At 66.8% G+C, this 55,959-nt stretch carries 51 protein-coding genes and 6 tRNA genes (2 of these 57 running past the window's edge); 40 read left to right on the forward strand and 17 right to left on the reverse strand.

Annotated features, from left to right (window positions below):
* Both HWW87_RS05525 and HWW87_RS05530 read right to left on the reverse strand, forming a co-directional pair.
* A protein-coding gene (locus HWW87_RS05525) for an NAD(P)/FAD-dependent oxidoreductase (RefSeq protein WP_175819550.1) crosses the window boundary here: on the reverse strand, positions 1-511 show its 5' portion. 1,112 nt of this gene lie to the left of the window's left edge; only the first 511 of its 1,623 coding nucleotides appear in the window; its start codon is at positions 509-511; the stop codon falls past the left edge of the window.
* Positions 512-815: 304 nt separating this feature from the next.
* Positions 816-1,619 carry an inositol monophosphatase family protein gene (locus HWW87_RS05530; RefSeq protein WP_059608913.1) on the reverse strand — a complete coding sequence of 268 codons (804 nt, stop codon included), beginning with the start codon at positions 1,617-1,619 and terminating at the stop codon, positions 816-818.
* Between the two features lie 282 nt (positions 1,620-1,901).
* Between HWW87_RS05530 and HWW87_RS05535 the strand changes: the two genes are divergently transcribed.
* Both HWW87_RS05535 and cysE read left to right on the forward strand, forming a co-directional pair.
* Positions 1,902-2,726: an RNA methyltransferase gene (locus tag HWW87_RS05535; RefSeq protein ID WP_175819551.1), complete on the forward strand. Its 825-nt coding sequence runs from the start codon at positions 1,902-1,904 to the stop codon at positions 2,724-2,726.
* A gap of 303 nt (positions 2,727-3,029) precedes the next feature.
* Positions 3,030-3,803, forward strand: coding sequence for a serine O-acetyltransferase (gene cysE, locus HWW87_RS05540; RefSeq protein WP_244107142.1), 774 nt, complete (start codon positions 3,030-3,032; stop codon positions 3,801-3,803).
* Between the two features lie 49 nt (positions 3,804-3,852).
* Here the strand turns inward: cysE and HWW87_RS05545 are convergent, their stop codons facing one another.
* The 4 genes from HWW87_RS05545 to HWW87_RS05560 all read right to left on the reverse strand — a co-directional run bounded on the left by HWW87_RS05545 (position 3,853) and on the right by HWW87_RS05560 (position 6,598).
* Positions 3,853-4,653, reverse strand: a complete 801-nt coding sequence (locus tag HWW87_RS05545; RefSeq protein WP_174388085.1) for a UDP-2,3-diacylglucosamine diphosphatase — start codon at positions 4,651-4,653, stop codon at positions 3,853-3,855.
* Between the two features lie 27 nt (positions 4,654-4,680).
* Positions 4,681-5,172: a peptidylprolyl isomerase gene (locus HWW87_RS05550; RefSeq protein ID WP_011352518.1), complete on the reverse strand. Its 492-nt coding sequence runs from the start codon at positions 5,170-5,172 to the stop codon at positions 4,681-4,683.
* Between the two features lie 88 nt (positions 5,173-5,260).
* Positions 5,261-5,836 carry a peptidylprolyl isomerase gene (locus HWW87_RS05555; RefSeq protein ID WP_174431815.1) on the reverse strand — a complete coding sequence of 192 codons (576 nt, stop codon included), beginning with the start codon at positions 5,834-5,836 and terminating at the stop codon, positions 5,261-5,263.
* 39 nt (positions 5,837-5,875) lie between these two features.
* Entirely contained in the window at positions 5,876-6,598 is a 723-nt protein-coding gene (locus HWW87_RS05560; RefSeq protein ID WP_174431816.1) for a tetratricopeptide repeat protein, read from the reverse strand.
* Between the two features lie 234 nt (positions 6,599-6,832).
* Between HWW87_RS05560 and cysS the strand changes: the two genes are divergently transcribed.
* The 12 genes from cysS to cyoD all read left to right on the forward strand — a co-directional run bounded on the left by cysS (position 6,833) and on the right by cyoD (position 21,154).
* Positions 6,833-8,230, forward strand: a complete 1,398-nt coding sequence (gene cysS, locus HWW87_RS05565) for a cysteine--tRNA ligase (protein ID WP_175819553.1) — start codon at positions 6,833-6,835, stop codon at positions 8,228-8,230.
* Between the two features lie 43 nt (positions 8,231-8,273).
* The gene (locus HWW87_RS05570; protein ID WP_175819554.1) at positions 8,274-9,101 is read left to right on the forward strand and encodes a DNA-3-methyladenine glycosylase; all 828 of its coding nucleotides are present in this window, start codon (positions 8,274-8,276) and stop codon (positions 9,099-9,101) included.
* Positions 9,102-9,204: 103 nt separating this feature from the next.
* Entirely contained in the window at positions 9,205-10,176 is a 972-nt protein-coding gene (locus HWW87_RS05575) for an acetyl-CoA carboxylase carboxyltransferase subunit alpha (RefSeq protein ID WP_006478433.1), read from the forward strand.
* A gap of 43 nt (positions 10,177-10,219) precedes the next feature.
* Complete coding sequence (tilS, locus tag HWW87_RS05580) at positions 10,220-11,641, forward strand: tRNA lysidine(34) synthetase TilS (protein WP_175819555.1); 1,422 nt, start codon at positions 10,220-10,222, stop codon at positions 11,639-11,641.
* A 342-nt stretch (positions 11,642-11,983) separates the two neighbouring features.
* Positions 11,984-13,237, forward strand: a complete 1,254-nt coding sequence (locus HWW87_RS05585; protein ID WP_174388090.1) for an aspartate kinase — start codon at positions 11,984-11,986, stop codon at positions 13,235-13,237.
* A 110-nt stretch (positions 13,238-13,347) separates the two neighbouring features.
* Positions 13,348-13,441: transfer RNA gene (locus tag HWW87_RS05590), tRNA-Ser, on the forward strand.
* Positions 13,442-13,648: 207 nt separating this feature from the next.
* A complete protein-coding gene (locus tag HWW87_RS05595; protein ID WP_175820679.1) occupies positions 13,649-15,037 on the forward strand; it encodes a hypothetical protein in 1,389 nt (462 codons plus the stop codon).
* 478 nt (positions 15,038-15,515) lie between these two features.
* The gene (locus HWW87_RS05600; RefSeq protein ID WP_175819556.1) at positions 15,516-17,045 is read left to right on the forward strand and encodes an NADH-quinone oxidoreductase subunit M; all 1,530 of its coding nucleotides are present in this window, start codon (positions 15,516-15,518) and stop codon (positions 17,043-17,045) included.
* Between the two features lie 273 nt (positions 17,046-17,318).
* Positions 17,319-18,206: a ubiquinol oxidase subunit II gene (gene cyoA, locus HWW87_RS05605; protein ID WP_175819557.1), complete on the forward strand. Its 888-nt coding sequence runs from the start codon at positions 17,319-17,321 to the stop codon at positions 18,204-18,206.
* 3 nt (positions 18,207-18,209) lie between these two features.
* Complete coding sequence (gene cyoB, locus HWW87_RS05610; protein WP_175819558.1) at positions 18,210-20,213, forward strand: cytochrome o ubiquinol oxidase subunit I; 2,004 nt, start codon at positions 18,210-18,212, stop codon at positions 20,211-20,213.
* Complete coding sequence (gene cyoC, locus HWW87_RS05615) at positions 20,213-20,821, forward strand: cytochrome o ubiquinol oxidase subunit III (protein WP_175819559.1); 609 nt, start codon at positions 20,213-20,215, stop codon at positions 20,819-20,821. Before cyoB ends, cyoC begins: the two co-directional genes overlap by 1 nt.
* Positions 20,822-21,154: a cytochrome o ubiquinol oxidase subunit IV gene (gene cyoD / locus HWW87_RS05620; RefSeq protein ID WP_174388095.1), complete on the forward strand. Its 333-nt coding sequence runs from the start codon at positions 20,822-20,824 to the stop codon at positions 21,152-21,154. It begins immediately after the preceding gene.
* A 112-nt stretch (positions 21,155-21,266) separates the two neighbouring features.
* Here cyoD and HWW87_RS05625 read toward each other — a convergent pair whose 3' ends face one another.
* A complete protein-coding gene (locus tag HWW87_RS05625; protein ID WP_175819560.1) occupies positions 21,267-21,566 on the reverse strand; it encodes a DUF4148 domain-containing protein in 300 nt (99 codons plus the stop codon).
* A 218-nt stretch (positions 21,567-21,784) separates the two neighbouring features.
* Between HWW87_RS05625 and HWW87_RS05630 the strand changes: the two genes are divergently transcribed.
* The 9 genes from HWW87_RS05630 to HWW87_RS05670 all read left to right on the forward strand — a co-directional run bounded on the left by HWW87_RS05630 (position 21,785) and on the right by HWW87_RS05670 (position 31,815).
* Positions 21,785-22,459 carry a response regulator transcription factor gene (locus HWW87_RS05630; RefSeq protein WP_174431825.1) on the forward strand — a complete coding sequence of 225 codons (675 nt, stop codon included), beginning with the start codon at positions 21,785-21,787 and terminating at the stop codon, positions 22,457-22,459.
* An 11-nt stretch (positions 22,460-22,470) separates the two neighbouring features.
* A complete protein-coding gene (locus HWW87_RS05635; RefSeq protein WP_175819561.1) occupies positions 22,471-23,862 on the forward strand; it encodes a HAMP domain-containing sensor histidine kinase in 1,392 nt (463 codons plus the stop codon).
* A 19-nt stretch (positions 23,863-23,881) separates the two neighbouring features.
* On the forward strand, positions 23,882-24,547 hold the full coding sequence (locus tag HWW87_RS05640) for a winged helix-turn-helix domain-containing protein (RefSeq protein WP_175819562.1): 666 nt from the start codon (positions 23,882-23,884) through the stop codon (positions 24,545-24,547).
* 235 nt (positions 24,548-24,782) lie between these two features.
* Positions 24,783-25,139: a hypothetical protein gene (locus HWW87_RS05645; protein ID WP_174431828.1), complete on the forward strand. Its 357-nt coding sequence runs from the start codon at positions 24,783-24,785 to the stop codon at positions 25,137-25,139.
* 140 nt (positions 25,140-25,279) lie between these two features.
* Positions 25,280-27,154 (forward strand): extracellular solute-binding protein, encoded by a 1,875-nt coding sequence (locus tag HWW87_RS05650; RefSeq protein WP_175819563.1) that lies wholly within the window; start codon positions 25,280-25,282, stop codon positions 27,152-27,154.
* Positions 27,155-27,206: 52 nt separating this feature from the next.
* Positions 27,207-28,250 (forward strand): ABC transporter permease subunit, encoded by a 1,044-nt coding sequence (locus HWW87_RS05655; RefSeq protein WP_006481944.1) that lies wholly within the window; start codon positions 27,207-27,209, stop codon positions 28,248-28,250.
* Positions 28,251-28,298: 48 nt separating this feature from the next.
* The gene (locus HWW87_RS05660; RefSeq protein WP_175819564.1) at positions 28,299-29,396 is read left to right on the forward strand and encodes an ABC transporter permease; all 1,098 of its coding nucleotides are present in this window, start codon (positions 28,299-28,301) and stop codon (positions 29,394-29,396) included.
* On the forward strand, positions 29,393-31,015 hold the full coding sequence (locus HWW87_RS05665; RefSeq protein WP_175819565.1) for a dipeptide ABC transporter ATP-binding protein: 1,623 nt from the start codon (positions 29,393-29,395) through the stop codon (positions 31,013-31,015). The genes HWW87_RS05660 and HWW87_RS05665 overlap by 4 nt, the downstream gene beginning before the upstream one ends.
* A 128-nt stretch (positions 31,016-31,143) precedes the next feature.
* Positions 31,144-31,815 (forward strand): C40 family peptidase, encoded by a 672-nt coding sequence (locus HWW87_RS05670; RefSeq protein WP_174390220.1) that lies wholly within the window; start codon positions 31,144-31,146, stop codon positions 31,813-31,815.
* Between the two features lie 153 nt (positions 31,816-31,968).
* Here the strand turns inward: HWW87_RS05670 and HWW87_RS05675 are convergent, their stop codons facing one another.
* Positions 31,969-32,886 carry a patatin-like phospholipase family protein gene (locus tag HWW87_RS05675; RefSeq protein WP_175819566.1) on the reverse strand — a complete coding sequence of 306 codons (918 nt, stop codon included), beginning with the start codon at positions 32,884-32,886 and terminating at the stop codon, positions 31,969-31,971.
* Between the two features lie 279 nt (positions 32,887-33,165).
* Between HWW87_RS05675 and gltX the strand changes: the two genes are divergently transcribed.
* The 7 genes from gltX to HWW87_RS05710 all read left to right on the forward strand — a co-directional run bounded on the left by gltX (position 33,166) and on the right by HWW87_RS05710 (position 36,249).
* Positions 33,166-34,575: a glutamate--tRNA ligase gene (gene gltX, locus HWW87_RS05680; RefSeq protein WP_175819567.1), complete on the forward strand. Its 1,410-nt coding sequence runs from the start codon at positions 33,166-33,168 to the stop codon at positions 34,573-34,575.
* Positions 34,576-34,701: 126 nt separating this feature from the next.
* Positions 34,702-34,777, forward strand: a tRNA-Ala gene (locus tag HWW87_RS05685).
* Positions 34,778-34,914: 137 nt separating this feature from the next.
* Positions 34,915-34,990, forward strand: a tRNA-Glu gene (locus HWW87_RS05690).
* A gap of 78 nt (positions 34,991-35,068) precedes the next feature.
* Positions 35,069-35,145: transfer RNA gene (locus HWW87_RS05695), tRNA-Asp, on the forward strand.
* A gap of 63 nt (positions 35,146-35,208) precedes the next feature.
* A tRNA-Glu gene (locus HWW87_RS05700) sits at positions 35,209-35,284 on the forward strand.
* A gap of 73 nt (positions 35,285-35,357) precedes the next feature.
* Positions 35,358-35,434: transfer RNA gene (locus HWW87_RS05705), tRNA-Asp, on the forward strand.
* Between the two features lie 350 nt (positions 35,435-35,784).
* Positions 35,785-36,249, forward strand: a complete 465-nt coding sequence (locus tag HWW87_RS05710; RefSeq protein WP_174390223.1) for a GNAT family N-acetyltransferase — start codon at positions 35,785-35,787, stop codon at positions 36,247-36,249.
* A 17-nt stretch (positions 36,250-36,266) separates the two neighbouring features.
* On the opposite strand, the gene HWW87_RS05715 is transcribed toward HWW87_RS05710, so the two are convergent.
* Positions 36,267-37,148 (reverse strand): helix-turn-helix transcriptional regulator, encoded by an 882-nt coding sequence (locus HWW87_RS05715; RefSeq protein ID WP_175819568.1) that lies wholly within the window; start codon positions 37,146-37,148, stop codon positions 36,267-36,269.
* A gap of 258 nt (positions 37,149-37,406) precedes the next feature.
* On the opposite strand from HWW87_RS05715, the gene HWW87_RS05720 reads away from it, so the two are divergent.
* A complete protein-coding gene (locus HWW87_RS05720) occupies positions 37,407-37,820 on the forward strand; it encodes a gamma-glutamylcyclotransferase family protein (protein ID WP_174390225.1) in 414 nt (137 codons plus the stop codon).
* A 129-nt stretch (positions 37,821-37,949) separates the two neighbouring features.
* On the opposite strand, the gene aceB is transcribed toward HWW87_RS05720, so the two are convergent.
* Together aceB and HWW87_RS05730 are read right to left on the reverse strand one after the other, a co-directional pair.
* Complete coding sequence (aceB, locus tag HWW87_RS05725) at positions 37,950-39,542, reverse strand: malate synthase A (RefSeq protein WP_175819569.1); 1,593 nt, start codon at positions 39,540-39,542, stop codon at positions 37,950-37,952.
* Positions 39,543-39,609: 67 nt separating this feature from the next.
* Positions 39,610-40,371, reverse strand: coding sequence for a haloacid dehalogenase type II (locus tag HWW87_RS05730; protein ID WP_174434589.1), 762 nt, complete (start codon positions 40,369-40,371; stop codon positions 39,610-39,612).
* Positions 40,372-40,526: 155 nt separating this feature from the next.
* Here HWW87_RS05730 and HWW87_RS05735 point away from each other — a divergent pair, with 155 nt between their 5' ends.
* Positions 40,527-41,432, forward strand: coding sequence for a LysR family transcriptional regulator (locus HWW87_RS05735; RefSeq protein ID WP_175819570.1), 906 nt, complete (start codon positions 40,527-40,529; stop codon positions 41,430-41,432).
* A gap of 204 nt (positions 41,433-41,636) precedes the next feature.
* The gene (locus HWW87_RS05740; protein ID WP_050012929.1) at positions 41,637-42,071 is read left to right on the forward strand and encodes a universal stress protein; all 435 of its coding nucleotides are present in this window, start codon (positions 41,637-41,639) and stop codon (positions 42,069-42,071) included.
* 211 nt (positions 42,072-42,282) lie between these two features.
* On the opposite strand, the gene aceA is transcribed toward HWW87_RS05740, so the two are convergent.
* The 3 genes from aceA to HWW87_RS05755 all read right to left on the reverse strand — a co-directional run bounded on the left by aceA (position 42,283) and on the right by HWW87_RS05755 (position 46,138).
* The gene (gene aceA / locus HWW87_RS05745; protein WP_089467751.1) at positions 42,283-43,590 is read right to left on the reverse strand and encodes an isocitrate lyase; all 1,308 of its coding nucleotides are present in this window, start codon (positions 43,588-43,590) and stop codon (positions 42,283-42,285) included.
* Positions 43,591-43,970: 380 nt separating this feature from the next.
* The gene (locus HWW87_RS05750; protein WP_175819571.1) at positions 43,971-45,512 is read right to left on the reverse strand and encodes a DEAD/DEAH box helicase; all 1,542 of its coding nucleotides are present in this window, start codon (positions 45,510-45,512) and stop codon (positions 43,971-43,973) included.
* A 356-nt stretch (positions 45,513-45,868) separates the two neighbouring features.
* Entirely contained in the window at positions 45,869-46,138 is a 270-nt protein-coding gene (locus HWW87_RS05755) for an acyl-CoA-binding protein (protein ID WP_011352486.1), read from the reverse strand.
* A 147-nt stretch (positions 46,139-46,285) separates the two neighbouring features.
* Here HWW87_RS05755 and tsaB point away from each other — a divergent pair, with 147 nt between their 5' ends.
* From tsaB to HWW87_RS05775, 4 genes are read left to right on the forward strand one after another with little or no spacing between them, the layout of a single operon-like run.
* Complete coding sequence (gene tsaB, locus HWW87_RS05760; RefSeq protein WP_175819572.1) at positions 46,286-47,053, forward strand: tRNA (adenosine(37)-N6)-threonylcarbamoyltransferase complex dimerization subunit type 1 TsaB; 768 nt, start codon at positions 46,286-46,288, stop codon at positions 47,051-47,053.
* A complete protein-coding gene (rimI, locus tag HWW87_RS05765) occupies positions 47,050-47,550 on the forward strand; it encodes a ribosomal protein S18-alanine N-acetyltransferase (protein ID WP_175819573.1) in 501 nt (166 codons plus the stop codon). The genes tsaB and rimI overlap by 4 nt, the downstream gene beginning before the upstream one ends.
* Positions 47,537-48,568, forward strand: a complete 1,032-nt coding sequence (locus HWW87_RS05770; RefSeq protein WP_175819574.1) for a uracil-DNA glycosylase — start codon at positions 47,537-47,539, stop codon at positions 48,566-48,568. Before rimI ends, HWW87_RS05770 begins: the two co-directional genes overlap by 14 nt.
* Entirely contained in the window at positions 48,565-49,530 is a 966-nt protein-coding gene (locus HWW87_RS05775) for a DUF1853 family protein (RefSeq protein WP_175819575.1), read from the forward strand. The genes HWW87_RS05770 and HWW87_RS05775 overlap by 4 nt, the downstream gene beginning before the upstream one ends.
* Positions 49,531-49,548: 18 nt before the next feature.
* Here HWW87_RS05775 and thiD read toward each other — a convergent pair whose 3' ends face one another.
* Both thiD and lplT read right to left on the reverse strand, forming a co-directional pair.
* Positions 49,549-50,358: a bifunctional hydroxymethylpyrimidine kinase/phosphomethylpyrimidine kinase gene (gene thiD, locus HWW87_RS05780; protein WP_175819576.1), complete on the reverse strand. Its 810-nt coding sequence runs from the start codon at positions 50,356-50,358 to the stop codon at positions 49,549-49,551.
* A 58-nt stretch (positions 50,359-50,416) separates the two neighbouring features.
* Positions 50,417-51,724, reverse strand: a complete 1,308-nt coding sequence (lplT, locus tag HWW87_RS05785; protein ID WP_175819577.1) for a lysophospholipid transporter LplT — start codon at positions 51,722-51,724, stop codon at positions 50,417-50,419.
* A 218-nt stretch (positions 51,725-51,942) separates the two neighbouring features.
* Between lplT and alr the strand changes: the two genes are divergently transcribed.
* The 3 genes from alr to HWW87_RS05800 all read left to right on the forward strand — a co-directional run bounded on the left by alr (position 51,943) and on the right by HWW87_RS05800 (position 54,816).
* Complete coding sequence (alr, locus tag HWW87_RS05790; protein ID WP_174434596.1) at positions 51,943-53,013, forward strand: alanine racemase; 1,071 nt, start codon at positions 51,943-51,945, stop codon at positions 53,011-53,013.
* A gap of 11 nt (positions 53,014-53,024) precedes the next feature.
* On the forward strand, positions 53,025-54,401 hold the full coding sequence (gene radA, locus HWW87_RS05795) for a DNA repair protein RadA (protein ID WP_175819578.1): 1,377 nt from the start codon (positions 53,025-53,027) through the stop codon (positions 54,399-54,401).
* A 148-nt stretch (positions 54,402-54,549) separates the two neighbouring features.
* On the forward strand, positions 54,550-54,816 hold the full coding sequence (locus HWW87_RS05800; protein WP_174390238.1) for a DUF2866 domain-containing protein: 267 nt from the start codon (positions 54,550-54,552) through the stop codon (positions 54,814-54,816).
* 203 nt (positions 54,817-55,019) lie between these two features.
* Here HWW87_RS05800 and HWW87_RS05805 read toward each other — a convergent pair whose 3' ends face one another.
* Positions 55,020-55,959 carry the 3' end of an ATP-binding cassette domain-containing protein gene (locus HWW87_RS05805; protein ID WP_175819579.1) on the reverse strand. The gene runs 992 nt beyond the window's last position, so the window shows 940 of its 1,932 coding nt (coding positions 993-1,932); its start codon lies beyond the right edge, outside the window; its stop codon occupies positions 55,020-55,022.

Consider the following 55,959-nt stretch of genomic DNA (forward strand, 5'->3'; position numbering starts at 1 on the left):
TGCCGTCGGAAAACGTCCCCGCGCCGCCTTCGCCGAACTGCACGTTGGATTCGGGATTGAGCACGCTCTTGCGCCACAGGCCGAAGGTGTCCTTGGTGCGCTCGCGCACGGCCTTGCCGCGTTCGAGGATGATGGGACGGAACCCCATCTGCGCGAGGATCAGCCCGGCGAACAGCCCGCACGGCCCCATGCCAATGACGACCGGGCGCAGGAAATCGGCGTGTTCGGGCGCCTTCGTGACGAAGTGGTACGCCATGTCGGGCGTCACGCCGCAATGCGGTTTGCCGGCGATGCGCTCGAGCGCGGCCGCTTCGTCGTCGACTTCGATATCAACGATATACGTGAGCTTGATGTCGGCGCGCTTGCGTGCGTCGTGCGCGCGGCGGAACACGGTGTAACGGAGCAGCCCGTCTGCCGCCACGCCGAGCTCCGCGAGGCGCGCGCGAATCGCGGCCTCGAGCGCGCTGTCGGGGTGGTCGAGGGGGAGTTTAATTTCGCTTAGCCGTAACATGGGGACTCGGATGCGATTGCCACGGCGCCGTGGCGGTGTTGATACAGGCGGGGCCGGCACGCCGGCGGCGTTGTTCGCCGCGCGGGCATGCCGGACGCAAACCATGCGCTGTCGTTGCGGGACAAGCGGTGCGAGCGGCAGTATGCCGACCCGTACGGGCAACTCGAGCAACTTCAGGATAGGCGCACGAAGCAACCCGTGTGCACGGAAGATTGTCCCGCGTGTCGGGCGATCGGCGCGCCATCATGACGATGCCGCGCGAGCGGTTTGCGCGAAAGCCGCGCCACGCGGGCGCGGCCCGGGCTTACTCCGCTGCCGGATGCACGCGGCTGTAGCGGTTCAGGATCGGGATCATCTGCGCGTAGATCTTCGGGTTCGCGGCGACGATCTCGTGGCGATGCAGGAAATCGGCGTCGCCCGTGTAGTTGCCGACGAGGCCGCCGGCCTCGGTGATCAGCAGGCTGCCCGCCGCCATGTCCCACACGTTGATGCCTTGCTCGAAGAACGCGTCGAGGCGGCCGGCCGCGACGTTCGCGAGGTCGAGCGCCGCCGCGCCCGGGCGGCGCAGGCCCGTGCAGGCCTGCGTCATTTCGGTGAAGAGGCGCGCGTACGCGTCGAGGCCGTCCTTCTCGCGGAACGGGAAGCCCGTGCCGACCAGCGCGTCCGACAGGCGGTCGCGGCGGCCGACGCGAATGCGGCGGTCGTTCAGGTACGCGCCGCGGCCGCGGGTGGCCGTGAACAGGTCGTTCTTGTTCGGATCGTAGACGACGGCCTGCGTGACGACGCCCTTGTGCTCGAGCGCGATCGATACGCAGTAGTACGGGAAGCCGTGGATGAAGTTGGTCGTGCCGTCGAGCGGATCGATGATCCACTTGAATTCGGATTCGTTCTCCGATTCGCCCGATTCCTCCGCGAGGATCGCGTGGTCGGGGTAGGCGGTCTTCAGCGTCTCGATGATCGCGTCTTCGGCGGCCTTGTCCACTTCGGTGACGAAGTCGTTCTGCTGCTTCTTGCGGATCTCGATCAGGTCGAGATCGAGGGACGCGCGATTGATGATCTGTCCGGCGCGGCGCGCAGCCTTGACAGCAATGTTGAGCATGGGATGCATGAGCCTGGATCCTGTAGCCGGCGGCACGGGCCGCCACGAAGTGGGACAACCGCCCGGAACGGCGCAAGCGTGCCGGGGCGAGGTGAGACGCGAATTGACAAAGAGCGGGGTACGACCCGCGCTGCGCGCGATGCGCAACGCGTAAAGGCATGATTTTACCCGATTTTCGGCGGTTTCAGGCGACCGGCATGCGGGGAAACCCCACTGGCCGTCCGGACGAGTGGGTTTGCGGGAGCGATGGCGATACCATACGGCCATTCTGATGAACCGAGTCGTATCGTAGTGGAAACTCCGCAGAACACCGCCGTGCCGTCCGAATCGGGCGCGGCCTCGTCCCCGCCGCCGTCCGGCGGCTTCACGTCCACCCGCTTCGTGCTCGTCGAGCCGAGCCATCCCGGCAACGTCGGGGCGGCCGCCCGCGCGCTGAAGACGATGGGCTTCTCGCGCCTCGTGCTGGTCGCGCCGCGCGTGCCGCACGTGCAGAGCGATCCCGAGGCGATCGCGATGGCCAGCGGCGCGGACGACGTCCTCGCGTCCGCGCACGTCGTGCCGACGCTTGGCGAAGCGTTGTCCGGCGTTCACTGGTCGATCGCGCTGACCGCGCGCACGCGCGAATACGGGCCGCCGCGTCTCGCGCCGCGCGCGGCCGCCACGCAGGCGAGCGCGCAGGTCGGCGCGGGCGACATCGCGCTCGTGTTCGGCAACGAGCGCACCGGTCTCGCGAACGAGCATGTCGAGCAGTGCAGCGCGCTCGCGCACATTCCGGCCAATCCGGCCTACAGTTCGCTGAATCTCGCGCAGGCCGTGCAGGTGCTCGCGTACGAGTTGCGCGTCGCGTTTCTCGAGCAGGCGAGCGAGCCGTTGGCGCCGCCGCAGGCCGAAGCCGGCACGCTCGCGCAGAGCGACGAGATCGAGCGGATGTACGTGCACCTCGAGAACGCACTGATATCGCTCGACTTCCTCGATCCGCGCAATCCGAAGAAGCTGATGCCGCGGCTGCGGCGGCTGTTCGCGCGCACGGGCCTCGAGCGCGAGGAGGTGAACATCCTGCGCGGCGTCGCGAAGCACATCCTGCTGAAGTCGGGCAAGCCGGGCGGCGACGCGTAAGCAGCCGGCGCTCCGATTGCCGGGCGCGGGGGAGTCCGGCGGATGCGGCGTGTGGCCGGGCAGGCCATGCGGCGACCGACCGGGAGCGTCGCAGCGGCGCTTTCTTCGGACCGACCGTCCCCGGAAACCCCGCCGCAGCAAGCGTCCCGGCCGAATACCCGCGCCGACGGCGGGGTGAACGCGCGACCGCGTGCGGCCCGGCGCGACTGGCCCTACAATCGCCGGACGTCATAAGCAAATGACCCGGCGCGATAACGGCCGGCATTGCCGGCGATGCGCGCCGGCCTTTTCCCAGATTACATCATGTTCACGAGACTGCGCGAAGACGTTGCAACGATTCGCGAGCGGGATCCCGCCGCTCGCAGTGCGTGGGAAGTGCTGACCTGTTATCCGGGGCTGCATGCGCTTGTGCTGCACCGTTTCGCGCACGCATGCTGGCGCTCGAAACGCTACTGGCTCGCGCGGTTCGCGTCGCAGGCCGGCCGGTTCCTGACGGGGATCGAGATCCACCCCGGCGCGACGATCGGCCGGCGCGTGTTCATCGATCACGGCATGGGTGTCGTGGTCGGCGAGACGGCGATCATTGGCGACGACTGCACGATCTACCAGGGCGTGACGCTGGGCGGCACGTCGCTCACGCGCGGCGCGAAGCGCCACCCGACGCTCGAGGCCGGCGTGATCGTCGGCGCCGGCGCGAAGGTGCTCGGCGGTTTCACGGTCGGCGCGGGCGCGAAGATCGGCTCGAACGCGGTGGTCGTCAAGCCGGTGCCGGCGGGCGGCACGGCGGTCGGCAATCCGGCGCGCATCGTGATGCCGGCGCAGCCGAAGCCGCAGCCCGAGCGCGCGGCATTCTGCGCGTACGGGATCACGCCGAACGCCGACGATCCGATGTCGCTCGCGATTCACGGGCTGATCGATCACGCGGCGAAGGAAAGCCGCCGCGTCGACGAGATCGTCGCGGCGCTCGAGCGGCTCGGCACGCATCTGGAAACGCTGCAGGGCGCCGACGCGGCGCGCCTCGACCTGCGCAGGCTGTCGGCGGTGCTGGAAGGCAAGACGGTCGAACGCCAGATGTAACGAACGAGAAGGGCGCCGACGGCTGCCGGTCAGCGCGGCAGCGGCGGCGTCAGTCGAGCGGCATCGCGTGGATGCCTTCCGCATCGACGCGCAGGTAGCCGCCGCGCCGCGTGCCGTGATCGAGATCCCAGTCGGGCAGCACCCAGCGGACCCCGCCCGGTTCCGCGTGGCGCGCGGGGCGGTGCGTGTGGCCGTGAATGATCACGCTCGCGCGGCTTTTCCGGAACAGCGCGGCCACGCCTTCCCGCGTGACGTCGTAGATGGCCGACGCAGGGCGCGTCCGGCCCGCTTCGCTGGTCGAGCGCATGCGCTGCGCGAGCGCGCGGCGCCAGCGCAACGGCCACGCGAGAAACAGCCATTGCGCAGCGCGGTTGCGCGCGAAGCGGCGGAACACCTGGTAGCCGCGGTCGGCCGTGCATTGCGCGTCGCCGTGCGCGAGCACGATGCGCTGGCCGAACGCGATGATCAACGAAGGATCGGGCAGCAGCATCGCGCCGGCGGCCTTCATGAAGCGCCGGCCGAGCAGGAAATCGCGGTTGCCGTGCATCACGTAGAGCGCGATGCCGCGTTCCGAGAACGTGTGCATCAGCGCGGCCATGCGCGCGGCGAACGGATCGTCGTCGAGGATGTCGTCGCCGATCCAGTATTCGAACAGGTCGCCGAGGATGAACACCGAATCGGCGCTGTCGGCGGTGTATTTCACGAAATGCTCGAACGCGGCGACCGTCTTCGGAATCGCTTCGCTCAGGTGCAGATCGGAGAGAAACAGGAACGGGCGTGCGGCTTGCGCGTACTCGCGCTCGCCCGGCACGCCCGCGGAGACGCTTCGCGGCGGACTCTCCTGCAACATCGAAGTGCCTCCGTAACGGCTGGTGCGTCAGACCACCACGGCCTTTTCGATCACGACGTCGTCGGCCGGCACGTCCTGGTGGAAGCCGGCGTTGCCCGTCTTGACACCCTTGATCTTGTCGACCACGTCCTGGCCTTCGACGACCTTGCCGAACACCGCGTAGCCCCAGCCCTGCGGCGTCGGCGACGAGTGGTTCAGGAAGTCGTTGTCGTTCACGTTGATGAAGAACTGGGCGGTCGCCGAGTGCGGATCGTTCGTGCGCGCCATCGCGACCGTGTAGTTGTCGTTCTTCAGGCCGTTGTTCGCTTCGTTGTCGATCGGCGCGTCGGTCGGCTTCTGCTTCAGGCCCGGCTCGAAGCCGCCGCCCTGGATCATGAAGCCGTTGATCACGCGGTGGAACACGGTGCCGTCGTAGTGGCCTTTCTTCACGTAGTTCAGGAAGTTCTCGACCGTCTTCGGTGCCTTCGCGGCGTCGAGTTCGAGCTTGATCACGCCGTGGTTCGTATGCAGTTCAACCATGATGAATTCCTTCGGTGAGGCAGTTTAAATGGCACGCGGCCGGTCGTGCGACGCGGCCGCGTGAGGCGCCGGACGTGCCGGCAGGTTCTTACTTCGAGACGATGCTCGCCGATTCGATCAGGACCGGCTGGGCCGGCACGTCCTGCATCGGCCCGCGCGAGGTCGTCGCCACGCCTTCGATCTTCTTCACGACGTCGAGACCCGACACGACCTTGCCGAACACCGCATAGCCGTTGCCGTCCGGGTTCGGGTAGTCGAGGCCGCTGTTGTCGACCGTATTGATGAAGAACTGCGCGGTGGCCGAATTCGGGTCGCTGGTGCGCGCCATCGCGATCGTGCCCGTCAGGTTCTTCAGACCATTGCGGCTCTCCAGCGGGATCGGCGCGCGGGTCGGCTTCTCCTCGAAGTTGGTCTTGTAGCCGCCGCCCTGGATCATGAAGCCCTTGATCACGCGATGGAAGATCGTGCCGTTGTACTGGCCGGCCTTCACGTAATCGAGGAAGTTGGCGACCGACTTCGGCGCCTTCTCCGGGTAGAGCTCGACGCGGATGTCGCCCTGCGAGGTCTTCAGCTGCACGACGGGGTGCGCGGTGGCCGTTTGCGCGAACGCGGGCGCGGTCGCGAGAAGGGCGGCGCCGCCAAGCGCCAGCAACAGACGTTTCATTGCGATCCTCAGGTTGGGAGGGAAAGGAGGCCGCGCCGCTTATTTAGACGGCGCGACGTACGGCGCCGCCAGTGCGCCCGACGGACCGCTGAACTGGAACGTCGGCGACATCGGCAGCGTGGTGGTGCTCACGTTCGCGGCGGCGCGGTCGGTGTAGTCGCGCGTGGCCGGCGTCGTCGCGCGGGCGTTCGGCGCGGCCTTCGACGGCGACACGATCTTCTGCAGATCGGCGAGGCGCTGCGCGGTCGCGCCGCTCGTGCGGCCGAGCGATTGCGCGCGCTTGTACGATTCGGCCGCGAGCCGCAGGTAGAGATCGCCGAGGTTCTCGTACGCGAGCGAGTAGCCCGGGTTCGATTGCGTCGCGGTGACGAGCGCGGTGCGCGCTTCGTCATAGCGGCCGTGCTTCGCGTAGAGCGCCGCGAGGTTGTTGTACGGCTCGGGCAGTTCGGGGTACGCCTGCGTGATCGCGACGAACTGCTGGATTGCGTCGTCGTCGCGGTTCAGGCGGGCCAGCACGGTGCCGCGCTTGAACTGCGCCTGCACGTCGTGCGGGTTCGACGCGATGCGCGCGTCGAGCTGCGCGAGCGCCTGCTTCCACTGCTTGCCGGCGATCGACGCGTCGACTTCGGGCGTGCCGTCGGCGACCGCCGGGGCCTTTTGCGCATGCGCCGCGGGAGCCGCGAAAAGCGTCAGCGCGACGCCCATGACGGTGGTCGCAACGAGGGTCGCAGCGCTCGGCGCGCGGCCGCGATGAGGTTTCATAGGCGTAAATCGGAATGTTATACTCCGACCCATTCTAACAAAACGTCTGCGCGTTCCGGCGAGCGTCAGACAGTCTTTCTTAGCCTCTCGTGGCCGTCACCGCTGTGCTTGCAGCCTGACCGCCCCATGTGATATCGAGGACGCGCGGCCTGGCGCCGCGGCAGATGGTCCGTCCGTTTCACATGCTGGGCGAGCTTCGCCAGGGCGGTTTCCTTCGGCTCACGGTTCATCTCTATGGAATCACTGCGCATCTACAACACGCTCGCGCGTGACAAGCAAGTTTTCGTGCCGCGCCAGTCCGGCGAAGTGCGGATGTACGTATGCGGGATCACCGTCTACGACTATTGTCACGTGGGCCACGCGCGCATGCTGGTCGTGTTCGACCTCGTCCAGCGCTGGCTGCGTGCGATCGGCTATCGGGTCACGTACGTGCGCAACATCACCGACATCGAGGACAAGATCATCCGCCGCGCGGTCGAGAACGGCGAGACGATCAAGTCGCTGACCGACCGCTTCATCGGCGCGATGCACGAGGATGAAGCCGCGCTCGGCATCCAGCGGCCCGATATCGAGCCGCGCGCGACGCAGTTCATTCCGCAGATGCTCGGCATGATCGAGACGCTCGAAGCGAACGGCTACGCGTACCAGGCGAGCGACGGCGACGTCAATTACTCGGTGCGCAAGTTCGCGAACTACGGGAAGCTGTCGGGCAAGTCGCTCGACGACCTCCGCGCGGGCGAGCGCGTCGCCGCGAACGATGCGAAGCAGGATCCGCTCGACTTCGTGCTGTGGAAGCGCGCGAAGGAGGACGAGCCGGACGGCGCGTCGTGGGCGTCGAAGTACGGGATGGGGCGCCCGGGCTGGCACATCGAGTGCTCGGCGATGGGCTGCTCGCTGCTCGGCAATCACTTCGACATCCACGGCGGCGGGCAGGATCTGCAATTCCCGCACCACGAGAACGAGATCGCGCAGAGCGAAGGCGCGACCGGCCAGACGTTCGTCAACTACTGGATGCACAACGGCTTCGTGCAGGTCGACAACGAGAAGATGTCGAAATCGCTCGGCAACTTCTTCACGATCCGCGAAGTGCTCGAGCGTTACGACGCGGAAGTCATGCGCTTCTTCATCGTGCGCACGCACTACCGTTCGCCGCTCAATTACAGCGACGTGCATCTCGACGATGCGCGCGCGTCGCTCACGCGTCTGTACACCGCGCTGAAGGACGTCGATGCCGATACGCTCGCGCTCGACTGGAACGAGCCGCACGCGCAGCGTTTCGCGGCCGCGATGAACGACGATTTCAACACGCCGGTCGCGGTGGCGACGCTGTTCGAGCTGGCGGGCGAAGTCAACCGCACGCGCGACGCGTCGCTCGCACGGCAACTGAAACAGCTGGCGGGCCTGCTCGGCCTGCTGGGCCGCGAACCGCGCGCGTTCCTGCAGCAGGCGTCCGGCGCCGCGCAGGCGGGCGGGCTCGCTGCCGACGAGATCGACGCGAAGATCGCCGCGCGTGTCGCGGCGAAGCAAGCGAAGGACTATGCCGAAGCGGACCGGATCCGGGCGGAATTGCTCGAAGCCGGTATCGCACTTGAAGACAAACCGGGCGGATCGACCGAATGGCGTCGCGTATGAGCGCGGCGCGTTCCACTGACCGATCCGTCAGGTAGGAGGCAAGATGGCAACGGCCAGAAAAGCGCCGGTCAGGCGCGCGACCCCGGTCGCCGCGCGTCCGGCAGCCAAGCGTGCGTCGGCGGCGAAGACGGACGCGGCGCGCGCCGTGCCGAACGGCGCGCTGAACGGTCATGCGCAGCCCGTGGCCGCGCTGCCGGCCGCCGACGCGGCCCGCAAGACACGTGTGTCCGAAGCGGACGGCGCGGAGGTCGTCGTGCGTCCTGCCTATTGGGACAAGGCGTGCGCGGACCTCGTCAAGCGCGACCGGATCCTGAAGAAACTGATTCCGAAGTTCGGCCCCGCGCATCTCGTGAAGCGCGGCAACCCGTTCGTCACGCTCGCGCGCTCGGTCGTCGGCCAGCAGATTTCGGTGCCGTCTGCCCAGTCGCTGTGGGCGCGCATCGAGGACGCCTGTCCGAAACTCGCACCGCAACCGGTGATCCGGCTCGGCGCGGACAAGCTGATCGCGTGCGGGTTGTCGAAGCGCAAGACGGAATACATCCTCGATCTCGCGCAGCATTTCGTGTCGGGGGCGCTGCACGTCGACAAATGGACGTCGATGGATGACGAGGACGTGATCGCGGAACTCACGCAGATCCGCGGCATCAGCCGCTGGACGGCCGAGATGTTCCTGATCTTCAACCTGTCGCGGCCGGACGTGCTGCCGCTCGACGACCCGGGCCTGATCCGTGCGATCAGCGTCAATTACTTCAGCGGGGAACCCGTCACGCGCAGCGAGGCGCGCGAGGTGGCCGCCAACTGGGAGCCGTGGCGCACCGTCGCGACCTGGTACATGTGGCGCAGCCTCGATGCGCCTGACGCCGACGCCTGAGCGTTGGCTATCGGGTTTTAAACATCAATAGTTGAGAGCCGGTTTTGAGCGTCGCCCGCGCGGGTAGAATACGCGCTGCCGCAAGACCCAAGGATTCGAACACATGAAGACCACGTTTCTGGATTTCGAACAGCCGATCGCCGAACTCGAGGCCAAGATCGAAGAGCTGCGATTCGTGCAGGACGACTCGGCTGTCGATATTTCGGAAGAAATCGAGCGGCTGTCGAAGAAAAGCCAGCAACTGACGAAAGACCTCTACGCGAACCTGTCGCCGTGGCAGGTGTCGCAGATCGCGCGGCACCCGCAGCGTCCGTACACGCTCGATTACGTTGCGGAACTGTTTACCGATTTCCACGAGCTGCATGGCGACCGCGCGTTCGCGGACGACCTGTCGATCGTCGGCGGTCTCGCACGCTTCGGCGGCCATCCGTGCATGGTGATCGGTCACCAGAAGGGCCGCGACACGAAGGAACGCGCGGCGCGCAACTTCGGGATGCCGCGTCCGGAAGGCTATCGCAAGGCCGAACGGCTGATGCGTCTGGCCGAGAAGTTCGGGCTGCCGATCTTCACGTTCGTCGACACGCCGGGTGCGTACCCGGGCATCGGCGCGGAAGAGCGCGGCCAGTCGGAGGCGATCGGCCGCAACCTGTACGTGATGGCCGAGCTGAAGACGCCGATCATTACCACGGTGATCGGCGAGGGCGGCTCGGGCGGCGCGCTCGCGATCGCCGTGGCCGACACCGTGATGATGCTGCAGTTCTCGACCTATTCGGTGATCTCGCCGGAAGGCTGCGCATCGATCCTGTGGAAGAGCGCCGCGAAGGCGCCGGAAGCCGCGGAAGCGCTGGGCCTGACCGCACATCGCCTGAAGGCGCTCGGCCTGATCGACAAGATCATCAACGAGCCGCTCGGCGGCGCGCATCGCGATCCGAAGGGCATGGCCGCGCTGCTGCGCCGTGCGCTCGCCGATTCGCTGCGCCAGTTCCAGGGCATGAGCATCGACGCGCTGCGCGAGCGCCGCTTCGAGCGCCTGATGGCCTACGGCAAGTTCAAGGAAACCACGCCCGGCGCATGACCGGCGTGCTCGCATCGCGCGCCGTTCGGCGCGCGTTTCTCTCGTGATCCCCCCGACCGAATTCTCCGCCGACCGCGTCGTACTCGACGCGGTCGGCGTTGCGCTTTCCGGCCTGCCGCCGGATGCGCGTATCGCGATCGCCTACAGCGGCGGCCTCGATTCGACGGTGCTGCTCGATGCGGCCGTGCGCGTCGCGGGCGCATCGCGCTGCGTCGCGCTGCACGTGCATCACGGCCTGAGCGCGAACGCCGACGCGTGGGTCGCGCATGCCGAAGCGGAAGCGGCGCGGCTCGGTGTCGCATTCGAATCGATGCGCGTCGACGTGCCGCGCGACAGCGGGCTCGGTATCGAGGCGACGGCGCGCGAGCGTCGCTACGCGGCGCTCGACGAGATGGGCGAACGCCACGGCGTGGCAGCGCTCTGGCTCGCGCAGCATGCGGACGACCAGGCCGAGACGGTGTTGCTGCAACTGTTGCGCGGGGCGGGAATCGCGGGGCTGGCCGCGATGGCGCCGCGTTATCGCCCCGACGGCGTGAGCATCGAGCGTGTGCGTCCATTGCTGCGACTGTTGCGCGCACAACTTGAGCGCTATGCGGAGCAGCATGCGCTCGCGTGGATCGACGACGAATCGAACGGCGATACGCGTTATGCGCGCAATGCGCTGCGCCTCGACGTGCTGCCGGCGCTGGCCGTGCATTTCCCGGGCTTTCGCGACGCGCTCGGTCGCGCGGCCCAGCATGCGGCGGCCGCTCAGCGGCTGCTCGACGATCTGGCCGAGCTGGATTTCGCCGTCGCCGCGCGCGATGACGGTCAGGCGCTGTCGCGCGACGCGCTGATCGGCTTCGACGATACGCGCGGCGCAAACCTGCTGCGCTTCTGGATGCGCCGGCTCGGTTTGCCGGGCGCATCGGCTGCCCGGCTCGCCAACATGATGCGGCAACTGCGCGCGGCGCACGACGCGCATGCGCTGCGCGTCGATCACGCGGGGCAGTGCCTGCGGCTCTATCGCGATGTCGTCTACTGGGAGGCGGGCGACAGCAGCGAACCGGCCGACGACGGCACGGGGACGCCGCAACCGGAGGCGGCGCTCGCATGGGACGGACAGGAAGTGTGGCGCCTGCCGGGATGGCGCGGCACGTTCGTGTTCGCGCCGGCCGACGCGGGCAGCGCCGATGCGGTGCCGGAGGGGCTGCTGCGCGGTGCGCGGCTGGCGGCGCGCGCCCGGGCCGGCGGCGAACGGATGCGTACGTCGCCGGGCGGGCCGGGCCGCACGCTGAAGAACCTGTTCCAGGAGCGCGGCGTGCCGGCCTGGCAGCGCGACGTGCCGCTGCTGTTCGCGGGCGACCGGCTGATCTACGTGCCGCGGCTGGGCGTCAATCGCGACATCGACGTGCCTGACGGCGCGGCGCCCGGCGCCGCCGCATGGCGCCGGATCGAGTGGCGTCCCGACCTGCTGATCGCCTAGCGGCGGCGGGCTGCCGGCGGCGCGATGGCGTGCCCATTTTCACCATTTGGTAAACAGCGCCGGAACGCCCGCCGACGCGGCGCGCGGCTTGTCAAGCGGGCTTCTATCGGGTACGCTCGGTCGTTTGCTCGGCTCGATTTTTGAGCGTTTTGTGCAGGTTTTCCGCGTGACGTACCCGGTTTGCGCGGCCTGATCGGCCTTCCGGGCAAAATCCGTCACGCTTGTGCGTTGCGTCCCAGCCGTTCCCCTCGTCGTCCGTCCACAGCCACAAGCCGCGTGACCGAACGGCCATGCGGCCTGCCCAGCGCGCCCGTGCGGTTTCTCCTCCAGTTCAGAACGACAATGGCACTCATCGTACACAAATACGGCGGCACTTCGATGGGCTCGGTCGAGCGCATCAAGAACGTCGCGAAACGCGTCGCAAAATGGCATCAGGCCGGGCACCAGATGGTGGTCGTGCCTTCGGCGATGTCCGGCGAAACCAACCGTCTGCTCGGTCTTGCGAAAGAGATTTCGAGCCAGCCGAGCCCGCGTGAGCTCGACATGATTGCGGCGACCGGCGAGCAGGTCAGCGTCGGCCTGCTGTCGATCGCGCTGCAGGAAATCGGCGTCGAGGCCGTGAGCTATGCCGGCTGGCAAGTGCCGATCAAGACCGACAGCGCATTTACGAAAGCACGCATTCACTCGATCGACGACGAGCGCGTGAAGGACGATCTGAACGCAGGCAAGGTCGTGATCATCACGGGCTTCCAGGGCGTCGATCCGGACGGCCACATCACGACGCTGGGCCGTGGCGGCTCGGACACGTCGGCGGTGGCGGTGGCGGCTGCGCTGGGTGCCGAAGAGTGCCTGATCTATACCGACGTCGACGGCGTCTACACGACCGATCCGCGTGTCGTCGAAGAGGCGCGCCGCCTCGATCGCGTGACGTTCGAGGAGATGCTGGAAATGGCCAGCCTCGGCTCGAAGGTCCTGCAGATCCGCTCGGTCGAATTCGCCGGCAAATACCAGGTGAAGACGCGTGTGCTGTCGAGCCTGACCGATCCGCTGATTGCGCTCGACGAAGAAATGCGCTCGGGCACCCTGATTACTTTTGAAGAAGACGAGACCATGGAAAAGGCAGTCATTTCCGGCATCGCGTTCCAGCGCGACGAAGCACGCATTGCGGTGATGGGCGTGCCCGACAAGCCGGGCATCGCATATCAGATCCTCGGCCCGGTGGCCGATGCGAACGTCGACGTCGACATGATCATCCAGAACCAGAGCGTCGAAGGCAAGACCGACTTCACGTTCACGGTCGGTCGCGGCGACTACCAGCGGGCGATGGACATCCTCACCAACCAGGTGCAGGGCCATGTGAGCGCGGAGCGCGTGCAGGGCGACCCGAAGGTGTCGAAGGTGTCGGTCGTCGGCGTCGGCATGCGTTCGCACGTGGGCGTCGCGAGCAAGATGTTCCGCACGCTGTCGGAAGAGGGCATCAACATCCAGATGATCTCGACGTCCGAAATCAAGATTTCGGTGCTGATCGACGAGAAATACATGGAGCTGGCCGTCCGCGCGCTGCACAAGGTGTTCGAACTCGACCAGGCATCGTGAATTTTCCGTGATGCATTGAAGAAAATGCATCACGGAAATTGACGTGCGGTTCGAAACCCTATATTATTTCGTTCTCGTCGCACTGCCTCCCTGGTGCGAGCGAAAGTTTGGGAGACGTGGCCGAGAGGTCGAAGGCACTCCCCTGCTAAGGGAGCATCTGGGCCAAAACCTGGATCGAGGGTTCGAATCCCTCCGTCTCCGCCAAAAGCGGTGACAAAGCCCCGCAAGTTCTCGGACTTGCGGGGCTTTTTCTTTTTCAGCCGCACCGTGCGGTGCCGCGCGCCAAGCATCGATGCCGTCGAATCTCACCCTCGGGCGCGCATCGTCGATACGGCATTCGGGCAATGAGTGCTCGACTTGAGTGGCGGTCATGCGCTACATATCGCGTATCGTCCGACGCGACTCGAGGTGATGCTCTTGGCAAACCCGCATTCCGTTCTGACCATCCTGTCTCATCGACCTGTCGACGGATTGATCGACAACCACGCACGTTACGCGCACCTGCACGGCTACCGGCATGTGACGGTCGACGGCATGCACGTGTACGGCGAGCGCCAGCAGGTGCTGCACAAGTACCACGCGATCATCGCGCAACTCGTTGCGATGGAGCAGGGTGCGTTGCTGCTGGTGCTCGATTCGTTCTCCGTCGTGTTCGATCCGCACGCGCTGCCGGACGTCGCGCACGGTTACGATGCGATCGTCACGACGCAGACGTCGCAATCGGCGTTGCCCGCCGCGAGCGGCATGATCTTTCGCAACGTGCGCGACGTGCGCGAGCAGTTACGCCGGCTGGCGGTCGAACTGGGCAAGTGGGCGATGCATCTTCCGGAGCGGCGGCACGCGTGCGAGGCGACGCTGCTGGCGGAGCACTTTCCACCGCTGCCGTTCGACGCCCCGCTTGCGAACGGTCATTTCGCGTCGGCCCAGACGGTCTGGAGCGATGGCGTCTCGATCGATTCGATCGCCGGCGCACGGCCGCTCGTGGCGCACCAGACACCCGAGTGGCGAGACGTGAACGGCGTCTGGGCGCCGGCGCCCGATTACGACTTCCGTTACGTGACGGCGCTCGTCGACGATGCCGAACGGTACCAGCGCGGCGACTGCCCGCGCGCGATGGACGACTGGCGCGCCGCGCAGCAGCGACCGCGCGAAGCGGAGCGGCACGTGAATCCGCACGCGCGGATTGCGTTCGTGAGCCTGCATACGTCGCATATCGCGGGCTACGGCGACCTGCACGAGGAGAATTTCGTGCGCTACTGCACGCGACATGGCTATGCGTACCACACGTATCGCGCCGCGCCCGCATTCCTGCCGGACGGCATCGATGCGAACTGGGCGAAGCTGCATCTGATTCGCGAACATCTGCCGCATCACGCATTCGTGTTCTGGGTCGATGCGGACATCCTCGCGATCGACCAGCGCCAGCGCATCGACGGCACGATCGAGGGGCGCGACTTCGTGATCGGCACCGATCACACGGCGTGGGCGATCAACTCGTGCATGATCGGTGTCCGCAACGTGGCGCCGATGCGCGAACTGGTCGAGCGCCTCTGCGCGCGCATCGAGCGGTTCGACGATCGTTCGTCGATCTACGCCAGTGGTGGCGATCAGCAGGCGATCTATGTGGAGTTGCTCGAATCCGGCATGATCGACGCACGCTATATCGTCGATGCGACGACGCTCGCGTCATCGCCCGTCTATGCGACGCGCGACAGCCGCTTCGTCCATTTCCCCGCCCAGCATGATCACTATCGCGCGGTGACGATGCGCGTATGGGATCGCTTGAGTCACCTGCGCTAACGGCCGGTCGCGTGAGAAGAGGTGGGCGACGGCCGCCCGATCTCCGGTATACGCGGCACGAGGTCGAATGAAATAACAATGAAAGTATCGATGTAAGGTAAGAGGTGCCGCGCGATCGCGGCACTGCGGAACGACGACCCTGTCGTTCCGGCCCTTCGACATGACCCGTTGACATCAAAAATGCGGCGCCGCGTCGATTTTCGTCGCGCAGCGCATCGAGCAATACAAAAAATTACTCATATAAATCAGCGAACTACGCCGACTCTGAAAAACAATGTTCTGCTGCGCTGCAGAAAATAATCAATCGCCTTATGCTGGTTAACCCGATCGCGTTTGAGCGGCATCAAGTTTTCCGGTGATGCCGCTTTACATTTAGCCAACATTGGCGATTCACGAAATCTACCTGTCGATTTGATTTCGTTCCTTTCGTCGCGCCTGTCCCCGATGCAAGGCGCGACCTCCTCAAGGCCTTGTTGACATGCATGATTTCCCCTTCCTGAGCCTGGCCATCTGGGTTCCGATACTGTTCGGCGCGGGGCTGCTGCGCGCCGGTTCCGACCAGCATGCACGCCGGATACGACTGATCGCGCTGGTCGGCGCGATTGCCGGGCTGGCGGCCGTCGTCCCGCTGATTGCCGGCTTCGACGCGCATTCGGCGGCGATGCAGTTCGTCGAAAGACGCGACTGGCTGGCGGCATTCAATGCCGGATGGCGGGTCGGCATCGACGGCGTGTCGCTGTGGCTCGTCGTGCTGACCGCGTTCACGACACTCGTGGTGGTGGTGGCGTCGTGGGAATCGGTCACGGTGCGCGTCGCGCAGTACTACGCGTCGTTCCTGATCCTGTCGGGGCTGATGGCCGGCGTGTTCGTCGCGCAGGACGGGCTGCTGTTCTTCATCTTCTTCGAGGCGACGCTGATCCCGCTGTACCTGCTGATCGGCACGTGGGGGCGTGAGCGCCGCGTGTATGCGGCCGTGAAGTTCTTCTTCATCTCGTTCGCCGGCTCGCTGTTGCTGCTGATGGCGATGCTGTACCTGTACGCGCAGTCGCATACGTTCGACATGGCCGTGTGGCGCACGCTGCAGCTCGGCTTCGCGCCGCAGTTGCTGGTGTTCCTCGGCTTCTTCGCCGCGTTCGCGGTCAAGGTGCCGATGTGGCCGGTCCACACGTGGCTGAGCGACGTGTACACGGACGGCCCGACGGGTGCCGCGCTGATGCTCGCGATGCTCAAGCTCGGCGGTTACGGGTTCCTGCGCTTCGCGCTGCCGATCACGCCCGACGCGAGCCACTTCTTCGCGCCGGCCGTGATCGCGCTGTCGCTGTTCGCGATCGTCTATGCGAGCCTGATCGCGCTCGCGCAGACCGATCTCGGCAAGCTGCTCGCGTATTCGACGGTCGCGCACATGGGGATCGTCACGCTCGGGCTGTTCCTGTTCAACCGGATCGGCGTGGAAGGCGCGATCGTGCAACTCGTGTCGTACGGCTTCGTGGCGGGCGCGATGCTGTTGTGCGTGAACGTGCTCGTGGATCGCACCCAGCAGCGCGAGATCGCCGCGTACGGCGGCGTGGCGGGCGTGATGCCGCGTTTCGCGACCTTCACGCTGCTGTTCGCGATGGCCAACGTCGGCCTGCCGGGCACGTCGGGGTTCGTCGGCGAGTTCATGGTGATCATGGGCGCGATCCGCTTCAACTTCTGGATCGGCGCGATCGCGGCGCTCACGCTGATCCTCAGCGCGTCGTACACGCTGTGGATGCTCAAGCGCGTGGTGTTCGGCAAGGTCGCGAGCCAGCGGATCGCGAAGCTCGCCGACCTGAACCGCCGCGAGATCGTGATGTTCGCGTCGCTCGCGCTGATCGTGCTGGCGGTCGGCATCGATCCGAAGCCGTTCACCGATGCGATCGATCCGACCGTCGGCAAGCTGATCCAGGAAGCGAGCCATTCGAAGGTGCCGGCAGGGGATGGCCCCGCGCAGGCGCTGCCGTCGTACATGGCATCGACGCACGACTGAGCGCGGCACACCGCGCCGCGCAAGCGCGCCGCATCGCGCGGCGGGCATCGTTGCGCACGCATCGATCGAGGCCCGGCACGGGGAGTGCCGGGCCCGCTTCCGGCTGCGTGAAATTGCCCCGCGACAATGTGACTCACGGCAGATTTTGCAATGATGATTTGCCGCATGCACCGGTTTTTCATCGCACTCGCGCGACGTATGATTCGGCCAATTTCGTGAATCGAATGCGCATCGGGCATACGCAAACGGATTCAATGACCCTCGGGCGGTGTGATGAAAAGAAGAGCTTCAAGAGGCTGGACGGCGCTGATGTCAATCGGCGCGGCGTTGAGCCTGTCAGGCTGTAATTTAGATGTACTAAATCCGAAAGGGAGCGTCGGCGCCGCCGAAAAGGCGCTGATCGCAACCTCGACGTGGGCGATGCTGATCGTCGTCGTGCCGGTGATCCTGCTCACGCTGTGGTTCGCGTGGCGTTATCGCGCGTCCAATCGCAATGCCACCTATGCGCCGAACTGGTCGCACTCGACCGCGATCGAAGTCGTGATCTGGACGGTGCCGACGCTGATCATCCTGTTCCTCGGCGTGCTCACGTGGAAGACCACGCATGAGCTCGATCCGTACAAGCCGCTCGAATCGGCGGTGAAGCCGATCGACGTCGAGGTGGTCGCGCTCGACTGGAAGTGGCTGTTCATCTATCCGGAACTCGGCATCGCGTCGGTGAACCAGCTCGCGATTCCGGTCGGCACGCCGGTGAACTTCCGCATCACGTCGGATTCGGTGATGAATTCGTTCTTCATCCCGCAGCTCGGCGGCCAGGTCTACGCGATGGCCGGCATGCAGACGCGCCTGCACCTGATCGCCGACGAGCCCGGCAACTACGCGGGCACGTCCGCCAACTTCAGCGGCCGCGGTTTCTCCGACATGAAGTTCCGCACCCTTGCCGAGCCGCGCGAGCAGTTCGACGCCTGGGTGCAGAAGGTGAAGGCGTCGCCGGACCGGCTCGACGCGACCCTATACGGCAGCGTCGCGCAGCCGAGCGAGAAGGCGCCGGTGCGCTACTTCTCGTCGGTCGATCCGCGGCTCTTCCACAACATCATCGCGAAATACAACGATGGCCACGTCCTCGACCTGAAGGACGCCGCCTGCGGCACGAAGGGGTAACGCATGTTCGGCAAACTCACACTTTCGGCGATCCCGTTCGATCAGCCCATCGTCATGGGGGCCGGCGCCTTCATGGGGCTGGTCGTACTGGGCATTCTCGCCGCGCTGACGATCACCGGCCGCTGGAAATGGCTGTGGACGGAATGGCTGACCACGGTCGACCACAAGAGACTCGGCGTGATGTACATCATCGTCGCGCTGATCATGCTGCTGCGCGGCTTCGCCGACGCGATCATGATGCGCATGCAGCTCGCGCTCGCGTACAACGCGCCCGGCTACCTGCCGCCGCACCACTATGACCAGATCTTCACGGCACACGGCGTGATCATGATCTTCTTCATGGCGATGGTGTTCATGGTCGGCCTGATGAACCTGGTCGTGCCGCTGCAGATCGGCGCGCGCGACGTCGCGTTCCCGTTCATCAACTCGCTGTCGTTCTGGATGACGGCGGTCAGCGCGATCCTGATCAACCTGTCGCTCGTGATCGGCGAATTCGCGCAGACGGGCTGGCTCGCGTACCCGCCGCTGTCGGAGCTGCAGTTCAGTCCGGGGGTAGGGGTCGACTACTACCTGTGGGCGCTGCAGATCTCCGGCGTCGGCACGCTGCTGACCGGCGTGAACTTCTTCGTGACGATCATCAAGATGCGCGCGCCCGGCATGACGCTGATGAAGATGCCGGTGTTCACGTGGACGGCCCTCTGCACGAACGTGCTGATCATGGCGTCGTTCCCGATCCTGACCGCGACGCTCGCGCTGCTTGGCCTCGACCGTTACCTCGGCATGCACTTCTTCACGAACGATGCCGGCGGCAACGCGATGCTGTACCTGAACCTGATCTGGGCGTGGGGCCATCCGGAGGTGTACATCCTGATCCTGCCGGCGTTCGGGATCTTCTCGGAAGTCATCGCGACGTTCGCGAAGAAGCCGCTGTTCGGCTACAAGACGATGGTGTACGCGACCTGCGCGATCATGGTGCTGTCGTTCCTTGTGTGGCTGCATCACTTCTTCACGATGGGCTCGGGCGCGAACGTGAATGCGTTCTTCGGGATCATGACGATGATCATCGCGATTCCGACCGGCGTGAAGGTGTTCAACTGGTTGTTCACGATGTACCGCGGCCGGATCGAATTCACGACACCCGTGCTGTGGACGATCGGCTTCATGGTCACGTTCACGATCGGCGGCATGACCGGCGTGATGATGGCGATTCCCGGCGCGGACTTCGTGCTGCACAACAGCCTGTTCCTGATCGCGCACTTCCACAACGTGATCATCGGCGGCGTGCTGTTCGGCTATCTCGCGGGCTTCAACTACTGGTTCCCGAAGGCGTTCGGCTTCAAGCTGAACGAGAAGCTCGGCAAGGCCGCGTTCTGGTTCTGGCAGGTCGGCTTCTACGTCGCGTTCGTGCCGCTCTACGTGCTCGGCTTCATGGGCATGACGCGCCGCCTGAACCACTACGACAACCCGGCCTGGCATCCGTGGCTGCTGGTCGCCGCGTTCGGCGCCGTGCTGATCGCGATCGGCATCGCGTGCCAGCTGCTGCAGCTGGTGGTCAGCATTCGCAACCGCCATCTGCCCGAGTACCGCGACACGACGGGCGACCCGTGGGGCGGCCGTACGCTGGAGTGGGCCACCTCGTCGCCGCCGGCCGACTACAACTTCGCGGTGATCCCGCAGGTGCGCACGCTCGACGCGTATGCGGACATGAAGGCGCGAGGCGAAGGCCGGCCGAACCCGGCATCGATTCGCGACATCCACATGCCGTCGAATACCTGTGCGGGCCTCGTGATCGCGATCTTCAGCCTGGTGCTCGGCTTCGCGCTGGTGTGGCACATCTGGTGGATGGCGATCGGCGGGCTCGTCGGGATCATCGCGACGCTCGTGATCTACAGCTCGCGCGATAACGACGGCTATTACATCCCTGCGTCGACGGTGCGCAAGACCGAAGACAAGCAGCCGACGAAGCGCACGGCGCGCGTCGACGACGTCGAACTGGAGGCCAACTGATGTTGCAGAAAACCTTGAGCGCAACCCTGCTCGAGCACGACGACCATCCGCCGTCGCATTCGGTGTTCGGTTTCTGGCTGTACCTGATGACCGACTGCGTGATCTTCGCGGCGCTGTTCGCGACGTTCGCGGTGCTCGGCCACCAGTACGCGGGCGGGCAGACCGCGAAAGAGCTGTTCGACATTCCGGGCGTCGCGGTCGAAACTGCCGCGCTGCTGCTGTCGAGCATCACGTACGGTTTCGCGATGCTCGCGGCGTACAAGCAGCGGCGCGGTGCGCTGCTCGCGTGGCTCGCGGTGACGTTCGTGCTCGGCGCGGCGTTTCTCACGATGGAACTGCGCGAGTTCTCGCACCTGATCGCGGAAGGCGCCGGCCCGCAGCGCAGCGCGTTCCTGTCGGCGTTCTTCACGCTGGTCGGCACGCACGGGCTGCACGTGACGGCCGGCCTCTTGTGGATGATCGTGCTTGCCGGGCAGATCGTGTTGCGCGGCGGCGACCTGACCGATCGCGACCTGCGACGCCTGACGTGCCTGAGCCTGTTCTGGCACTTCCTCGACATCGTGTGGATCTGCGTGTTTTCCTTTGTCTATCTCGCGAGCGTGATCTAAATGGCCCATTCGCATTCGTCTCAACTCGAAGAAGGGCACGGCAGTGTCGGCGGCTACGTCGCCGGTTTCATCCTGTCGGTGCTGCTCACGGTCGCGTCGTTCGGCCTCGTGATGGGCGGCGTGCTGTCGCCGCATGCGTCGCTGATCGGGCTGGCCGTGCTCGCGTTCGTGCAGATCGTCGTGCACCTCGTGTACTTCCTGCACATGAACGGCTCGTCGGGCCAGCGCTGGAACGTGATGGCGTTCAGCTATACGGTGTTGACCGTGGCGATCCTGATCGTCGGTACGCTGTGGGTGATGCACAACGTCAGCATGAACATGATGTCGCGCTGAGCGGCGGCGTGGCGCAGCGGGTCCATATCCATGCGCGTTCACGAAGAAAAGGCGGCACGCACGTGCCGCCTTTTTGCTTTTTCCGGCTGTTGCGTTGCGCCGGACAGGGCGGTCAGTGCCGCGCGCCCGCGTCGGCCGTCAGCGCATGCGTGCAGTCGGCGCGATACTCGGCGGCGAGCCGATGCTTCGCGCCGTCGAGATCGTCGGGGTAGTACGGGCTCGCGTGGGCTGGCTCGTAGCCGACCTGTTCGAGCTCGGTCAGCTCGCGCACGAGGTCCGCACGCGTGACGCCGCGACCCGTGTGCACGAACGGGTACGCGTTGCATTCCTGCGGTGTGAGGTGCGGCCCCGCGAACGCGGCGGTGCTGGCGCATGCGAGCAGCATGCAGGCGACGGTGGTCGACAGTTTCATCCGGTAGCTCCTGGTTTCGCGGCCCGATGCCGCATGACGTCAGCGTAGGCGGCCCCGGTCGCAGCGCGGGCGACGCACGGATGAAACATGTTTCATGTGCGCTCGGCGCGATGCAGGATGAAGCTATTTTCATCTGGCGCTGCACGGCGATCGCAGCGCTTACGATAGTGGCGGGCGCATCCTGCGCGCCCGTCTTGAAGTTCATTGCGAGGAGCATCATGCGAGTACTGACGGTCGAGGACGATGCGGTGACCGCGAACGAAATCGTCGGCGAACTGAACGCACGCGGGTTCGAGGTCGACTGGATCGACAACGGCCGCGAAGGGATGATGCGCGCGATGAGCGCATCGTACGACGCGATCACGCTGGACCGGATGCTGCCGGGCGCGGACGGCCTCGCGATCCTGACCGCGATGCGCACCGTCGGCATCGATACGCCCGTGCTGATGCTGAGCGCGCTCGGCGACGTCGACGAGCGCATCCGCGGGCTGCGCGCGGGCGGCGACGATTACCTGACGAAGCCGTTCGATTCCGGCGAACTGAGCGCGCGCATCGAAGTGCTGCTGCGCCGCCGGCAGGCATCGGGCGTGCCGCAGCAGACGCTGCTGAAGGTCGGCGCGCTCGAGCTCGACCTCATTTCGCGCTGCGCGCGCCGCGGCGCCGACGAGATTCCGCTGCTGCCGACCGAGTTCCGCGTGCTCGAATTCATGATGCGCAACGCGGGCCAGACGATCACGCGCACGATGCTGTTCGAGGCCGTGTGGGGTTATCACTTCGATCCCGGCACTAATCTGATCGACGTCCACATGGGGCGGTTGCGCAAGAAGATCGACCCGCCCGGCGCGAACCCGATGATCCAGACGGTGCGCGGGTCGGGCTACATGCTCGCTTGACGGAGGCACGAATGGACGCAGCCCGCGCGGCGAACTTCACGCGCCGCTGGCATACGACGACGTTTCGCTGGCTGTGTGCGTACGCGGCGATCTTCTCGGTGTCGCTGCTGCTGCTCGCGGGCGTGGTCAGCGTGGCCGCGACGCACACGATGACACGCGACACCGACGAGGTGCTCGCGTGGCAACTGATCTATTTCGATTCGATTCCCGACGCCGAGTTGCCGCTCGCGATTCATCGGCGGCTCGAGCACGAGCACATGCATACGAATTTCTACGGGCTGTTCGATGCGAGCGGGCGCCGCGTGGCCGGCGACATCGCGACGCCGCCCGCGCTGCACACCGATCGCCACGGCCGGACGCTGAACCGCACGCTCGCGCCGCTCGACGGCCAATCCTCGCCGATCGCGCGCGCGATGGCCGTGCGCCGCGACAACGGGATGACGCTGGTCGTCGCACGCGACCTGTCGCACTTCATCCAGGTCCGCGACGTCGCGATCCGTGGGCTCGTGATCGGTGGCGTGATGATCCTGATCGCGGGCATCGCCGGCGGCAGCATGCTCGGCATGCGGCAGATGCGCCGCGTCGCCGCGATCCGGCGCGTCACGCGACAGATCGCCGAAGGCGATCTCGGCAAGCGGCTGCCGGTCGGCCGCTACGATGAACTCGATCTGCTCGCGCATCTGGTGAACCACATGCTCGACGAAGTCGAGCGGCTGATGGGCGAGGTGCGGCATACCTGCGACGGGATCGCGCACGACCTGCGCACGCCGCTCGCACGCGTGCATACGATGCTGGCGCGGCTCGCCGACCAGCCGTTCTGCGCGCACGATCCCGCGTCGGCGGCGCTGCTGGCGTCGGCGCGCGACGAAACCGACCGCCTGCTCGAACGTTTTCGCGCGATGCTGCGCATCTCCGAGATCGGCACGCTGAGCCGGCGCGGCGGGTTTGCCGCGGTCGACGTCGCGGCCTTGCTGCGCGACGTGTGCGAGCTTTACGAGCCGCTCGCCGAGGCCGTCGACGTGTCGTTCGAGCTCGATGCGGCCACGGTCGACGGCATCCATGGCGATCGTGCGTTGCTGTTCGAGGCGTTCAGCAATCTCGCGGACAACGCGATCAAGTTCACGCCGCCGGGCGGCCGCGTGCACATCGTGCTCCAGACGGCGCCGCATGGTCCGCTCGTCCGGTTCGAGGACACCGGGCCCGGCATCCCGCCCGGCGAGCGTAATGCGGTGCTCGAACGCTTCTATCGCGGCGAGCGTACGCGTCATGTGAACGGCTCGGGGCTCGGGTTGAGCATCGTGTCGGCGGTGATGCGCGTGCACGGTTTCGCGCTGCGGATCGGCGATGCGCAGCCGGCCGGTGCGGCGATCACGGTCGAATGCTGGCCGCGTTCGCTCGCGTGACGGAGGAGGGGGCCGATCGATGCGCATCCTGCTGATTGCTCCGCCGACTCCGGACGCGTTGCGGCTCGACAAGGCGTTTCGAGAGAGCATGCACGGCGTCGAGCGCGTCGGCGAATGGCGCGACGGCTGTTTCGCCGCGACGCAGGAGCGGTTCGACGCGGTCGTGATCGTCGCGACCGATGGTGCTTCCACGCCGGCGATTCTCGACGGATTGCCGCTGCTCGCCGCGTCGGCCGGCAGCGCCACGATCGTCGCGATCGTCGCCGGCGCAACGTCCGCCCAGCGCGCGCAGATGCTCAAGGCCGGCTGCGACGTATGTCTGGCCCATCCGTGTTCGTTCATCGAATTGCACGAGCGGTTGCGTGCGCTGTGGCGCCGCGCGGGCATCATCGCGATGCGTGAATCGATCCGGCTCGACACGGCGACGCGCGCACTCGACGAGCGTGGCCGGCGGCTCGCGCTCAGCGCACGGGAGTTTCGCGTGGTCGAATGCCTGCTGCGCGAAGCAGGGCGGCCGGTCGGGCGCGACGCCGTGCTGCGTTATGCCTGGGACGATGCCGACATCGAACCCGAAACGGTCAATGCGCTGGTCGTACGGTTGCGGCGCAAGCTGGCCGCGCATGCGTTTTCCGCGCGGATCGAAACGGTTGCGCGATTCGGCTTCCGGTTCGACACGGGCGGATGACGGGTGCGGATATCGACGCTCGAGCGGAGGAATATCCTGACGATCCCGGCGTTGCGGAACGACTGCGACTCGATGTGCGCGGGCCCGGAGGGCAAATCGGCGTCGATTGTTACAAGACGTTAGCGCGGTCTTCCCGTTGCGATGCCGCGCATCAGTTCTTACAAACTTGAAATATGCGGAGACGGCGCTTGCCGCTATAGTCGAATCACACATGACACAACCAGAAGAGGAATCCATGAAGACTTTGCGTGTTGCCTCGCTCCTGACCGGTATGACGGCCTTGCTCGTGTCGGGCGCAGCAATGGCGGGAGTCAATGTCGGGATCAACGTCGGCGTGCCGGCACCGGTCTACGTCGCGCCCGCGCCCGTGTATGCGCCGCCGCCTCCGCCGGTCGTCTATCAGCCGGCGCCTGTCTATGCACCGGCGCCCGTGTACGCACCGGCGGTCGTGATCGGCTGGCACGGCGACCGCTACTGGGACGGCCGCCGCTACTGGGGCCGCGACGAGTGGTATCGCCGTCACGGCCGCGGCTGGGGCGGCGATCGCGGTCACGGTCACTGGGACAACGGCCGCCACAACGGCTGGCGCTGATCGGCCGGTCGCGCATGCGTGCCGCGTGCGCGACAACTGCTCGTGAGAAAACCGCCCGCGTGGCGGTTTTCTTTTGGCTCGACGGATTGAATGGGTAGAATCGTTCCACGTTACTACCCTCATTCGACCGAAGAGCCTCTATGACGAAGGGTTCGCCCCGGGCCGCCGCCGCGCGCGCCTGCCTCGGCGCGCTGCGGGCCGCCGGCCGCGTGACCGCGGTGCTGGCGCTGCACGCGGCGCTGGCCGCGCCGGCCGCGTACGCGGCCTACGCGATTGCGCAGTACGGCGAGCCGAAGTATCCGCCGGGCTTCAGGCATTTCGACTACGTGAACCCCTTCGCGCCGAAGGGCGGCACGCTCGTGCTCGCGAACCCGAGCCGGCTGACGTCGTTCGACAAGTTCAATCCGTTCACGATGCGCGGCAACTCGGCGCCCGGCATCGACATGCTGTTCGAGAGCCTCGCGACCGGCAGCTCCGACGAACCGGCGTCCGCATACGGGCTGCTGGCCGACGACATCGACGTCGCGCCGGACCGCCGCTCGGTCACGTTTCACCTGAACCCGCGCGCACGCTTCTCGAACGGCGATCGCGTCACGGCCGACGACGTCAAGTTTTCGTTCGACACGCTGAAGAGCAAGCAGGCCGCACCGCAGTTCGGTGCGTATTTCGCGGAGATCGCGAAGGCCGTGGTCGTCGATCCGGCGACCGTGCGTTTCGAGTTCCGCAGCGCGAATCGCGAGTTGCCGCTGATCGCCGGCGGCGTGCCCGTGTTCTCTCGCAAGTGGGGATTGCGCGCGGACGGCTCGCGCATCCCGTTCGACCAGCTCGCGTTCGAGCAGCCGATCGGCAGCGGCCCGTACCTGATCGAGCGCTACGACAACGGCCGCACGATCACCTACCGGCGCAACCCCGCGTACTGGGGCGCCGACCTGCCGGTACGGATCGGCACCCACAACTTCGAGCGGATCGTCTACAAGCTGTACGGCGACGGCGTCGCGCGGCTCGAGGCGTTCAAGGCGGGCGAATACGACGTGCTCGTCGAGTACATCGCGCGCAACTGGACGCGGCGCGACGTCGGCAAGCGTTTCGACAGCGGCGAGCTCGTCAAGCGCGAATTCCGCCAGCACAACGGCGCGGGCATGCAGGGTTTCTTCATGAACCTGCGCCGGCCGCTGTTTCGCGACGTGCGGGTGCGTCAGGCGCTCGATCTCGCGTTCGACTTCGAATGGCTGAACCGGCAACTGTTCTACAGCGCCTACACGCGCCTCAACAGTTATTTCGCCGACACCGACCTGCAGGCGACCGGCACGCCGGGCGCAGGCGAGCTGAAGCTGCTGGAGCCGCTGCGCGCGCAGCTCGACCCGGCCGTGTTCGGCCCGATGGTCACGCAGCCGGACACGAACCCGCCGGGCTCGCTGCGCGCGAACCTGCTGAAGGCGCGCGCGCTGCTCGCGCAGGCCGGCTGGACCTACCGCGACGGCGCGTTGCGTAACGCGAAGGGCGAGCCGTTCACGTTCGAGATCCTCGACGATGCGGGCGCGGCGATGGAAGGTATCGTGACCGCCTACCAGCGCAATCTGGCGAAGCTCGGCATCGACGCACGCTTTCGCACGGCCGACTACGCGCTGCTGCAAAAGCGTCTCGACGCGTTCGACTACGACATGACGACGATCCGTTTGCCGGGCGTGCAGGTGCCGGGCGCCGAGCAGTTCTCGCGCTACGGCAGCAAGTTCGCCGACGAACCGGGCTCGGACAACATCATCGGGCTGAAATCGCCGGCCGTCGACGCACTGCTGCATGCCCTCGGCACCGCGCAGACGCGCGAGGAACTGCTCGACGCGACGCACGCGCTCGATCGCGTGCTGATGCACGGCTACTACGCGGTCCCGCAGTGGTACAGCACGACGCACCGCATCGCGTACAAGCGCACGCTCGCCTATCCGCAGACGCTGCCGCTGTACTATTCGGCCGAGGGCTGGGTCGTGTCGACCTGGTGGGCGAAGCCCGATCACTGAGCCGCGCCGGCCCTCCGTCCAACCCCGCCACCCGATCACGAGTCGACGCCCTATGTGGAGCTACATCCTCAAACGCCTGCTGCTGATGATCCCGACGCTCGTCGGCGTGCTGACGCTCACGTTCGCGGTGATCCAGTTCGTGCCGGGCGGCCCGGTCGAGCAGGCCGTGCAGGAGTTGCGCAAGGGCGCGACGGAGCAGGGGGCGACGCCGTTCGGGATGCGCGCGCACACCGGCGTCGACGCGCAGCAGCTCGCGCAGCTCAAGGCGCTGTACGGTTTCGACAAGCCGCCGCTCGAACGCTACTGGCTGATGCTGAAGCGCTTCGCGCGCTTCGATCTCGGTGACAGCTATTTCCGTCACCAGAGCGTGTGGTCGCTGGTCGTGCAGAAGCTGCCCGTGTCGATCAGCATCGGGCTGTGGACGTTCTTCCTCACGTACCTGATCTCGGTGCCGCTCGGCATCGCGAAGGCGGTGCGCAATGGCTCGCCGTTCGACGTCGCGACGAGCCTCGTCGTGCTCGTCGGCTATGCGATTCCGGGCTTCGTGCTCGGCGTGCTGCTGCTCGTGCTGTTCGGCGGCGGCTCGTTCTGGCAGCTCTTTCCGCTGCGCGGCCTCACGTCGGACAACTTCGCGCAGCTGTCGCTCGTCGGCAAGGTGCTCGACTACCTGTGGCACATCGCGCTGCCGATCACCGCGTCGGTCGTCGGCAGCTTCGCGGTCGTCACGATGCTCACGAAGAACGCGTTCCTCGACCAGATCCGCCGGCAATACGTGCTGACCGCGCGCGCGAAGGGGCTCTCCGAGCGCAGCGTGCTGTGGAAGCACGTGTTCCGCAATGCGATGCTGCCGCTGATCGTCGGCTTCCCGGCCGCGTTCATCGGTGCGTTCTTCACGGGCAGCCTGCTGATCGAGACGCTGTTCTCGCTCGACGGCCTCGGGCTGCTGTCGTACGAATCGGTCGTGCGGCGCGACTATCCGGTCGTGCTCGGCACGCTGTACCTGTTCACGCTGATCGGGCTCGCGACCAAGCTGATCTCCGATCTTTGCTATGTGTGGGTCGATCCGCGCATTCAATTCGACAACCTGGAGCGCTGACATGAAACGAGCCATTCGCATGCCCGGCGTCAGCCGGCGAGGCGCGCGATGAACCGGGCCGTCGCCTCTACCCGCATCGAAGCCGCGCGGGCGCGCGTGTCGCCGTCGCCCACCCGCCGCGTGTGGCAGCGCTTCAGGCAGCAGCGTCTCGGCTACTGGAGCTTCGTGATCTTCGTCGTGGCCTTTGCCGCGAGCCTCGCGGCGCCGCTGTGGTCGAACGACAAGCCGCTCGTCGTGCATTACGACGGCCAGTATTATTTCCCGATGTTCCATGCGTACCCGGAGACGGCCTTCGGCGGCGATTTCCCGACGCCGGCCGACTATCTCGATCCGTATGTGCGCAAGCGGCTCGAGGCGCCCGGCAACTTCGTCGTCTATCCGCCGAACCGCTATTACTATGACACGCTGAACTACTTCTCGACCGTGCCGAACCCGGCGCCGCCGTCGCGCGAGAACTGGCTCGGCACCGATGCGCAGGGCCGCGACCTGCTCGCGCGGCTCGTGTACGGGTTCCGCATCTCGGTCGAGTTCGGGCTGATCCTGACCGTGATCGGCACGCTGCTCGGGATCGCCGCGGGCGCCGTGCAAGGCTTCTTCGGCGGGCGCATCGACATCGTCGGGCAGCGGCTGATCGAGATCTGGAGCTCGTTGCCGGAGCTGTACCTGCTGATCATCTTCGCGTCGATCTTCGAGCCGAGCTTCCTGCTGCTGATCGTGCTGCTGTCGCTGTTCGGCTGGATCGGCCTCGCCGACTACGTGCGCGCGGAATTCCTGCGCAACCGCACGCAGGACTACGTGCGCGCGGCCCGTGCGATGGGGCTCACGAACGGGCAGATCATCTGGCGCCACGTGCTGCCGAACAGCCTCACGCCGGTGATCACGTTCCTGCCGTTCCGGATGAGCGGCTCGATCCTCGCGCTGACGAGCCTCGACTTCCTCGGGCTCGGCGTGCCGCCGCCGACGCCGAGCCTCGGTGAGCTGCTCGCGCAGGGCAAGGGCAACCTCGATGCGTGGTGGATCTCGCTGTCGACGTTCGGCGTGCTGGTCGCGACGCTGCTGCTGCTGACCTTCATGGGCGATGCACTGCGCAACGCGCTCGACACGCGGATCGCCGATTCGGTGCGCGCAGCGGGAGGCCAGCGATGAGCGACGCGGTCGTATCGAAGGCGGACGAACCGCTGCTGTCGCTCGAGCATCTGCATGTGCGCTTCGGCGACACGGTGGCCGTCGACGACGTGACGCTCGCGATCGGGCGCGGCGAGCGGGTCGCGCTCGTCGGCGAGTCGGGGTCCGGCAAGAGCGTGACCGCGCTGTCGATCCTGCGGTTGCTGCACGACGCCGAAGTCGGCGGCGCGATCCGCTTCGCGGGGCAGGACCTGATGGGCAAGAGCGAGCGCGAGATGCGCGGGCTGCGCGGCTCGGACATCGCGATGATCTTCCAGGAGCCGATGACGGCGCTCAACCCGCTGTATACGATCGGCGTGCAGATCGGCGAGACGATCGTGCTGCACGACGGCGTATCGGCCGTGGAGGCGCGCAAGCGCACGATCGCATTGCTCGCGCGCACCGGCATCGCGGAGCCCGAGCGGCGCGTCGACAGCTACCCGCACCAGTTGTCGGGCGGCCAGCGGCAGCGCGCGATGATCGCGATGGCGCTCGCGTGCCGGCCGCGCCTGCTGCTGGCCGACGAGCCGACCACCGCGCTCGACGTGACGATCCGCGCGCAGATCGTCGACCTGCTGCTGGAGCTGCAGCGCGCCGAAGCGGAAAAGCGCGGGATGTCGATCCTGCTGATCACGCACGACCTGAATCTCGTGCGGCACTTCGCGCAGCGCGTCGCGGTGATGGAGCACGGCCGGCTCGTCGAGAGCGGGCCGGTCGAGCGGATCTTCGCGGCACCCGAGCATCCGTACACGCAGCGGCTGCTGAACAGCCGGCCGCAGCGCACAGTCACGCCGGTGATGCCGATCGCGCCCGTCGTGCTCGACGCGCGCCACGTGAGCGTGCAGTTCGCGCGCAAGCGGCCGGGCTTCGCGGGCTGGTTCGGCACGGTGCCGGTGACGGCCGTTGCCGACGTGTCGGTGTCGGTGAGGCAGGGCGAAACGCTCGGCATCGTCGGCGAATCGGGATCGGGGAAATCGACGCTCGCGATGGCGCTGCTCGGGCTGCAGAAGACCGCCGGCGGCGAGATCGAATTCCAGGGACGTGCGCTGTCGACCTATCGCGGCCGCGAACAGACCGCGCTGCGTTCGAACATGCAGGTGGTCTTTCAGGATCCGTTCAGTTCGCTTTCGCCGCGTCACACGATCGAGCGGATCGTCGGCGAGGGGCTCGAGCTGCATCGCCCGGACATGACGCCCGACGCGCGCCGCGCGAAGTCGCTCGCGGTGCTGCGCGAAGTCGGCCTCGACCATACGGTGCTGCATCGTTATCCGCACGAATTCTCGGGCGGCCAGCGCCAGCGGATCGCGATCGCGCGCGCGCTGGTGCTGGAGCCGCGCATCCTGATCCTCGACGAGCCGACGTCGGCGCTCGACGTGTCGATCCAGCAGCAGGTGCTGAAGCTGCTCGCGAATTTGCAACAGAAATACAACCTCGGCTATGTCTTCATCAGCCACGATCTGGAGGTGATCGGCGCGATGGCGCACCGCGTCGCGGTGATGCAGGACGGCGCCGTCGTCGAGTCGGGGGAGGTGTCCGAGATCTTCGCCAGACCGTCACATCCTTACACACAAAAGCTGTTGAAAGCGGTCTGGAAAGCGTGATAGGCGTCCAATGGTCTGACCATCTCGATTGTATTTATTAATTTGTTTTGACAAACGATTACGCGCTGGCTAGTATCGACCGAAATTTTCCGCCAATCAGCTGATTTTTAAGCAAATTCCATCGACCAATGCAGCATCGATCCCTGACCCAGGCATGCGCGCGCACCATCGCCGGGCTCTTCATCGGCGCCCTGTTCGCAGCAGCTCCCGGCGCGTTCGCCGACGAAGTCAGCAGTTTTAACCAGAATGTCACCAATTCGACTCAGATCGGGTCGGGTGCCTCCCTCCAGCAGACCAGCGCGCAGCCGTCGAGCGGCGGTGCGAAGTCGTTCCTTGCCGGCATGGCGGGCAAGGCAGGCGACGTGGTGGTCGGCGCGCTGAACATGATCGGCGTGCGGTATCGCTGGGGCGGCAACTCGCCGGATTCGGGCCTCGACTGCAGCGGCTTCGTGCGCTACGTGTTCCAGGACACGCTCGGCATGTCGCTGCCGCGTCGCGCGGAAGAAATGAGCCGCGTCGGCGAGAAGGTGAGCATGAGCAACCTGAAGCCGGGCGATCTCGTGTTCTTCAACACGATGCGCCGCACGTTCTCGCACGTCGGCATCTACATCGGCGACAACAAGTTCGTGCATTCGCCGTCGACGGGCAGCACCGTCCGCGTCGACGATCTCGACAGCGGCTACTGGGAAAAGCGTTTCACCGGCGCGCGCCGGATCGAATCGGAATTCCCGATGAAGCCCGAAGACCTGCGGCGTGTGCGCGCGACGATCGGCGACGATTCGGCGAACGGCAACAACTGACGGTTGCCGGCCGGTTGGGCCGGACGATAAAAAACCCTGTCACCGAAAGGCGGCAGGGTTTTTTGTTTTGGGGCCGGCGCGGCCGACGAGGCGGAAGTCGTTCCGTCGGCCACCGGGAGGCGGCGTGTGCCGCAGCCTCCCGCACCTCGCGGCTTACGCGGTCGTAGCCACGCCGCGTGCCGCCGCAAGCTTGCGCTGCAGTTCCGGCATGATGCGCGCGACCGCTTCCTCGCCCGCGAGGATCGCCGCGTTGCGCTGGTTGAAGTCGCTGCCACCCATCGCCGCGAGGTTCGGGCGAATCGCGACGTCCGCATACTTGTCGAGCTCGTAGGTCTTGATCGTCTGGCCCATGATCGTGAAGGTCTGCAGCAGCATCTCGATCGGGTTGTTGGTCGCCGCGCCGTCCGGCCGGGCCGAGATGTCGACCGCGATCACGAAGCTCGCGCCCATCTTGCGCGCGAACGACGCCGGCACCGGGCTCACCAGGCCGCCGTCCACATATTCGCGATTGCCGATCTTCACCGGCTCGAACACCGACGGCACGCTGCACGATGCGCGTACCGCGAGCCCGGTATTGCCTTGCTGGAACAGGATCGGCTGGCCGCTTTGCAGGTCCGTCGCGACGATGCCGAGCGGCTTCGCCATCTTCTCGATCGGCCGGTTGTTGAGCGTCTTGTTCAGGAAGTTCTGCAGCGCGACGCCTTGCAGCAGGCCGCGCGAGCGAAACGGCAGCGCCCAGTCGCTGATCGATGCCTGGTCCATGTCGAGCGCGATCTTGTTGATCTGCAGCGCGCTCATGCCGGACGCGTAGAGCGCGCCGACCACCGAGCCCGCGCTCGTCCCGGCGACGATCTCGATCGGAATGCCGCGCGCCTCGAGCGCCTTCAGCACGCCGATATGCGAGAAGCCGCGCGCGGCGCCGCCGCCGAGCGCGATGCCGATCTTGACGGGCTTCTCCTGCGGCAGGGCCGTGCCGGGGCGGGACTTGTCGCCGAAGGACGTACAGGCGGCGAGGCTGGCGGACGCGCACGCGATCGTGAAGTGGCGGCGCGACAGGCGAGGGGACGACATCGAATGGTTCTCCGGCGGCTTGGCGGCGGGTTACACGGCCCGCGGCGGCGATAGGTTCCGAGCGGCCGCGCAGCGGGTTCCGTGCGGCCGGCGCCGCGCCGGCTGGCGGCCGCGGCGCGCACATCATAAAGCAAGCGGTGCGCTTGGCGCGATGTCCGGCGCGAGTATAATTCCGGCTTCTTTCCCGTTCCGGGCGTCGCCGGCTCCGTTGCTGTCCGGGCTGCCGTCGTCGTCCCGCGTCGAATCATTCATGCGCCCCAGGCGTTCGAGTTACCGTTTATGACCCGTCCTGTCCGTACCCGCTTCGCGCCGAGTCCCACCGGCTTCATCCACCTCGGCAACATCCGCTCCGCGCTTTATCCGTGGGCGTTCGCCCGCAAGATGAAAGGCACGTTCGTGCTGCGCATCGAGGATACCGACGTCGAGCGCTCGTCGCAGGAAGCGGTCGATGCGATCCTCGAGGGGATGCAATGGCTCGGGCTGGATTTCGACGAAGGCCCGATCTACCAGATGCAGCGGATGGACCGCTATCGCGAAGTGCTCGCGCAGATGCTCGAGAAGGGCCTCGCGTACCCGTGCTACATGTCGGCCGAGGAACTCGACGCGCTGCGCGAACGCCAGCGCGAAGCCGGCCTGAAGCCGCGCTACGACGGCACGTGGCGTCCGGAGCCCGGCAAGGTGCTGCCGGAGCCGCCGGCCGGCGTGAAGCCGGTGCTGCGCTTCCGCAATCCGCTGACGGGCACGGTCGTGTGGGACGACGCGGTGAAGGGGCGTGTCGAGATCTCGAACGAGGAACTCGACGACCTCGTGATCGCGCGCCCGGACGGCACGCCGATCTACAATTTCTGCGTGGTGGTGGACGACATGGACATGGGCATCACGCACGTGATCCGTGGCGACGACCACGTGAACAACACGCCGCGCCAGATCAACATCCTGAATGCGCTCGGCGGCGAGCCGCCCGTCTATGCGCACCTGCCGACCGTGCTGAACGAGCAGGGCGAGAAGATGAGCAAGCGGCATGGCGCGATGAGCGTGATGGCGTACCGCGACGCGGGCTTCCTGCCGGAGGCCGTCGTCAACTATCTCGCGCGTCTGGGCTGGTCGCACGGCGACGCCGAGATCTTCTCGCGCGAGCAGTTCGTCGAATGGTTCGATCTCGAGCATCTCGGCAAGTCGCCCGCGCAGTACGACCACAGCAAGCTGAGCTGGCTGAACGCGCATTACATCAAGGAAGCCGACAACGCGCGCCTCGCCGAACTCGCGAAACCGTTCCTCGCGGCGCTCGGCATCGACGACGCGGCGATCGCGACGGGCCCCGCGCTCGACGCGGTGGTCGGCCTGATGAAGGATCGTGCGACGACGGTCAAGGAGATCGCGGAAGGCGCGACGATGTTCTACCGCGTGCCGGCGCCCGACGCCGATGCGCTCGCGCAGCACGTGACCGATGTGGTGCGCCCGGCGCTGGCCGATCTCGTCGCCGCGCTGAAGGCGGCCGACTGGACGAAGGAAGCGGTGTCCGCCGCGTTGAAGGCGACGCTCGCCACGCACAAGCTGAAGATGCCGCAGCTCGCGATGCCGGTGCGTCTGCTGGTGGCGGGCACCACGCACACGCCGTCGATCGACGCGGTGCTCGTGCTGTTCGGTCGCGACGTCGTGGTGTCGCGCATCGAGGCCGCGGTGGCCTGACGTTCGTGCGCGCGAAGCTGTCCGCGCGTGAGTGCGCGGCGGCTTCGCAAAAAATTTCGTGTGAATCGTAAAAAGGGTATTTACAAGTTCAGAATCGGTCCATATAATCTCATTTCTGTTCTGCAAGGGGGTATAGCTCAGCTGGGAGAGCGCTTGCATGGCATGCAAGAGGTCAGCGGTTCGATCCCGCTTACCTCCACCAACAGAACAAGCAGGATTGATTTGCGAAGCAGCGGTAGTAATAAATGCTTCACAAAATGATTCAAAGCAGTTAGAATTTTGGCCTTCGCTGTTGACCGGAAGTAAATAGCGAAAGTCAGACAAATCTGAAAAGATTTTGTCCCCTTCGTCTAGAGGCCTAGGACATCACCCTTTCACGGTGAGTACAGGGGTTCGAATCCCCTAGGGGACGCCAGATTCAGCGGCGTTTCGCAGAAGTGTCGCAAGGCTTGCAGGAACGTAACCGACGTCCTGCAGGTTGGGTAAGAAAGCTGGAGCGGTAGTTCAGTCGGTTAGAATACCGGCCTGTCACGCCGGGGGTCGCGGGTTCGAGTCCCGTCCGCTCCGCCAGAACGAAGCCCGTTCAAGACGTTTTTGAGCGGGCTTTTGTATTAAAGATGTAAGCAGTACGTTGTCCCCTTCGTCTAGAGGCCTAGGACATCACCCTTTCACGGTGAGTACAGGGGTTCGAATCCCCTAGGGGACGCCAGATTTCGGCGTCGTTCGAACAAACGACGCGCCGGCAGGAAGTAACCGACGCCTGCCAGGCAAGCAGCAAGACTGGAGCGGTAGTTCAGTCGGTTAGAATACCGGCCTGTCACGCCGGGGGTCGCGGGTTCGAGTCCCGTCCGCTCCGCCAGAAAATGAAGAAGCCCGCCTTGTGCGGGCTTTTTCATTGGTATCGCTCGTTGTGCCCGCTTGCGGGCACGTGATTGCGGAGTGGAGGAAGCCGCCTGCGCGGCTTCCGGCGGGACTCGAAGGGCTGCGCTTGCAAGCGCAGCCGCGGCCTGCGGGAGGTAGGCGAGTCCCGTCCGCTCCGCCAGAAAATGAAGAAGCCCGCCTCGTGCGGGTTTTTTCATTGGCACTTCCGGGTGCGCCTTCCGCCCATATCGCGTGCTGCATCGGATGTCGCGCCCCTACGAGAAATTCGCGATTGCATCCGCACGCGACTACGCTATCGTGGCGGGATGCGTTTCTGACTCCTGCACGATGCTCGATCCGACCGACCTGCGACTCCTGTATCAGCTCCGGCCCGCGGAGCCCGGCGATTTTCCGTATGCCGAAGCGTTGACGCACGGCAACATGGGCGGCTACTACAAGCGCCATGGGCTCGTGTGGCGCAGCGACCTGTTCTATGCGAGCTGGCGCGAATCGGAGAACTTCATCCTCGAGGCCGACGGCGAGCGCATCGGCGTGCTGCGCGTGACCGAGGAGGGCGATTCGCTGCATATCCGCGACGTGCAGATCGCGGCCGGCCATCGCGGGCAGGGCGCCGGCAGCTACATGCTCGAGATGTCGCATCGCTGGGCGCGTGCGCGCGGGCTGCACGAACTGCAGTTGCGCGTGTTCGTCGACAATCCTGCCGCGCGTTTGTACCTGCGCATGGGTTACCAGGTCACCGGGCCGCGGCTCGCGCAACTCGGCTCGATCCGGCACATGGTGCGGCCGGTCTGACGGTCCGGCGCGAGCGATCAGCGGGCCGTGTCGATCGCGCCGTCGTCGTCCAGCGTTTCATTGTCCGCGATGCCGCCTTCCGGGCCTCGATGCTCGTAGCCGCGCAGCATGAACGCGCGCGGGCTTTCGCCGAATGCGCGGCGGAACATGGCCGAGAACGCGCTCTGGCTCTGGTAGCCGAGCTCACGCGCGATATGCGACAGCGGGCGCCCCTGGTTCAGAAGCGGGATCGCCCGCGCAAGCAGCGCCTGTTGGCGCCACTGCGAAAAGCTCACGCCCAGTTCCTGCTTGAAGAGCCGCGATATCGTGCGCGTGCTCGCGCCGACCTCGCTCGCCCAGTGCTCGAGCGACTCCGCATGCGCGGGGTGCGCGAGTACCGCTTCGCACAGCAGGCGCAGCCGTTTTTCGTCGGGCATCGGTACCGCGAGCGGCAACGGTTCGGCATGACTCAGCTCGTCGAGCACGAGCCCGCACAGCAGGCGCTCGCGCGCGGCGCTCAGGTCGCGCGCGTCGAGTGCGACGATCAGTTCGCGCAGCAGTCCCGTCACCTCGACGACGCGACACGCATCGAGCCCGCCAGGCACGATCGACTCGTCGATATACAGCGTGCGCAGATAGGCCTCTTCGACGATCACGACTTCGTGCGATACGTGCGGCGGCACCCAGATCGCACGGGACGGCGGCACCATCCAGGTCGTGCCGGTCGTCGCGACGCGCAGCACGCCGCGCGACGCGTACGCGAGCTGCGCCCACGCATGCGTGTGCAGCGGAATGCGGCGGCCGGCATCGACCTGCCGTGCACGCACGCGCATCGGATGGACGGCGGTCGGCGCGAATTCCGGCGGGATGTCGATGACGTCGTACGGGTTCGATACGTCGGCTTGGGCGGGCGAATTCATGAACGGTTCGGGCGGCGCGGCGGCGATGCCGTTATTTTAGAAGGCGCCGCGCTTGCGCATGCGGCGGTTTTTCGGGCCATCATGCCGGGTTCAAATGAACTTTGTGTGGGCACCGGCGAATCCGGGGCGGCTGCCCGCGCCGACGGTTCGAACCATCAGGCCGGTATCGCGGTCTATCGATGCGTGCGCAATTGCACGCCCATCGCGCACCGATCGCACGCGAACACGGCAACACACGAATCGAAGAGGAGAACCACGATGCGCCACGTATTCGTCTATGGCACCTTGAGAGCCGGACAGGCCAACGACATCGGCCATGCGGCCGCCCGCCACGGAATCGCCGCGCCGACGCTGCTGGGCGCCGCCGCGCTGCCGGGCGAACTGGTCGATTTCGGCACGTATCCGGGCATGATCGCCGGGCCGGCCGGCAAGTCGCTGGTCTGGGGCGACGTCTACGAGGTCGACGAGCAACTCGTTCCGGTGCTCGACGAGATCGAGCGCGTCTATCCGGGCGTCGACTCGCTGTTCAAGCCGGAAGAGGTGACCGTCGAGCTCGGCGGCCGGCAGTATGCGTGCCTGTATTATCCGGTGGCCGCGCATGCGGCGGCCGGGCGCCCGCGCATCGCGTCGGGCGACTGGGTTCAGCACCGGCGCGAGCAGGAAGCCGCCTGAGCGTGCCTGCGGGCGGCGGCTGCATTCGCCGCAAAGAGAAAGCGCCCCGCGGGGCGCTTTTTTCATGCCGTCATCGCATGCGACCGCCGGCACGGCGTGGCCAGCCGGCGATCGCAGCAGACAGCGTCGTCAGATTTCCTCGTACAGCGGCAGCGTCAGGAATTCGGTGAAGCCTTCCGACGTCGACATCTGCTCGAAGATCGCCGCGGCGCGTTCGTACGGCTGCGTGTTGCCGCCGACCGAGCGCTTCACGTTGTCGAGCTCGGCCTTCGTGTATTCACGCACGAGTTCGGCCGTGACCTTGCGGCCGTCGTCGAGCACGCCCTTCGGCGAGCGGATCCATTGCCACACCTGCGAGCGGGAAATCTCGGCCGTCGCCGCATCTTCCATCAGGTTGTGGATCGGCACACAGCCGTTGCCGTCGAGCCACGCGCCGAGGTAGTGGATCCCGACGTTGATGTTGTTGCGCAGGCCGGCTTCGGTGATCGGCGCTTCGGGCTGGAAGTCGAGCAGGTTCCTGCCTTCGATCTGCACGTCGTCGCGCTGCTTCGCGATCTGGTTCGGCTTGTCGCCGAGCACCTTGACGAACTCTTCCATCGCGATCGGCACGAGGCCCGGGTGCGCGACCCAGCCGCCGTCGTAGCCGTCGGTCGCGTCGCGCTGCTTGTCCGAGCGCACGCCGCCCATCGCCTTGTCGTTCGCTTCCGGATCGTTCTTGATCGGGATCAGCGCGCTCATCCCGCCGATCGCCGGCGCGTTGCGCTTGTGGCAGGTCTTCAGCAGCAGTAGCGCATACGCACGCATGAACGGCACCGTCATCGTGATCTTCGAACGGTCGGCCAGGCAGAAGTCGCGGTCGTTCTTGAACTTCTTGATCGCCGAGAAGATGTAGTCCCAGCGGCCGGCGTTCAGGCCCGAGCTGTGTTCGCGCAGTTCGTACAGGATCTCGTCCATCTCGAACGCGGCGAGGATCGTCTCGATCAGCACCGTCGCGCGGATCGTGCCGCGCGGCACGCCGACCGCTTCCTGCGCGGCGACGAAGATGTCGTTCCACAGGCGCGCCTCGAGATGGCTTTCCATCTTCGGCAGGTAGAAGTACGGGCCCGAGCCGCGCGCGATCAGTTCCTTCGCGTTGTGGAACAGGAACAGCGCGAAATCGAAGATGCCGCCGGACACGCGCTGGCCGTCGACCGTCACGTGCTTCTCGTCGAGGTGCCAGCCGCGCGGACGCACGATCAGCGTCGCGACCTTGTCGTTCAGCCGGTACGACTTGCCGTTCTGCTCGAGCGAGATCGTGCGGCGCACCGCGTCCTTCAGGTTGATCTGGCCGTCGATCTGGTTGGTCCAGCTCGGCGCGTTCGAATCCTCGAAGTCCGTCATGTACGAATCGGCGCCCGAGTTCAGCGCGTTGATGATCATCTTGCGCTCGACGGGGCCCGTGATCTCGACCCGGCGGCATTGCAGGTCGGCCGGCAACGGCGCGACCTTCCAGTCGCCTTCGCGGATCGCCTTCGTCTCGGCCAGGAAGTCGGGGCGCTCGCCTGCATCGAGGCGCTTCGTGCGCTCGACGCGCGCCTGCAGCAGCGCCTGGCGGCGCGATTCGAACGTGCGGTGCAGCGCCGCGACGAGTGCCAGCGCGTCGGGCGTCAGGATGGCTTCGTAACCCGGCTTGATTTCGCCGGTGATCGTCATGCCTTGCGGCAGCGTGATCGGGGTGCTCATGAGTCTCATCTCCTTGGTCGGTCAGTTGCGGTTTCAGTGAAGGGGGAAGGCGGCAGCGCTGCGAGCGTCATGCACCCGGGCCGGGGCGCGTGCGGTTTGCGGGTCTGCCGGACGGAGCCGGGGTGGCGAGGAAGGCGAGCAGGTCGGCCATGCCGGTGCCCGTGCCGTCGGGCGGCGCGCCGAGTTCCTCGGCGGGCGCGCCCGTGCGGTTGAGCCAGAACGTCGTGTAGCCGAACCAGGTGGCGCCCGCGACGTCCCAGCCGTTCGACGACACGAACACGATGTCGCGCGGATTCGCGCCGAACGCGGCGGTGCCGAGCGCGTAGGCGGCCGGGCTCGGCTTGTACGCGCGCACCGCGTCGGCCGACAGCACGCGATCGAACAGGCCGGTCATGCCGGCGCTCTTGATCGCGATGTCGAGCATCTGCGGATTGCCGTTCGACAGGATCGCGAGCGGCGGGCGCGGGTCGAGCGCGCGCAGCTTGCGCAGCGCGGGCACCGTGTCGGGATAGGTCGACAGGCACGCATATTCGTCCATCAGCCGCTTCTCGGCCGCGCTGTTCAGCGCGAGGCCGAGCGCGCGTGCAGCGAACCGCAGCGCGTCGAGCGTGATGTCGCGGAACGGGCGATAGCGCGCGCCGGCCGGATCGGCGAGCGTGCGCAACTGCGAGTATTCGATTTGCTTGCGTCGCCACAGCTGCGACAACCGGTCCCCGTGACCGGGAAACATCTGCTCTGCCGCGGCCACGACCGCATGCACGTCGAACAACGTGCCGAATGCGTCGAAGAGGATGGCGTCGGGAGAGGAGAGTGTCGTTGTGGCCGACATAGCCTTGCGCTCCAGTTTCAGAGGTCGGGGTCGATTCTATTCGTGATCGAAGGTGCTAAAAAAGACGCTAATCATCACTTGATCTTTTACTTTCATATACCTAATCTCGAGCGGCTCAAGCTATTTGAAGGGCGGCGATGCCGTCCTCCCGACTTATGGACCGGTTCAAACAGATCGAAACGTTCGCCGCGGTCGCGGCAAAAGGCAGCCTGTCGGCGGCCGCGCATGCGGAAGGCGTCGCGCCGGCGATCATCGGCCGCCGCCTCGACGCGCTCGAGGAGCGGCTCGGCGTCAAGCTCCTGGTGCGCACGACGCGCAAGCTCACGCTGACGTTCGAAGGTTCGGCGTTCCTCGAGGATTGCCAGCGCATCATCAACGACATGCAGAACGCGGAGGCGAGCGTGTCCGCCGGCGGCGTGAAGGCGAGCGGCCACCTGCGGATTTCCGCGCCGGCCGGCTTCGGCCGGCGGCACGTCGCGCCGCTCGTGCCCGAATTCAGCGGCGCGCATCCGGACGTGTCGGTCACGCTCGATCTGTCCGACCGGATGGTCGACCTCGTCAACGAAGGGTTCGATTGCGCGGTGCGGCTCGGCGAGCTGCCCGATTCGTCGCTGGTGTCGCTGAAACTCGGCGAGAACCGCCGCGTGTGCGTCGCGTCCCCCGCGTATCTCGCGCGGCGCGGCACGCCGGCCACGCTCGCGGAACTCGCGCGTCACAACTGCCTCGCGCTCGCGGCGAATGCGAACCAGCAGCGCGGCTGGGCGTTCCTGGAGGACGACAAGGTGGTGTCGATCCGCGTGAACGGCACGATGGAATGCTCGGACGGCGCGGTGCTGCACGAGTGGTGCCTCGCCGGCTATGGCCTCGCGTGGCGCTCGTGGTGGGAAGTCGGCGAGGACATCGCGGCCGGCCGGCTCGTCAGCGTGCTCGATGCGTTCGCCGCGCCGCCGATCGGCATCCACGCGGTGTTTCCGCAGCGCCGGCATCTGCCGCTGCGGGTGCGCCTGTTTCTCGATTACCTGAAGCACACGTACGAGCGGCCCGGTTATTGGGGCGAGTAGGGCGCGCCCGCCCGGCGCGCGGGGCGGCGCCGGTAGCGGGCCGTGGCCGTCGCGGCCCGCGCGTTTCCGATATGAGGGCGAACCCGCTGCCGATGCCGGTCGCTCGATTTCGCGCACTACAATCGAGACTGGCATGCGCGACGCGCCGAAGCCGGCTCGCATGGGTTCGCGGCGCGCGCGGTGCGACTGACGCAGGAGGGCGCGATGTTCCGGCACATCCTGGTTCCAACCGACGGTTCCGAACTGTCGCAAAAGGCGATCGACGGCGCGATCGACCTGGCGCGCGCCGTCGGCGCGCAGGTCACGGCCTATGCGTGCCTGCCGCAGTATCCGTACTCGCCGTTTTCCGAAGTGATCATCGAGCCGCCCGCCGATTTCCGCGCGCGCAGCGAGCGCGAGGCGCGCGCGCATCTCGACGAGGTGGAAGCGGCCGCGAAGGCGGCCGGGGTCGCGTGCGACACGTGGACGAGCGTGCATCCGTCGCCGTATCTCGGCATCATCGAAGCGGCCGAGCGCGGCGGCTGCGACGTGATCTTCATGGCGTCCCACGGACGCCGCGGGCTCGGCAGCCTGCTGATCGGCAGCGAGACGCAGCGCGTGCTGACCCATACGAAAATTCCGGTGATCGTCTATCGGTAGGGCAGCGCCGGCCGCGGCCGGGCGGGCTGCGCCGCAGAAAAAGGGCGCGCCGGACGAAGCCGGCGCGCGTCGTTGCTGGCGGCCCGCAGGCCGCGCGGCCGGTCGCGCGACGTTCATCGCGCGCCTGCCGTCTCCTCCCTGATTGTTGTTCCGGTGGCCGATGCCGCGGCGTCGCGAGACGCGGCGGGCTTCGGCGTAACGCCTGCGCGTGTTATGCGACCTTCTTGCCGTCGAAGAACTGTTCGTCTTCGGTCGAGCCATGCAGCGCGGTCGTCGATGCTTCGCGTTCGACCGTCTGCGTCACCGCGTCGAAGTAGCCGGTGCCGACCTCGCGCTGGTGCTTGACGGCCGTGAAGCCCTTGTCGGCGGCCGCGAACTCGGCCTGCTGCAATTCGACGAACGCGCTCATCTGGGTGCGGGCGTAGCCGTGCGCGAGGTTGAACATCGAGTAGTTCAGCGCATGGAAGCCGGCCAGCGTGATGAACTGGAACTTGTAGCCCATCGCGCCGAGCTCCTTCTGGAACTTCGCGATCGTCGCGTCGTCGAGGTTCTTCTTCCAGTTGAACGACGGCGAGCAGTTGTACGACAGCAGCTTGCCCGGGAACTGCTTGTGGATCGCTTCCGCGAACTTCTTCGCGTACTCGAGATCGGGCTTGCCGGTTTCGCACCAGATCAGGTCGGCGTACGGCGCGTACGCGAGGCCGCGCGAGATCGCCTGTTCGAGGCCCGGCTTGGTGCGGAAGAAGCCTTCCACCGTGCGCTCGCCCGTCAGGAACGGCTTGTCGTTGTCGTCGACGTCGGACGTGATCAGGTCGGCCGCTTCCGCGTCGGTGCGGGCAACCAGCACGGTCGGCGTGCCCATCACGTCCGCCGCGAGACGCGCGGCCGACAGCTTCGCGACGGCTTCGCGCGTCGGCACGAGCACCTTGCCGCCCATGTGGCCGCACTTCTTCACCGACGCGAGCTGGTCCTCGAAGTGGACGCCCGAGGCGCCGGCCTCGATCATTGCCTTCATCAGCTCGAACGCGTTCAGCACGCCGCCGAAGCCGGCTTCGGCGTCCGCGACGATCGGCGCGAAGAAATCGACGTAGCCTTCGTCGCCCGGGTTCTTGCCTTCCGACCACTGGATTTGGTCGGCGCGCGTCAGCGTGTTGTTGATGCGCTTTACGACGAGCGGCACCGAGTTCGCCGGGTACAGCGACTGGTCCGGGTACATTTCGCCCGCGACGTTCGCGTCGCCGGCCACTTGCCAGCCGGACAGGTAGATGGCCTTCAGGCCGGCCTTCACCTGCTGCATCGCCTGGTTGCCGGTCAGCGCGCCGAGTGCGTTGACGAACGGCTCGTTGTTGATGAGGCTCCACAGTTTTTCCGCGCCGCGCTTGGCCAGCGTGTGCTCGATCGGGATCGAGCCGCGCAGGCGGACCACGTCCTCAGCCAAGTAGCTGCGCTTGATGCCCTTCCAGCGCGGATCGGTTTCCCATTGCTGCTGCAGTTCCTGTGCCTGTTGCTGACGCGACATGATGAGCTCCTTGATGCGGTGTGTTGCCTAATGGTGCGAATCGGACGGTAGTGATGCTGTTCTCGACGCGGGACGGGGTGCAGTCCGTTTCGTGAAGTCTTGTATAAGAGTCTAGGCAAACCGATCGGAGTGAAACAGGGGCGACATCAGGAAGTTTGAAACTTTTTAATTGTTATTAATCAATGTCTTGAGTTATTTGTTTCGCAATGAGAAACGATTTTTCCCATCTCGCAATTGTAAGGTTGTGCCGCGCAGCATGACTTTTTACGACGCAAAAAAATTTTCCGCATCGTGAAATTTGGTGCGGGACGAAAAAAAACCGGCGCGGGTGCGCCGGTCTGCCGGATGGGCGGGGCGGCCGGAGGGCCGCCCGGGCGTGCTTACGACGCCGAATTGCTGCGACGCGGGCCGGCGCTGCGCTGGCCATCGCGACGCGGGCCGCCGTCACGGCTGCCGCCCGGCTTGCCGCTCCAGCCGCCGCCGTTGCCGCCGCCGTAGCTGCGGCCGTTGCCGCTATTACCGCCGCCCGGCTTGCCGCCGAAGCGTCGACCACCGCCGTTGCCGCCGCCCGGACGGCCGCGGCCGCCGGTGCCGCCGTTACGCGGGGCCGACTTGCGCGGCTCGAAACCTTCGACCACGTTGACCGGCAGCGGCGAGCGCACGAAGCGCTCGATACGCTTGAGCGCGCCTTGCTCGGCATGGTGCACGAGGCTCACCGCGGTGCCCGAACGGCCTGCTCGGCCGGTACGGCCGATACGGTGCACGTAGTCTTCCGCGAACTTCGGCAGGTCGTAGTTGAACACGTGCGTGATGCCCGGGATGTCGATGCCGCGTGCCGCGACGTCGGTCGCGACCAGCACGCGCACGCGACGCTCGCGCAGCGCGCGGATCGTGCGGTTGCGTGCGCCCTGCGGCAGGTCGCCGTGCAGCGCGGCCGATTCGAAGCCTGCGTCGGCGAGACGGCCGGCGAGCTGGTCGGCGTCGATCTTGGTCGCCGTGAAGATGATCGCCTGGTCGAGCGCGTCGTCGCGCAGCAGGTGATCGAGCAGGCGATCCTTGTGGTCCCGGTCGTCGACGTAATGCACGGTTTGTGCGATGTTCGTGCGCGATTCGAGACGCTGCTGGATTTCGATGCGTTCCGGATCCTTCAGCAGGCGGCCCGTCAGCGAACCGATCTTGCCGTCGAGCGTGGCCGAGAACAGCATCGTCTGGCGCGACGCGGGCGTGGCGGCGACGATCGTCTCGATGTCGTCGATGAAGCCCATGTCGAGCATGCGGTCGGCTTCGTCGAGCACGAGCATCTTCAGTTCCGACAGGTCGATGCGGCCACGCTCGAGGTGGTCGAGCAGGCGGCCCGGCGTGGCAACCAGGATTTCCGGGTTCTTCGCGAGCAGCATCAGCTGCTGGCCGTAGGCGACGCCGCCGAGGATGCTGACCGTGCGCAGGCGCTTCAGGTGCTTGCCGTACGTCGATGCGGCCGTCGTGACCTGCATCGCGAGTTCACGGGTCGGCGTCAGCACGAGCAGGCCCGGGCGGGCGACGGGTTGCGGGCGGCGCACGCGGCGGTCGCCCTGGTTCGGTTCACGCGGCGCGCGCGGTTGCTGCGCCTGCGTCTTCTGGAGCTGCGCGAAACGTTCGATCGCGGGCAGCATGAATGCGGCGGTCTTGCCCGAACCGGTCGGGCTCGACACCAGCAGGTCCCGACCGGCGATGCCGGCCGGAATCGCGCGCTGCTGGACCGGGGTCGGCTTGGCGTAGCCGGCGGCCTCCAGCGCGGAGACGATCTCCGGCGACAACCCGAGCGACGCGAAAGTCGGCTCGTCCGACGCCGGTTCGACCGCGGCCGGTGCGGCGGCGTCGTCGAGACCGAGCGCCTGGTCGGCGATCGCGTTGAGCGGGCTGGAGTTGATGCTCGAAGTCATAACAATCCTTGAAACACAGTGGGTGAAACGTCGGCGCCAATCGCGCATACCCAAGTCGTCGGATTCAGCGAGCAAATCGGGAAACGGGTGCAATCCGCCGAACCGTCGGCGGATGAGGCATTAGAAGCTGTTTTGGGTGCGGCGCGCTTCTGGAGCGGGGCCGCCAGCCTAGTTGACGACCGCAAGGGTCGAAGCAGGAGGGGACAGGTTCTAAACCGGATTGGAGCTTAACGCTATGAAGCGTCAGGCCGGACGGCTTGCGAGCCGAGCGCGGAGGTGACGCAGGCCGCATTATAAAGAAATTTGCTGCGCTGCGCCACTGATTTGATTGCCGATTGCGGCGGGGGGCGATCCGGTCAGGACGCCGTGCCGTTTTTCAGCGATTCGACGAGTTCGATGTACTGCTGTTTCGCCGCATCCTGCGACGTGCCTTTGAGCGCGTCCCACGCGTCGTACTTGTATTTGCCGACGATGTCGGTGAAGCCCGGCTTGTCGCCGTGCGCATCGCCGTCGGTCGCCTGCTTGAAGAGCGCGTACAGGCGCAGCAGGGTCAGGTTGCCCGGCCGTTCCGTCAATTGCTTGACGTCGATCTGGGCCTGGTCGAATTGGGCGGTGAGTTCGCTCATCGGGTGTCTCCGTAAGGGTTTCAGATCGGCCGATCTTAACAAGCGGACCGCCGCGCGGGGTCGAGCGATCCTTCCAAACCGCCGCCGGCGCCGCACGCGCGCACAGATCGGGCCTGATCGCCCGTGGGAGCGGGGCGGCGCATTACAATGTCGGCCATGACGCAAACAGTGCTCCTCGCCATCGATACGTCGACCGAATACTGCTCGGTCGCGCTGCTGCGCTCGGCCCCGGCCGATGACGCCGTTTCCACCCCGCAAACCTGGGTCCGTCACGAGCTGACGGGCGCCGTGTCGAGCACGCGCGTGCTGCCGGCGATCCAGGAGCTCTTCGCCGAATCCGGGCTGACGCTCGCCGACTGCGACGCGATCGCGTTCGGCGCGGGCCCCGGCTCGTTCACGGGCCTGCGTACCGCGACGGGCATTACCCAGGGCCTCGCGTTCGGGGGCGGGCTGCCGGTCGTGCCGATCGGCACGCTGCTCGCGTGCGCCGAGCACGCGCGGCTGCGCGCGCCCGGCACGACCCGCGTGCTCGCCGCGCTCGACGCGCGGATGGACGAAGCCTACTGGGCGGATTTCGCGTGGGACGACAGCGCCGGCGACTGGCGCACGCTGCATCCGGCGTCGCTCGACGCACCGGGCGCCGTCGGCGTACCCGACGCGCCGTTCACGCTCGCCGGCAATGCGGCTGCAGCGTTCGGCGCGCAATTGCCGGCCGCCGCGCGGGCAGCCGCGATCGACGGCGATGCGATGCCGCATGCGCTGGCGGTCGCGCATGCCGCGCTGCGCGCGTTCCGCGCGGGGCGTGCGGTGCCGGCCGACCAGGCCGCGCCCGAATACGTGCGCGACAAGGTCGCCCAGACCACCGCCGAGCGCATCGCGGCACGGGCCGCACAGACGGGCGGGGCGAAGGGATGACGGGTGTCCTGCTGAGCGACCGCTATCTGGCGCCGATGACGGACGCCGATCTCGACGAGGTCGTCGCGATCGAGCACGTCGCGTACGAATTCCCGTGGAGCCGCGGCAACTTCGAGGATTCGTTGCGCAACGGCTATCTGGGCGTGTGCCTGCGGCACGTGACCGGGGCGCTCGTCGGCTATTGCGTGCTGATGCCCGTGGTCGACGAGATGCATCTGCTGAACCTGTGTGTCGCGCCGGCCGCGCAGCATGCGGGCGCGGGCCTCGCGCTGCTGCGCGAGGCGGTGCGCATTTCGCGCGCGGAGCGGCTCGACGGCGTGCTGCTCGAAGTACGGCCGTCCAATCCGCGCGCAATCCATCTGTACGAGCGCTTCGGTTTCGTGACGATCGGCCGGCGCAAGAACTACTATCCGGCGAAGCATCGTGGCCGGGAGGACGCGATCGTGATGCGTCTGACGCTGAACAAGGACGAGGGGAATGCGCATGGCATGGGCTGAAGCGGCGCTCGAGGAACTGGGCCTCGCGCAGATCTGGGTGCGGCGCGGGCAGCGCGCGGACGAGGGCGCGGCAGCCGTCGCGCCTGCCGTCGCGCAAACCGCGGCGGCCGACGACGGTTCCGCCGTCGCGGCCGATCGGCCGGTGCGTGCAGCGCGTGCACCGGTGCAGGACGATGCGCCGCCGGCCGTCGCGCATGGCGCTGCCGGCGCCTCGGCGGCTCGCGAGTCGGGGGCGTCGGTGCACGGTGTCGGCGATGGCGATCGCTCTCCGGCGCAGGCTGCATCGGGCGCATCGCCCGATATGATGCCGTCGGCAAATGATGCGCCGCCAGCAGGCGATGACGATTTCGCATGGTTCGACGCGGCGCCGCCGGGCGAATCCGTGCCCGTGCCGGCCGCCGCATCGCGCCCCGTCGGCACGCCGGTCGCCGCGCTCGACTGGGATGCGCTGGCCGCGCGCGTGGCGGACTGCACGTTGTGCCGTCTGTGCGAGAAGCGGACCAACACCGTGTTCGGCGTCGGCGACCGCGAAGCGGACTGGATGCTGATCGGCGAAGCGCCGGGCGAGAACGAGGACAAGCAGGGCGAGCCGTTCGTCGGCCAGGCCGGCAAGCTGCTCGACAACATGCTGCAGTCGCTGTCGCTCAAGCGCGGCGACAACGTGTACATCGCGAACGTGATCAAGTGCCGGCCGCCCGGCAACCGCAACCCGGAGCCGGACGAGGTCGCGAGCTGCGAGCCTTATCTGCAGCGCCAGGTCGCGCTCGTGAAGCCGAAGCTGATCGTCGCGCTCGGCCGTTTTGCCGCGCAGACGCTGCTGAAGACGGACGCGAGCATCGCGTCGCTGCGCGGCCGCGTGCATGCGTACGAGGGCGTGCCGGTGATCGTCACCTACCACCCGGCCTACCTGTTGCGCAGCCTGCAGGACAAGTCGAAGGCGTGGGCCGACCTGTGCCTCGCGCGCGACACGTTCCGGCGCGCGGATGGCGCCGACGCGAACGGCCCGGCCGGGCAATGACGACCGGCGCGGCGTTCGCGTTCGTCGATACGCTGCATGACGTCGCGGTGCGCGACCTGCGCTGGCTGCTGGCCAGCCCGAGCCTGCTCACCGCGGTGCCGGGCGCGCCGCTCGCGCGCCCGTGGCCGGATGCGGCCGGGCAAGCGGCCGTCGAAGCGTGGCTCGCCGCGCTCGATGCGCAGCCCGGGCCGCTGCATCGCGCGCTCGACGGGTTTCGGCCCACCCGGCTCGGCCGCTACGCCGAATGCCTGCTCGAGTACTTTCTGACGCACGGGCCGTCGCTGCGGCTCGTCGCGGCCAATCTCCCGTTGCGCAGCAACGGCCGCACGCTCGGCGAAGTCGACTTTCTCGTCGATACGCCGGACGGCCGGCGCCTGCACTGGGAACTCGCGGTGAAGTGCTATCTGTGCGCGCCGGTCCGCGACGGTGCGTCGCTCGCCGACTTCGTCGGCCCCAATCTCGTCGACCGGTTCGACCGCAAGCGCAGCCGGCTGCTCGACCACCAGTTGCGGCTCGGCGAACACGACGGCTTTGCCCGGCTCGGCTACGGCGCGCCGTCCGACGCGCAGATGTTCATCAAGGGCTGGCTGTTCCATCCGTACGGCGCGCCGGTGCCGCCGGTGTCCGCCGAAATCGCGCCGGAGCATCCGCGCGGTTTCTGGCTGACGCACGCGCAGTGGCCGGCGTGGGCGGCCGCGCAGCGTGACGGTGCGGCATGGAGCGTGTTGCCGAGGCTGGCGTGGCTGGCGCCGCGGCGTGCCGCCGCCGGCACGGGTTTCGAGCCCGAGCCGCTGGCGAGCGCACCGGAACTGCCGCCCGTGCTGGCGACGCGCCAGGCGCCCGACCTGATCGGCATCCATGAAAAGGGCGGCGACGGCACGTGGCGCGAGACGGCGCGCGGTTTCGTCGTGCCCGACGACTGGCCGGTGCGCGCGCAGGCGTTCGCGGCGCAGGATCACTGACGCCGCGTCAGCCGGCGCTCACCACCAGCGATGAAAGTGATGGACCGGGCCGACGCCGTGGCCGACGTCGAGGTGGCCGCTCGCGGCGATCGCGCCGGTCAGGTAGGTCTTGGCTTCCCGTACCGCGCTTTCCAGGTCGGGCTGCTGCGGCAGCAGCGCGGCGATCGCCGACGACAGCGTGCAGCCGGTGCCGTGCGTGTTGCTGACCGGCACGCGCGCGCCGTCGAGCCGCACGGTGCGTGTCGCTTCGACGAGCCAGTCGGGGCTCGCGGCCGCGTCGGGCAGGTGGCCGCCCTTCATCAGCACGGCGCGCGCGCCGGTCTGCAGCAAGGCCTGGCCTTGCCGCACCATGTCGTCTTCGGTGGTGGCGGGCGCAACGTTCAGCAGCGCGGCCGCTTCGGGCAGGTTCGGCGTGACGACCGTCGCGAGCGGCAGCAGCGTGTCGCGCAGCGCGTCGACGGCATCGGGCGCGAGCAGCGCGTGCGAACTCTTCGAGATCATCACCGTGTCGAGCACGACGAAGCGCGGCGCGTAACGGCGCAGCGCGTCGGCCACCGCCTGCACGATCGCCGCGTTGGCGAGCATCCCGATCTTGACCGCATCGATGCGGATGTCGTCGAACACCGCGTCGAGCTGCGCGGTCACGAATGCGGCGTCCGGCGCATGCACGCCCGTCACGCCGCGCGTGTTCTGCGCGGTCAGCGCGGTGATCACGCTCGCGCCATACGCGCCGAGCGCGGAAAACGTCTTCAGGTCGGCCTGGATGCCTGCGCCGCCGCCCGAATCGGAGCCGGCGATCGTCAGGATGTTGGGTATCGGGTGCGTCATGAGGGCAACGCGCCGGTTCGAGGACCGGCGCCGGCGGACGAAAACCGAAAGTGTAGCGTCAGTGCCGCGATTCGCCGATCAGCGCGACCGAGTCGAACTGACGCTGGTTCGCCTGGTGGCGGCGCATCACGAGCCACATCGTCAGGCAGACGAACGTGCCGAACAGCACGATCACGACGCCGACCGGCACGTCGAGCCACACGAGCACCGCATACAGGCACAGCATCACGAGCACCGACAGGTTCTCGTTGAAGTTCTGCACCGCGATCGAGTGACCGGCCGACAGCAGCACGTGGCCGCGATGCTGCAGCAGCGCGTTCATCGGCACGACGAAATAGCCGGACAGCGCGCCGACGCCGATCAGGAAGATGTACGCGACGATCAGGTAGAACGGCATGCGCAGATGGCCGAAATGCACGGCCCAGTGCGGCGGGAACAGGTCGCGCGTGTAGAACGCCATCAGCATCACCGCGATGCCCATGATGATGCCGACGGGCAGCACGCTCAGCGACTTCTTCAGCGGAATCCGGGCGGCGGCGGCGATCGCGCCGCCCGCGACGCCGACCGCGACCACGGCCTGCAGGATCGCGCCTTCGGACAGCGACATGTTGAGCGACACCTCGGCCCACTTCAGCACGATGAACTGCAGCGTCGCGCCCGCGCCCCAGAACAGCGTCGTGACCGCCAGCGAGATCTGGCCGAGCTTGTCGCGCCAGAGCACCATGAAGCAGTCGGCGAAATCGGTGAGCAGCTTGACCGGGCCGCGTTCCTGCTTCGGATAGCGGGCGCCCGTGTCGGGAATGCGCAGGTTGAACAGCGCGGCGACCACGTAGATCGCCATGATGATCGCCATCGCGGCTTCGGCGGGCGTGCCGATCCACGCGGGCGTGTGGGCGATCACGTGCGATGCGATGTGCGGGCTGATCAGCGCGCCGCCGAGCACGGTGCCGAGGATGATCGAGCTGACGGTCGTGCCTTCGATCCAGCCGTTCGCGGCGACCAGCCGGTCGGCCGGCAGCAGCTCGGTGAGAATCCCGTACTTGGCGGGCGAGTAGGCCGCCGCGCCGAAGCCGACGATCCCGTACGCGATCAGCGGGTGGGCGCCGAACAGCATGATCAGGCAGCCGACCACCTTGATCGAGTTGGTGATGAACATCACGCGGCCCTTCGGGCGCGAATCCGCGAACGCACCCACATACGCCGCCAACACCACATACGACAACACGAAGAACAGCTTCAGCAGCGGTGTCATCCAGTTGGGGGCGTGGAGGTCTTTCAGCAGGGCGATGGCGGCGATGAGGAGCGCATTGTCGGCCAGCGACGAGAAAAACTGCGCGGCCATGATGGTGTAAAAACCTTTTTTCATCTGATGCGATGCTTTCGTCGCTGCGGCAGGGCCGCGTAGGCCGCCTCGTATGCGATCGGCTTATTCCGTTCGAAATGGGTTGTGCGCACGGCTTTATAACATGAAAATACGCGAATTCGGACTAGCAAGATCCCCCGATCGTTCCGCAAATTGTCGGCTTCGGTGCTCAAAAGGCGCGGTAAGCTGATGATTCGCAAGCGTCTTTACGTAAATTTCCCATGCCGCGCCCGATCTCCGCCACCATCCACACCGCCGCTCTCGCGAACAATCTCTCCGTCGTCCGCCGCTTTGCCGGCCCGTCCAAGGTCTGGACGGTCGTCAAGGCCAACGCGTACGGCCACGGTCTCGCCCGCGCGTTTCCCGGCCTGCGCGGCACCGACGGCTTCGGCCTGCTCGACCTCGACGAGGCCGTGAAGCTGCGCGAACTCGGCTGGGCCGGCCCGATCCTGCTGCTCGAAGGCTTCTTCCGCTCGACCGACATCGACGTGATCGACCGCTACAGCCTGACGACGACCGTCCACAACGACGAGCAGATGCGGATGCTGGAAACGGCGCGGCTGTCGAAGCCCGTCAACGTGCAGCTCAAGATGAACAGCGGGATGAACCGGCTCGGTTACGTGCCGGGAAAATACCGTGCCGCGTGGGAACGCGCCCGCGCATGCCCCGGCATCGGCCAGATCACGTTGATGACCCATTTTTCGGACGCGGACAACGAGCGCGGCGTCGCCGAGCAGCTCGCGACGTTCGAGCGCGGCGCGGAAAACATCGCCGGCGCGCGCAGTCTCGCGAATTCGGCGGCCGTGCTGTGGCATCCGGACACGCACTTCGACTGGGTGCGGCCGGGGATCGTGCTGTATGGGGCGTCGCCGTCCGGGCTGTCGTCCGATATCGCCGACACGGGGCTGAAGCCCGCGATGACGCTCGCGTCCGAGCTGATCGCGGTGCAGACGATCGCGAAGGGCCAGGCGATCGGCTATGGCTCGACGTTCTCCGCGCAGGCGCAGATGCGGATCGGCGTCGTCGCGTGCGGCTATGCGGACGGCTATCCGCGCGTCGCGCCGGAAGGCACGCCCGTGATCGTCGACGGCATCCGCACGCGGATCGTCGGTCGCGTCTCGATGGACATGATCACCGTCGACCTGACGCCGTGCCCACAGGCCGGCGTCGGTGCGCGCGTCGAGCTGTGGGGCAACGCGCTGCCGATCGACGACGTCGCGCGCCATTGCGGCACGATCGGCTACGAGCTGATGTGCGCGGTCGCCGGCCGCGTGCCGGTGCGAGCGGAATAAGGGCGTCGCGCGTGGCCAAACAGAAAACCGTTTACGTCTGCAGCGAGTGCGGCGGACAGACCCCGAAGTGGCAGGGCCAGTGCCCGTCGTGCCAGGCGTGGAACACCCTCGTCGAATCGGTCGCCGAATCGCCGGCTGTCCATCGTTTCCAGTCGCTCGCGAAGCGGGCGCCGGTGCAGCGCCTCGTCGACATCGAGGCCGCCGACGTACCGCGCTTCTCGACCGGCATCGGCGAATTCGACCGCGTGCTGGGCGGCGGGCTGGTCCCCGGCGGCGTCGTGCTGATCGGCGGCGACCCGGGCATCGGCAAGTCGACGCTGCTGCTGCAGTCGCTCGCGGATATCGCGAACGAGCGGCGCGCCCTCTATATCAGCGGCGAGGAATCGGCCGCGCAGATCGCGTTGCGCGCGCAACGGCTCGCACTGCTCGACGGCGGCACGCCGGCGGCCGAACTGAAGCTGCTCGCCGAGATCCAGCTCGAGAAGATCCAGGCCGCGATCGATGCGGAGCGGCCGGACGTGGCCGTCATCGACTCGATCCAGACCGTCTATTCGGATGCGCTCACGTCGGCGCCGGGCTCGGTCGCGCAGGTGCGCGAATGCGCGGCGCAGCTCACGCGCATCGCGAAACAGTCGGGCACCGCGATCATCATGGTCGGGCACGTGACGAAGGAAGGCAACCTGGCCGGCCCGCGCGTGCTCGAGCACATCGTCGACACGGTGCTGTATTTCGAGGGCGACACGCATTCGTCGTTCCGGCTCGTGCGTGCGTTCAAGAACCGCTTCGGCGCGGTCAACGAACTCGGCGTGTTCGCGATGACCGAGCGCGGGCTGCGCGGCGTAGCCAACCCGTCCGCGCTGTTCCTGTCGCAGCACGAGCAGGTCGTGCCCGGTTCGTGCGTACTCGTCACGCAGGAGGGCACGCGCCCGCTGCTCGTCGAAATCCAGGCGCTCGTCGATACGGCGCACGTGCCGAACCCGCGCCGGCTCGCCGTCGGCCTCGAGCAGAACCGGCTCGCGATGCTGCTCGCGGTGCTGCATCGGCACGCGGGCATCGCCGCCTTCGACCAGGACGTGTTCCTGAATGCCGTGGGCGGCGTGAAGATCACCGAGCCGGCCGCCGACCTCGCGGTGCTGCTCGCGATTCACTCGTCGATGCGCAACAAGGCGCTGCCGAAAGGGCTGATCGTGTTCGGCGAGGTGGGGCTGGCGGGCGAGATCCGGCCGTCCCCGCGCGGGCAGGAACGGCTGCGCGAAGCGGCGAAGCTCGGCTTCACGTCCGCGCTGATCCCGAAGGCGAATGCGCCGAAACAGCCGATCGAAGGGCTGAACGTGATGGCCGTCGAGCGGCTCGAACAGGCGATCGACCGCGTGCGCGATCTTGAATGAGCGGCCCGGCGCGCGCACGGGCCGTGCGTCGCCGGGCGATCTGTCGCGTAATTCGCTGTAAAGAATATGTAGGCTGCTGTAACCCGCCGGACATCGCTTTTCCCTATCCTTTGCCGGATTGTCGAACCGCGCAATGCGAAGGGAACCTATGTTGAAATCGTACGGGGAAGCGCCTGGCGGACGCCTTTACAACCTGCGCGGCTGCCGCGTGTCGGAGCCGATTCGCCAGCCGTGGGGCGGCGGATGCCGGATCGTCGAGTGGATCGACGAAGAAGGGCGCCTCGCGCGCAAGGTCGTGTCCGAGGATGTGACGGAAGCGGAAGTCGCCGCGGCGATCCGCCGGCCGACCCAAGGGCGCCGGTACCTGATGGGCGACGACGAGCAGATGCCGCGCGACACGCTGCCGCGCCGCTGAGCGGATGGCGCGGGCGGGCATACGGGCGCCGGCCGACGCAGCCACATCAAATGCAGCAATGACGACGAGGCCGGGCCAGGGCGCCCGGCCTCGTCGTTTCCGCGGCCGGTTTCCGCGGCCGGGCGGGTTCGTGGGTCATTGACGCCCCGCCGCGCCGTGCCGCCGATGACGCGATCATCGGCTGACGGCCCCGGCGGCCGCGTTCAGCCGATCTGCTCGAGTTCTTCCTGCACGGCGAGCCAGTCCGCCTCGACCGTCTCGAGCCGGGTGTTGACCTCGCCGAGCTTGCGGATCGCGTCGGTCAGTTCTGTCTTGCGCGCGGCTTCGTAGCTCGCCGGATCGGCGACGAACGCGTCGAGGCGCGCCTTCTCCGCGTGCAGCGTTTCCATTTCCTTTTCGAGCTTCGTGATGCGGTTCTGCAGCGGCTTCTTCAGCTGCGACAGCCGCTGGCGTTCCTCGGCCGCCTGGCGCTTCTGGTCCTTGCGATTCACGCCCGGATCGGCGCCCGCGGCTGCCGCGCTGTCGGCCTTCGCGGCCGCGCGCTGCTCGGCCGCATGCTGCAGCAGCCAGTCGCGGTAGTCGTCGAGGTCGCCGTCGAACGGCTGCAGCCGGTGCTTCGCGACCAGCATGAACTGGTCGGTCGTCGCACGCAGCAGGTGACGGTCGTGCGACACGAGGATCAGCGTGCCTTCGAACTGCGCGAGCGCCATCGTCAGCGCGTGGCGCGTTTCGAGGTCGAGGTGGTTCGTCGGTTCGTCGAGCAGCAGCAGGTTCGGCTTCTGCCAGATGATCAGCGCCAGCGCGAGGCGGGCTTTTTCGCCGCCCGAGAACGGCCCGACCGGGCTGGTCGCCATGTCGCCCGAGAAATTGAAGCCGCCGAGGAAGTCGCGCAATTCCTGCTCGCGCGTGTCGGGCGCGAGCCGCGCCAGGTGCGCGAGCGGCGAATCGTCTTCGCGCAGCGTCTCGAGCTGGTGCTGCGCGAAATAGCCGATCGTCAGCCCCTTGCCGTCGCGGACCTGCCCCGACAGCGGCGCGAGCGTGCCGGCCAGCGTCTTGATCAGCGTCGACTTGCCCTGGCCGTTCGCGCCGAGCAGGCCGATGCGCTGGCCGTTCTGGATCGACAGCGCGACGCGCTCGACGATC

This window comes from Burkholderia sp. BCC0419, assembly GCF_902830285.1.
In the GTDB taxonomy this organism is placed as follows: domain Bacteria; phylum Pseudomonadota; class Gammaproteobacteria; order Burkholderiales; family Burkholderiaceae; genus Burkholderia.

Excerpts from the sequence above, each read along its gene's own strand:
- HWW87_RS05530 (WP_059608913.1), bottom strand. The coding sequence starts at position 1,619 with ATGCATCCCATGCTCAACATTGCTGTCAAGGCTGCGCGCCGCGCCGGA.
- cysE (WP_244107142.1), top strand. The coding sequence starts at position 3,030 with ATGTTCACGAGACTGCGCGAAGACGTTGCAACGATTCGCGAGCGGGAT.
- HWW87_RS05545 (WP_174388085.1), bottom strand. The coding sequence starts at position 4,653 with ATGTTGCAGGAGAGTCCGCCGCGAAGCGTCTCCGCGGGCGTGCCGGGC.
- HWW87_RS05550 (WP_011352518.1), bottom strand. The coding sequence starts at position 5,172 with ATGGTTGAACTGCATACGAACCACGGCGTGATCAAGCTCGAACTCGAC.
- HWW87_RS05555 (WP_174431815.1), bottom strand. The coding sequence starts at position 5,836 with ATGAAACGTCTGTTGCTGGCGCTTGGCGGCGCCGCCCTTCTCGCGACC.
- HWW87_RS05560 (WP_174431816.1), bottom strand. The coding sequence starts at position 6,598 with ATGAAACCTCATCGCGGCCGCGCGCCGAGCGCTGCGACCCTCGTTGCG.
- cysS (WP_175819553.1), top strand. The coding sequence starts at position 6,833 with ATGGAATCACTGCGCATCTACAACACGCTCGCGCGTGACAAGCAAGTT.
- HWW87_RS05570 (WP_175819554.1), top strand. The coding sequence starts at position 8,274 with ATGGCAACGGCCAGAAAAGCGCCGGTCAGGCGCGCGACCCCGGTCGCC.
- HWW87_RS05575 (WP_006478433.1), top strand. The coding sequence starts at position 9,205 with ATGAAGACCACGTTTCTGGATTTCGAACAGCCGATCGCCGAACTCGAG.
- HWW87_RS05585 (WP_174388090.1), top strand. The coding sequence starts at position 11,984 with ATGGCACTCATCGTACACAAATACGGCGGCACTTCGATGGGCTCGGTC.
- HWW87_RS05595 (WP_175820679.1), top strand. The coding sequence starts at position 13,649 with ATGCTCTTGGCAAACCCGCATTCCGTTCTGACCATCCTGTCTCATCGA.
- HWW87_RS05600 (WP_175819556.1), top strand. The coding sequence starts at position 15,516 with ATGCATGATTTCCCCTTCCTGAGCCTGGCCATCTGGGTTCCGATACTG.
- cyoA (WP_175819557.1), top strand. The coding sequence starts at position 17,319 with ATGAAAAGAAGAGCTTCAAGAGGCTGGACGGCGCTGATGTCAATCGGC.
- cyoB (WP_175819558.1), top strand. The coding sequence starts at position 18,210 with ATGTTCGGCAAACTCACACTTTCGGCGATCCCGTTCGATCAGCCCATC.
- cyoC (WP_175819559.1), top strand. The coding sequence starts at position 20,213 with ATGTTGCAGAAAACCTTGAGCGCAACCCTGCTCGAGCACGACGACCAT.
- cyoD (WP_174388095.1), top strand. The coding sequence starts at position 20,822 with ATGGCCCATTCGCATTCGTCTCAACTCGAAGAAGGGCACGGCAGTGTC.
- HWW87_RS05625 (WP_175819560.1), bottom strand. The coding sequence starts at position 21,566 with ATGAAACTGTCGACCACCGTCGCCTGCATGCTGCTCGCATGCGCCAGC.
- HWW87_RS05630 (WP_174431825.1), top strand. The coding sequence starts at position 21,785 with ATGCGAGTACTGACGGTCGAGGACGATGCGGTGACCGCGAACGAAATC.
- HWW87_RS05635 (WP_175819561.1), top strand. The coding sequence starts at position 22,471 with ATGGACGCAGCCCGCGCGGCGAACTTCACGCGCCGCTGGCATACGACG.
- HWW87_RS05640 (WP_175819562.1), top strand. The coding sequence starts at position 23,882 with ATGCGCATCCTGCTGATTGCTCCGCCGACTCCGGACGCGTTGCGGCTC.
- HWW87_RS05645 (WP_174431828.1), top strand. The coding sequence starts at position 24,783 with ATGAAGACTTTGCGTGTTGCCTCGCTCCTGACCGGTATGACGGCCTTG.
- HWW87_RS05650 (WP_175819563.1), top strand. The coding sequence starts at position 25,280 with ATGACGAAGGGTTCGCCCCGGGCCGCCGCCGCGCGCGCCTGCCTCGGC.
- HWW87_RS05655 (WP_006481944.1), top strand. The coding sequence starts at position 27,207 with ATGTGGAGCTACATCCTCAAACGCCTGCTGCTGATGATCCCGACGCTC.
- HWW87_RS05660 (WP_175819564.1), top strand. The coding sequence starts at position 28,299 with ATGAACCGGGCCGTCGCCTCTACCCGCATCGAAGCCGCGCGGGCGCGC.
- HWW87_RS05665 (WP_175819565.1), top strand. The coding sequence starts at position 29,393 with ATGAGCGACGCGGTCGTATCGAAGGCGGACGAACCGCTGCTGTCGCTC.
- HWW87_RS05670 (WP_174390220.1), top strand. The coding sequence starts at position 31,144 with ATGCAGCATCGATCCCTGACCCAGGCATGCGCGCGCACCATCGCCGGG.
- HWW87_RS05675 (WP_175819566.1), bottom strand. The coding sequence starts at position 32,886 with ATGTCGTCCCCTCGCCTGTCGCGCCGCCACTTCACGATCGCGTGCGCG.
- gltX (WP_175819567.1), top strand. The coding sequence starts at position 33,166 with ATGACCCGTCCTGTCCGTACCCGCTTCGCGCCGAGTCCCACCGGCTTC.
- HWW87_RS05710 (WP_174390223.1), top strand. The coding sequence starts at position 35,785 with ATGCTCGATCCGACCGACCTGCGACTCCTGTATCAGCTCCGGCCCGCG.
- HWW87_RS05715 (WP_175819568.1), bottom strand. The coding sequence starts at position 37,148 with ATGAATTCGCCCGCCCAAGCCGACGTATCGAACCCGTACGACGTCATC.
- HWW87_RS05720 (WP_174390225.1), top strand. The coding sequence starts at position 37,407 with ATGCGCCACGTATTCGTCTATGGCACCTTGAGAGCCGGACAGGCCAAC.
- aceB (WP_175819569.1), bottom strand. The coding sequence starts at position 39,542 with ATGAGCACCCCGATCACGCTGCCGCAAGGCATGACGATCACCGGCGAA.
- HWW87_RS05730 (WP_174434589.1), bottom strand. The coding sequence starts at position 40,371 with ATGTCGGCCACAACGACACTCTCCTCTCCCGACGCCATCCTCTTCGAC.
- HWW87_RS05735 (WP_175819570.1), top strand. The coding sequence starts at position 40,527 with ATGGACCGGTTCAAACAGATCGAAACGTTCGCCGCGGTCGCGGCAAAA.
- HWW87_RS05740 (WP_050012929.1), top strand. The coding sequence starts at position 41,637 with ATGTTCCGGCACATCCTGGTTCCAACCGACGGTTCCGAACTGTCGCAA.
- aceA (WP_089467751.1), bottom strand. The coding sequence starts at position 43,590 with ATGTCGCGTCAGCAACAGGCACAGGAACTGCAGCAGCAATGGGAAACC.
- HWW87_RS05750 (WP_175819571.1), bottom strand. The coding sequence starts at position 45,512 with ATGACTTCGAGCATCAACTCCAGCCCGCTCAACGCGATCGCCGACCAG.
- HWW87_RS05755 (WP_011352486.1), bottom strand. The coding sequence starts at position 46,138 with ATGAGCGAACTCACCGCCCAATTCGACCAGGCCCAGATCGACGTCAAG.
- tsaB (WP_175819572.1), top strand. The coding sequence starts at position 46,286 with ATGTCGGCCATGACGCAAACAGTGCTCCTCGCCATCGATACGTCGACC.
- rimI (WP_175819573.1), top strand. The coding sequence starts at position 47,050 with ATGACGGGTGTCCTGCTGAGCGACCGCTATCTGGCGCCGATGACGGAC.
- HWW87_RS05770 (WP_175819574.1), top strand. The coding sequence starts at position 47,537 with ATGGCATGGGCTGAAGCGGCGCTCGAGGAACTGGGCCTCGCGCAGATC.
- HWW87_RS05775 (WP_175819575.1), top strand. The coding sequence starts at position 48,565 with ATGACGACCGGCGCGGCGTTCGCGTTCGTCGATACGCTGCATGACGTC.
- thiD (WP_175819576.1), bottom strand. The coding sequence starts at position 50,358 with ATGACGCACCCGATACCCAACATCCTGACGATCGCCGGCTCCGATTCG.
- lplT (WP_175819577.1), bottom strand. The coding sequence starts at position 51,724 with ATGAAAAAAGGTTTTTACACCATCATGGCCGCGCAGTTTTTCTCGTCG.
- alr (WP_174434596.1), top strand. The coding sequence starts at position 51,943 with ATGCCGCGCCCGATCTCCGCCACCATCCACACCGCCGCTCTCGCGAAC.
- HWW87_RS05800 (WP_174390238.1), top strand. The coding sequence starts at position 54,550 with ATGTTGAAATCGTACGGGGAAGCGCCTGGCGGACGCCTTTACAACCTG.